Source organism: Populibacterium corticicola (assembly GCF_042683685.1).
Classification (GTDB): Bacteria; Actinomycetota; Actinomycetes; order Actinomycetales; family Cellulomonadaceae; genus Timonella; species Timonella corticicola.
Genome location: NZ_JBHUOP010000008.1, coordinates 1 through 56,600, shown reverse-complemented (window position 1 = coordinate 56,600; position 56,600 = coordinate 1). Strand labels below are relative to the sequence as shown.

Here is a 56,600-nt window from a genome sequence, read left to right as displayed (position 1 = left end):
TTGCGGAAGGTATTCTCAACGCCTGCCGTGACCTTCAAGGGTTCTGGTTTCTACCGGACAGATTCGAAGTCCTCGTCTTCGAACAAGTCCTGATCTGTGACTTCGGGCCGGTCTCTCCACCATGGAGAGACCGGCCCTTTGCATTGCCACAGACTGCCTGCTACAGCAGAACTCCCCCTGTGAAGCGTTTGACCTTTTTGCTAGGGTATTTTCTCGATCGTCGATAGACCCTCTGGGTGCCCGCGCTCGACAACGATTTGGAGTTCCCATGAACCTTGCACGCCCCATTGCGGCCGTAACCACGGCCCTCATGATCACAGCCCTTGCCGCATGTGGAACGGACGAACAACCGACCGACACCGACGCGACCACGAGCACACCCATCGTCCAAGATGTCACTCCCACGGAGACTGACGAGCCGACTGAACCTGAGGACACCCCAGCCGAACGTGTCGTTCCCAGCGAATGTGCGGCATTGACGCTCGACACGGATGTCACCTACACAGGCCAAGAGCTCGGTGCCTGCGTGGCCACCGCACTCGCTTCCTTCGGATCGGGCCGCATGGACATGATCGGCACCGCCCAAGACGGAACCGCGTCCTTTACCTACGATCCCGACTACAACTTCCAGGTGGTCGGAACTTCTGATGGCGGTCCTCTCTCGATCATCTACACGGATGGAACCATGTGGGTTGACACTGGTAACGGCTGGGTAAAGGGCGACCCTGAATCCGCTGACCCAACGGAGCAGATGGCGGGCGTCATCGGCGAGCTCTATCGGGTGTTCTCCGACCCCGCGGTGACTGCGGATCTCATCGCCGCCACCGATGGGTGGACCTCGGATCCAGAGCGAGCCCTGCGCACCCTCCCCACCGGAGACGACATCAATGCAGTCCGCATCACCAACGATGAACCGTTCACCTGGCAGGGTTTCCAGGTTCAGGAACTGATCCTGTGGTACGGCGATGAGTGGGTACCTGTCGGAACTCAGGCGACCTCCTCGATCGAGGCCCTTGCACCCGAGACGGTCACTCAGGAGTTCTATGATCTTGGGGCGGACATCGAGATCGCTGCCCCAACCCAGTAGCGCTTGTTTCCACAGCCCCTCGTGCACCTGTGTTCCTGCGGATGTACGAGGGGCTGTGGATATTTCTCTGAGATATCCGTTCGTGCAAGCCACGATGTTCGTGTGCGAACCACGTCATCCTCTCGAGCACCCCTGCCCCGGGTCCGCGTACCCGTAACGCTGCGAGCGCGTTTTCTCCTGTGGCGTCTGCGTTATCTACTCGTTGCGCTGCTACTCATGGCCCTGGGCGTTCAGTCCATCGCGTCTCAGGTACCCAACACCCCACGCACGTACGCTGGGTTTCCCACGGCAACCATGGATCTACCACTCGGTTCCGTACTGAACGAAGGATCAGTGGCGTTCCCGCATACGGAGGATCGTGCCGAGTCCACCTCAGAGACCACCGCCGACCTCATCGGCCAAGTGCTCCTAGTCCCAGTGATGGAGGGAGCACCAATAACCGGGTCCATGGTGGCACCGTCGCTGTCCACCGCGTTCGCCTCAGAAGGTGAAGTTCTCACGTCAGCGAGTGTTGGCAACCCCGAGGTGCTCGCCTACGCGGCTCCGGGCAATCGTATGGATATCTATGCTCACCTCGACGGAGACGTCCAACGCATCGTGCACAACGGCTCCGTGATCGCGCTACCGGGGCGCGGTGGCGAGGAGGCCCGGTCGAACACCCCATGGGGAACAGAGCCGAGCAACACGACTTTCGCCGGTTCCTCAAGTACCGTTTTATTAGCGGTCACAGAGCGGGAAGCAGCCCTTCTCGCCACCATACCCACATGGGACAGTTCCCTGATGGCCGTGCTCGTTGACTAGCCCGCGGCCCCTTGGCCTTGAAAGAACTTAAGGAGTAATCCGTGAAGGACATCCTCAACGGTTTCAAAGAATTCGTCATGCGCGGAAGCGTCATCGACCTAGCTGTTGGTGTGGTCATTGGTGCCGCGTTTTCCAAGATCGTGGATTCCCTGGTAGCGAACTTCATCAGCCCGTTGCTTGCGCTCCTGTTTGGCGAACCGGACTTCAACCACGTCGCAGTTGTGACGATCAACGGTGCGGTATTCCGCTTCGGGGCAATCTTCACCGACCTTATCAACTTCCTGGCGATCGCTGCAGCTCTGTACTTCTGCGTTGTACTACCACTCAACAAGCTGCACGGCCTACGCAAGAAGGGCGAGGTGGAGGAACCAGAGGCACCAGCGGAGGACGTACTCGTGCTTCAGGAGATCCGCGACCTCCTCAAGGCGCAGAACACCAACAAGTAGACGCTACCGCTTGCCCCAATGGGGCGGAACGTCCTCAAGCAGCCGTGCATCGTTGCCCGTCAGGGGCGGTGCAGGGCTGCTTCGCTGTGCACTGGACACTCCATCAGTCCCGGTGTCTCGCCCGCCGTCAGGTGAGTCCTCGCTCAGGCGAAATGATGCGACGGCCTCGCTTTCAGTGACCTTCTCGCCACCGGGCCGCACCACACGCCGTCGTTTTTTACGGTGCGGCGCGCCGTCAGAAGACTCAGACACGACTGCGTCGAATCGCGTGTGAGATAGCGGTGTCCACCCGGTGACTGCGTCTACGGATCCCCAGTTCCTCGCGTACTTGCGCCGCCAACTCCTCTTCGCCACGCGCCACACCGTCCCGGCTGATCCAGGCAACGAGTTCATCGAGTTGGTTGTCACCGTATGCATTGATCGGAAGGCCAAATGGCACATCTGGGCGCGGGCCGCGTCCTTCATCGGCGCCCGCATCTGGTGCGAACAGCGATGGCTGGGGTGCTCCGCCGCCGAGTTCACCCGACCTGTCGTCGACGACAAGCAGCGAATCCATGTTCTGTCCGGCGAGCGCCGCACTCTCGTGTTCGAGTACAGCGTTCGTTGCCTCACCGTCAATCACAGGCTGGACCCGTGCGGCGGCGGCCTGCATCCGCTGCGCGTGCACGTTGAACACAGCATCACGAACAGCGTCTGCCTGCGAGACAGGATCAAGGAACAGCGGAACCGACCACAGCGTGATGACCTGCCACCCGAGCGATTCAAGGCGTTCGATCCGGTGCCGGTCACGCGTGCGTAGCGACTCCTCGGCAACGTAGCGTAGATCGTCAGTCAGAACCGCGACAAAGTATTCACCAGGGTAGTCAGGGTGTCCGGCAACGAGCGGAATGCGCTCCGAACCATCGAATCCATAGTTGGTCTCAACGGTCAGACCGTATTGCCAGAGCCGGTCTGCCAGATCCACTAGCAGGCGATCCGGCTCGCTGCCGTCATCGTTGTGGGTGATGCCCTCGCGCTCGTCGCTTATGGGTGTGGTCTGCGTTGAAGTTTCCTCGCTTGGCGACGATCCGGTCGCGTCAGCGTTCTCATCTTGCGCACCAGCGGCCTCGCCCTGCTGGTCCCCGCTGGGTGGTGCCGTCTCGCTGGTGGCCTCCGACTCGTCGGAAATCTCGGAGGTGGCCTCCGAATCCTGCACCTTGGTGCGTGCTGGAACCTTGTCGGAGACGGTTTTAGCTGGAGTCGCAGCCTGCTTTTCCTCCGGCTCGATGAGAGGTTCCCCCAAGCCACCCGCGGCAAAGTCGAGGAGCGACCCGAGCATGCGTGCACCCGGCGTACGCAGACGAGTGATGTCGAGATCGCCAAGGCCGAAGCAGGAGACGATCGTGAGCCGCCTGCGGGTCACACCCAGAGCGTTGAGCAGCAGACCATCGCCACCGTCCTGAGAGATCGCACCGAAGCGATGCAGCGTCCGGCCGTGTGGGGTGCGGCCAAAGCCGAGCGAGAGAATGACGGCATCACGGCTCAATCCGGCGACCTCGGTCAGATCGGCAACGATTGCCGGTTCGAGACGCCCGGAGTCAAAGAAGTTTGCCAGCACCACGTTGCTACGTTTCGCCTGTTCAAGTGCTTCCCGGAGACGTTCAGCATGGTACTGCGACCCTGCAACGATCGCGAGTGACTCGTGGGAACGATCCAGCACATGCTCAATCACCAGATCCACAACTTGGCTCACCTCTGCCTCAGTGGACAGCACGGCACCAGCCTTCTGGTTCGGCATGCCCGTGCCAAAGACCTGCTCAAACTGAACGAGTGAGGTTGGTTTGGGCAGTGGCAACGGCTTAAGCACATCGGCATATCCGTGCTTCATGAGGAAGCGGGTCAGACCAGTGTCACGGTGCACTGCATCGCCCGTCAGCTCAACGCGCGGCAGCAGTTCGCTCAATTGCGTCACCGCGCCTCCCGACGCACACCGAGCATCGCCGATGACAACCACCTGGCGCCCACGCGCAATGGCGGAAAGCAACTGCTCAACCGGAAGATGCTGGACGGCATCCAGAATCACTAGGTCAACGGTGCGGTGTGCAGGCAACAGGTGCGGAACCATCGTTGCAGTCGCAATCATGCACGGACGCAGACGACGCATCACATCCGTGTACTCCTCGTATGCGGCTCGCACGGAGGTCAGGCGTTCCTCCACGAGCATCGTGAACAGCCCTTCGCCCTGCGACCGATAGTTACGCAAAGTCGACTGGTTCTGTTCGATTGCCGCAGATTTGATGAGTTGTGCAAGCGACGCAACATGAGCGCGGTCAAGTTCCCGGAACCGATGGGCGTACTGCTCAAACCCACGCTCCGGGTCGTCCTGAAGAAACGGATGGGCAGCGAGCATGTCCTCGCACACCGAGGCCCACCACGCAAGATCGAGTTCAGCGTCCATCATGAGTGGATCGATCTTGCGCTTGGTGAAGTCCTTCAGCAGGTCACCAAGACCGATCTGCATAAGCGAACGCAACAGAGCGGTACGCTGCGGCAGGGTGTCAAGCGCTGCGGCATCATCGCGCAGTTGCTCAAGACGCTTGGTGACATCCCCAAACAGGGTGTTGCTCAGATCGCCGCCGAGCGGCGTAGTCCTCAAGACCGGTTCGAGAGCCGCGACATGCCTCATCACGGCTGCGTGCGTGTCCAGAATCTCGCGGAAACCTTCAGGCAATCGTGGCCAACCACCGGTTGGGCAATGCTGTGCCCACACCTCACGCTGTCCCTTGATCCGCACGAGAGCCTCATGCAGGTCCGTCACGCGCACGCCGGGGCGAACCATGTCCTTGGCGCGCTTCACCAGACGACGGCGGTGCACGCCGGACATCTCGATGCCCTGCTCCGCACGCCACTGCTTCGTGGCGATCGCGGCAACCAGATCATCCACTGAGGACTCGTACACCAGCGGCTGGAACTGATCCAGGATCTCGCGCATGCCCTCGAGCATCTGAACCTGCGCCGTCCACTGAGCCAGAGTCGTAGCGGGCGCGAGTCCCGTGAACTCTGCAACGCGTTCAATCTGCTGCAACATGGCGGCAAGTGAATCGCCCGACTCCTTATTCGGCACAAGTGCGCTCACGTGTGCCAGGGCTGTGGTCGCAGCCTGGGAGGTTTCCAGATTTGCACCGAACCACGGGGTTGAGGTCGGACGGATGGTGAATCCATCGAGTTCCGCGACCGTCCTCAGGTCCTGGCTGATCCGGTCTCGCAGGCCTGACGCGATGCGCAGAAGCGTGTCTGTGTCGAATCGAACCTTGGTGCTCGGTGCAGGACGCTGCGAGGTCAGACGCGCCAATGCTTGAAGAGCATCATAGGCGCTGATCCCCCACAGTTCGTGGACCACGTGCAGCCCATCCACCATATTGGCCAGACGCATACGGGTCTCGCCCAACTCAACGCGTGTCTGCGCGATGGCCTCCCGGTCGACGGGAACCGAGGCCAGGGTCATGGCGCTGAGTAGACGACGCGTCACGAGCGTACGCCAGTTCGGGCTTGGAACGACATCCAACAGCAGGTCGTCAAGGTCAAGGCTGCGCATGCGCGCGGTCAGATCCGTCGCCGCACGGCGGTGTCCCGGAACGTACAGCACGTTACGTCCGATGGCTGCGGCCTCCGCGATGATCGCCGCTGCAACGCCGGTTGTGTCTGAACCGACGGGAGCATCGATGAACAGGCTGTTACCGGTTGCGAGCGCCTCGAGCGCTGTCCTGCCAGAGACGTCAAGGTCTCCGACCCCACGCTCAAGGCTTGGGTCAGCATCACCGCTGCTCGGTGGCGGGAGCTCTGCCTTGAGAGCCTCCTTCGCAGGTTCAGAGCCTGCAAGCGCCGCAATGATCTCGTGGCGTTCAAGTCCCGCATGCAGGTCATCGAGGTCGTCCACGAGAACTTGGCCGGGGTGCACGAAGGTTCCCACGAGCAATGTGTCCGTGAGTTGGAAGTCAGGCAGGACCGCCTGGCCCAGGGAGTTGATTCGGTCGAGCACCGTTGACGGATCGAAACCGTTCCCGGTGAACGCTCCTCGGGCGAGTGCTGCGGGATCGAGCAGTGCTCCACGGGAGCGCAGTGCACGCGACAGGATCGGGTTGATCTCGGCGCTGTGCTCGAGGCTCAGCTCATAATCCGATTCAGCGGAACGGGAGGCAATCGATATCGGACGAAGAAGGACTGGGGCACGCACGACCACTGGCTTCGGTGCCGGTACCGGTTTCTGCTCCTCGGACTCAGGACGGCTACCCGCCACGCGTGCGAGCGCTGCCACGTCGTTTTCCGGGTCGGTTACCTCGTGTTCGGTCCAGGTCGCAACACCGATAGCGAGATAAGTCGGTGAGATGCCGTACTTTTCCGACTGCGCCTGGGCATGATTGGCGACGGAACGGGTACGACTACGCGCAAGCGGGAGTGAGGCGGCTTCACGGAAGATGTTGGCAAGCCTGGTCGGGCGGCCGGCAAATAGCTGGGCGATGCCCGAGGGGTGTGCTTGGGTCAGGTTGAGGACCGAGTCACCAAGCAGTTCGACGTTTGCGAGTGATGAGTCCCCCGCCAGTTCCACAAGAGCCTGACGCCACTGTGTGGCAGCCTCCCCCACAAGTTGCGCAGTGGTTCTTGGGCGCGCCATAGCCGGCTTCGAGCGGGTGCCGTCGGTGGAGTCGGCGCTTCGCGCACTGCTAGTCCGCGTACGATCGAGAGCCACTCCACCTTGGGTTTGGTGGGTGGGCTTGCTAGATGTGGTGTTGTGGGAGTCATTCGCCATGCCGCGAATCCCTTTCTCCAAGCTGTTCAAGTTTCGCCGCCTGTTGATCTCGAGTCACCGAGGCAACGGGGGCAGACTCTCGATTTACGTTATCCCCAGTGCTGCCCATTGACATGTTGCCCCGCCGTGGGATCCGCGATTTTATCCGGTTTTGCGTCACGCTCACCCAATGATTCGCACCTCAGCGACAGGCACCCGCCGGGTGGGGAGTTGCTTCTCTGCGCACCCAGCCTGGACTCATCCACAAGCCAAAACACTCGCGTTGGATACTCCCTACCGGGTCACGCGCGTTTATACAGATGACTCACACGGACTCCCGAGAGAGGACAGCCGGACACCCCAACGCCGATGGGTCGAGATTACGCCAACTACATGGCCTTTGTACGCGCATTCGGGCCGATGTGACCCCACTGAACGAAAACGTGCAGGACTGTGCTGACAGCATATGGGCATAAGAAAAGCGGCAGGTGAGTGCCGCTTTAGAAAAGATCAGTGCGAGCCACGCAGGGGGCAGGTGGCCCGCACCGACTATGAAAATCTTGCCCGATGCCCTAAACCTCGTCAACCACTTGAAACGGGTAGATTAAACCCTAAAAATACGCCAACACTGTGACCTGCATCAATACTTTCCAAAAGGAAAGTTTTGTAACGAAAGCCACATCACAATGGGGACTTCTACCCACCAGATCACCTCTTATAGACACCCGAACTGAAGCGCGTAACCTCAGACTCCGCCTCCTTCCTGAAAGCCTGCACCTCCAAGCCGAATGTCGGATTCAATCGATTACTACACGGGAAATATGTGTCGATCGATCAGACCCACCATGTGAGCAATCGAGTGCCCACACACGCGAGAATCGCATACCTTGAGAAAATCCGTGTCCGCTCGGATCTCATTGCCCAGGGGAATATTTGGGAATCTCGCCATTGGACAACAGTAAAGGCCACAACCCGAAATAGGTTGTGGCCTTTAATACCTGTGCGCCCGATAGGATTCGAACCTACGACACCCGCTTTAGGAGAGCGGTGCTCTATCCCCTGAGCTACGGACGCTCGGCATCGTCATTCACCATAGGCGAGCGATTGCCAACCATTAGGTTACCTGTCGCAGCCGAACTACCAAAACTGGGTGAGCAGGACACCAGCGGACAGGCAGAGAGCGCTAAGCCCTCAAGCGGTCGAGTAGTTGTTACCAGTCAAGGTAATCCGCGTTGCGGAACTTGACGATCTCTCCGCTGTCCTTGTCGACAACAGCGGTCACACACGTCGAAAGCCACTGCTCGCTGTCCGTGTAGTACTGAGCGTCCGCAGGCACTTCCTGGTTCGCCGGGAAGGTGAGGGTCGCAATGACTTCAACGCAACTGCCCACCTCCACATTGCCTTGGGCATCGAAAGTGGGAACTGGTATCCCCATCGAACCGTAGGCGTCGTTGCGCCGATAGCGTTCGGTGAACTGTAGTTCGGGGTACTCCTCACGCCAGTACCGTGAGTTCTTGAGTTTGGTGGAAGCCTGGTCGACAACCAGTGGCCAGCTTTCCCGTGCAGCCTCGGTCAGTGTGGTGTCAGCAAACTTGTCCGGTAGATCCTGCGCTGACGCTCCACCGTTCAATGCGTTGAGGGTGTCCTCGCGGAAATAAGCGTCGAGTTCCTGGGCCACCTTTGACGCCTGGCTGCTCGAAATGACCGCGTTGAGTTTGCGTTCTGGGTTTTGTGACCAGAAGTAACCAAACCCAAGGGCACCGATGACAAGCCACACAATGAGTACCGTGAGGAGTTGACGCTTTTCTTTCGCAGACATGTTCACTCTCCTAAGTTCGCAGATGCCACCGTGGAAATCATCATCCTGCAGGTGGAACTTGACAGTACAGAGGTCCACTTGCGGGATGGTGCTGTGTCATTGACGACGAGCACTCACCTTCCAGCCTGCAGTTCAGTTCGTTGCATGGTTGGCTCGCGTGTGGCGGCTTCCGCCCGCCACATTGGTTCACGTTTACTCGCATAACGAACATGGGCTGGCGGGGTGTGAGAACGGTGGAAGAATAAGGCTATGAGCAATGAATTTCTAACCCCTAAGACTGTCACCACCGATCAGCTCTGGGTTGAGCGCGTTGGCGCTCGTGAATACGTCGGAAACAATGATCGCGGCGCTACCGTCCGGTTTGCCGGTGCTGGCGTTCCGGACTCGTTTACTCCAGGCGAGATCCTCAAGTTGGCTGCCGCCGCATGCACCGCTCTGGTGACGGATCGTGCGATTGCACGACGGGTTGGCGATGACTATCGTGGCCAGGTCCACGTCTCGAGCGTGAAGAACGAGGAGGAGAACCGGTACGAGTCCATTGAGGAGAAACTGGTTGTCGATCTATCGGGCCTTGACGCAGAGGCTCGTGAACGCCTTGTCGGGCTGATCGAGCGCACCGTGGAAAGTCAGTGCACCGTGGGCCGCACAATCGAGGCGGGTGCTCGCGTCACTCTGATTGCAGACGGCGAGTGAACTCGACTCAATGAGGTCTACACATGTGAGAAGCGCCCCGATGGTTTCATCGGGGCGCTTCCTTGTTTAACGTGTTGGTGAGTCTCCTTGGGACTCACTGCCTGGTCAGTGCTTCGTGACGATCCGGGTTGCACCGCAGTCGGCACAACGACGAATCATGAAGCCCTGCGACATCCCGAACTCAAGCTTTGAGTCGGACATCGAGCAGCCGTAGCGGTGTTCCACACCGAAGGCGTCTACCAGGGTCGGACGCTGTAGTAGTACAGTCATCTGATTCTCCTTTCCTGTGGGGAACTCACCCGTGATACCGCAAGGTATCGGGCAGATTCCCAAGTATTCATGTGGTGATCGCGAGCTGCGTACGTGAGGTGCGCTCATGCGATCATGGCGAAGGTGGTGCTTCGCCTGTAGTACCGGTTACGTGTCCGTCAGCTTTTCAAGAGTGTGGCGATCCATCGTGGATCGGCTTGGTCCTGATAGCACAGTACGGTCTTCACGTAATCGATACGTGAATTGCTGGTGACGGGCCGGCGACATCTTGTCGTGAACACCTGTGCGGTGGGTGCTGGCCGTCAGGGCATCTTTGCCAGTCTCTGGCTTTCCTACCAGTTGCTCCAACAACTTAGAGATACAGGTTATTCCAAAGTTACGCGTTTGACTAGTCTTTTATCATCGTATGCGTCACAGTACGCCTCGACCTGAAATAACTTGCCACCCGACGTACGCTAGATTCGTGTCATCACAGAACCGCATTTCCCGCACTAAAGGTAAAGAGCTTGCCGCAAGCCCTGAACTTCAGGAGTTGTCCGCGCTTGCGCTGAAACACCCGCGCAGCGGTAGTTACGGTGCCGGGTTGCTTGACCGCATGTTTGCAGGTGCAACAACCATGCCCGCGTCGAGCATCCGAAAGTACGTGGACTCAGTCCGCGCACGTAATCCTGAAGCCTCTCCCGAACGTGTTGTCGAGATTCTGTCCTCACAGTTCAGAACTCTCCTGCAGGCAACGGGCGGTGCGGTGGGAGCCACCGCTGCGGTTCCAACGATCGGCACCGCTACAGCATTGGTACTCACCGGAGCGGATCTGGCAGCGTTCTTCACTGCGTCCGCACTGTATTCCCTGGCCGTGGCTGAGGTTCATGGTATCTCCACGGATGACCCTGAACGCCGTAAGGCTCTGGTGCTCGCATCGGTACTCGGAGACCGTGGCGCTCAGACAGTTGCGGGCCTTGGAAATGTGCCGGTCTCCCGTTGGGGCACAGCTCTCATGACTTCGATGCCCAAGTCCACGATCAGCCAGGTCAATGGGGTCCTCACCTCGCGTTTCCTCAAACGGAAACTCGCTGCCCATTCGAGCGTCGCCCTCGGAAGATTCGCGCCGTTCGGGATCGGTGCCGTCATCGGAATCATGGGTGGCCGGGCTCTCGCCTACACGGTCATCCTGCAGACCAACAAGGCTTTCGGTCAGCCACCCAAGGCCTTCCCGGAACCAATCATCGAGGCGCACCCCGATAGGGAAGGCTAACCCGTTCGTCGCCAGTCAGTCAGCTTCAACCGGGCTGGCTATCACGTAGTCCTCGCATTTCTTGTTCACGACCAAGACCGGGCACTTCGAGTGGTGCAAAACCGCTTGCGATGTGGAACCCAACAGTAGTCCCGCAAAGCCACCCCGCCCGCGTGAGCCAACCACCAGCAAGTCTGCGGCCTCAGAAAACTCGGTCAGCAACTCTGCGCCAGTTCCGTCAAGCACGATGCGTCGGATCCGCAGATCCTCGTGTTCTGCCTCAACCTCGTCCACGATTGCGTCGAGTTTCTCCGCGTAGCCACGCAGTACCTCCTCGTGGTCCACGGAGGCAGGCCCCACCCAGGCCAGGATCCCCGCTCCCTTGGACAGCGGAACAGCCCCAACGGCTACCAGTTCGGCATTCCAGATCTTTGCATGATGAACGGCTTTCTTGAGCGCACCCAACGAGATGGCTGAACCGTCGACGCCGACAACCACACGCTTGATCTCCTCGATGGGAGGCAACTGATCCGAGTCACGTAACCCGTGACCGGGAACCACGACAACCGGACATTTTGCGTGTGCGGGAAGCGCGGAGGAAACGGTCCCGAGAAGGCGCTCTGTGAATCCTGAACGCCCACGCGTGCCGACCACCACGAGATTGTGGTCAGCAGATAGTTCCACCAACGCACCGGCCGGGTCCCCGGAAGCGATCTGGGCAATCACAGGGATGCCCGCATCCTTGACCCGCTTTGCCGCACCCTCGAGAACAACGCGGGCTCCCTCTTGGATTGAGGAATCGTCGAGTGCAGCGAAACCGCCGTCGATGGAGGCTGCCGCGAAGGTTGGCAATGAGTAGGAACAGGCAATCGTAATCTTGGATCCGTTCTTGGATGCCAGTGCAATCGCCCAGTCCAGCGCGTGCAGCGACGCAAGTGAGCCATCTACCCCAACAAGGATCGAGTGCTGTCCGGTCATGACGGTTACCTCCAACCTGACGAGTACGCTTTGCAATTCATTAGCATCGCGCTTACCTAAACCTTACCGCTTCCGCGTCCATAATGTGACAGCCGCCACCGTATTGAGGAACTTGGTAACACGGATTTCACTCGCCTTCACGCCAGTCGGACACACTCACCTGACTCATGCGCAGAGAGGATCGTTCCCCACTTGCCAGGATGTCCGGGGCGGAAGCTCGTCCCCACACTGACGTGAAGGGATAGACAAAAGCGGCTACCCTCGAATGTTCGAGGGTAGCCGCTTTCTAAACTTTAAGTGGTTCAGCCGATGCGGATGAACGTTGGGTTAGACTGCCAGATCTTACGGAACTGAACGGTCTTACCTGGACGTGGGGCGTCAATCTGAGTGTTACCGCCCGCGTAGATCGCAATGTGGCCTGGAGTCCAGATGAGGTCACCTGGCTGAGCCTCGGAGCGAGAAATGATGGTTCCTGCGTTCTTCTGCGCACCGGAGGTGCGTGGAAGCGAGATGCCAACCTGGGCGAAAACGTAGGAGGTGAATCCAGAGCAGTCAAAGCCCTTTGGCGTGGAACCACCGGAAACATAGGGAACGCCCACGTACCGTGATGCGATCTCAATGACTGCGCTTCCCGCTGCCGACTTTGGCGCCGTGGTCTTGGTTTCAGACTGCGTTGCCTCAGTGGATGACGTGGTGGTCGAGGTGAGAGCGGTGCGCTCGTTGGTACGTGATGCTGCGCGCTCTACCTGACGGATCACAACTGGCTCTGGAGCCGGGGTGACCTTGATCTTGCCCTTTTCTTCGCTCCACTTGGCGTCTTCAGCGGCGACAACGGTTGGAGCTGCCGCGACGGACTCGTTGAGTGCGTCGACGAAGTGTGCTGCATCGATGGTGAGCGGCTTGCGACCCTCATCGGCGGATGCAGGCGCAGCACCGATTCCGGCAACAATACCGGTGGTCAGTACGACGGCGGCGGATCGGCGGCTTACCTGGGCAACGTTGGAGGTTGCCTGTGCAGCAAACGCTGCGATGGGAGCAAGTGCGCCGCGTTGGTCGCGGTGACGAGCTCGGTAAACGGTGTTCGACACGTGTTTCTCCCAAACGCCGGCGAAGTAAGCTGTCGGGTTCGAGTGGAGATGATACTCGGCCCTACAACATGCGAGTCTCGCGTGCTGGAGGGCTTCACCCCTAGGTTGGTCTTACAACCGAAGGTGGGTCCCCCGCCCCTGTCGTACGTTAGTCCAGGCTCCACACAGCGACAGGGTTTGGCGTTCTGTGTGAACACTTCACTAAAGGAAAAATTTAGTGAAGCAATGCAACTTTACAACTTCGTTATCTAGGTTGTCACCCCCTTGTCCACGGAAATCATGATCTGGGGAGTTCTATCGGGGGTGACTTTACGGAAAACGCGTAACGGGTAGGTCTTTAGGCCTTCACGAAAACGTGGCGTGCCACTTCTTCTGGCAGGTCAAGCACGATGTCCGCACCTGCGCGGGCAACCGACGAGATACCCGCCTCAGGCGAAGTGAGGATTAATTCACTTTCTGGGCGCACTCCTCCCTCAGAGAGACGGGCGAGAAGTTCGATGTCCGTCTGTAACGGTTCTCCCAGGCGCGCGATGACAACCGTACGCGACTCCTCTGGCTTCAGCTCTCCCGCAACGGTGGTCAGTGACACGACGCCATCCAGGAACTGCTCACCCCTTGCCTGTCCGCCGATCTCCTCGAGGCCAGGGATCGGGGTTCCGTAGGGTGACTCGGTGGGGTGGTTCAGCAGCGAGAGGAGGCGACGCTCGACGCGGTCGCTCATCACGTGTTCCCAGCGGCAGGCCTCATCGTGCACGAACTCCCAATCGAGGCCGATCACGTCGGTCAGCAGGCGCTCAGCGAGGCGGTGCTTGCGCATGACGCTTACGGCTTTGGCGTAGCCCTCCTCGGTCAGTTCGAGGTGGCGATCGCCGGAAACGATGAGCAGTCCATCGCGCTCCATGCGCGCAACCGTCTGGGATACGGTTGGCCCCGAATGGCCGAGACGCTCAGCGATGCGAGCACGCAGCGGCACGATCCCCTCTTCGGCCAATTCGTAGACGGTCCTCAGATACATCTCTGTAGTGTCGATTAGGTCGCTCACGCTAAGCCTCCGGTACAGGGTTTTGGGTTTTGCTCGTGCACGTCAGGTACTGAACTCCACTATATTCTGAGCAACTGACACAATGCATATAAGGGCGCGGTAAAGTTTGCTTCGTGATTGACGAGACTCTCATCCTGCCCCAAGATCTCCTTCCTGCCAACGGCTGCTTCGGTTCCGGCCCGGCCAAGGTCCGTGAAGCCCAGATTGATGCGCTTGGCACCTCGTATCGCTCGTTGTTCGGCACGTCGCACCGCCAGGCCCCGGTGAAGAATCTGGTGCGTAGCGTGCGCGATGGCCTCGCGCAGTTCTTCACCCTTCCGCAGGGCTACGAGATCGTGCTCGGCAACGGTGGCGCGACTGCGTTTTGGGATGCTGCCGCCTTCTGTCTTGTCCGCGAACAGGCAGCGCACACGCAGTTCGGTGAGTTTGGCTCGAAGTTCGCCAAGGCCACGAACAACGCTCCGTTCTTGAAGGAGTCGATCATTACGAGGCTTGAGCCGGGCACCGCGGGCATCCCCGAGTGCGCTCCGGGGGCGGATGTATACGCCTGGCCGCACAACGAGACCTCAACCGGAGCGATCGCTCCGGTCACCCGCATCGCAGGTACCGAGGATGACGATGCGCTCATCCTGATCGACGCCACCTCGGGGGCAGGCGGGTTGCCCGTGGACCTGACGCACACGGACGTCTACTATTTCTCCCCTCAAAAGGGATTCTCCTCAGACGGCGGCCTGTGGATCGCCATCATGTCGCCTGCAGCAATCGCCCGTGTCGAGGAGATCGTGGCATCGGGCCGCTGGATTCCCGATTTCCTGAACCTCAAGACGGCGATCGACAACTCCCGCAAGAACCAGACCTACAACACCCCGGCTCTTGCAACGCTCATGCTGCTCGACAGCCAGATCCACTGGCTCAACGAGAACGGCGGGCTTGACTGGGCCACCGCACGTACCGCGCAGTCCGCCGCCCACCTGTACGAGTGGGCCGAGTCCCGGGAGTTCACGACCCCTTTCATCGCGGACCCCGCAAGCCGTTCCACTGTCGTGGGCACGATCGACTTCGATGACTCGGTTGACGCTGCCGCGATCTCCAAGGTTCTGCGTGCCAACGGCATCGTGGACGTTGACCCCTACCGGTCCCTCGGCCGCAACCAGTTGCGCATCGCGATGTTCCCGTCCATCGATCCCGAGGACGTACGCACGCTGACGGCGGCAATCGACCATATCGTCGCCAATCAGATCTGACCCACGGCGCCAAACGCCCAAAGGGCGGACACTGCATATGCAGTGTCCGCCCTTTTCCATCGACGACGAGCCGGACAGTCAGCCCTTTTGCTTCTCGTTCTGCAGCTCCTGGATCTTGAGGGAGTCGGAGACCTCCCGACGCTGGACCCGCGCCAACTCGACGCCGTGTTCAACCTTGGCCCGCTCGGTGAGCGTGCCATCCCCGTCGGGCTCGTAGGAGATCGTGATGCGCGGGCTGTGCCACAGATCGTAGGTGACCGAATAGTGCCAGCGGCGACGAGTCCAGGCCGCAGCCCAGATCGCGACCGCAAGCGCCGTGATCGAACCGATGCCAACCGCCCAACGCGCACCGAACTGCTCACCTACCCACCCAACGAATGGCGAACCGATCGGTGTCGCACCGAGGAACACGATCATGTACAGCGCCATGACACGACCACGCATCTGCGGTTCAACCGACATCTGGATCGCCGCGTTTGCAGCGGTCATCATCGTCAGGGAGCAGAAACCGACCGGGATGGAGAGCAGCGCGTAGGCCTCATAGGTGGGAGCCATCGCGAGCAGACCTGTTGCGATGCCGAAACCGAACGCCGCCATGACCACCAGGCGAACGCGCGGGCGCTGGCGACGCGCAGCCATGAGAGCACCGGCGAGCGAACCGATAGCCAAGATCGAGCCAAGGATCCCATACTCCCCCGCTCCCTTGCCAAACTCATTGGTGGCCATGAGCGCCGAGGTGAGTTGGAAGTTCAGGCCGAAGGTGGACACAACCGAGACAACCACCATGATGATGACTATGTCGGTGCGATTGCGAACATAGCGGATGCCCTCGCGGATCTGCCCCTTTTCGCGGGAGCTCTTCGGGGTGGCACGCAGTTCACTCTTTCGCATGAGGGCCATCGCGGCGATCGTGGCTGCGAAGCTCACGCCATTGACGATAAACGCCCAGCCGGTCCCCATAACCTCGATCATCAGACCCGCTACACCTGGGCCAATCAGACGGGCGGCGTTGAAGGAGGCGGAGTTCAGTCCCACCGCATTGGGGAGCTTATCCGCCGGAACCATCTCGGACACGAACACCTGGCGGGCGGGGTTGTCGAATGCCGACACACATCCCAACAGGAAGGCGAACACGTAGACATGCCACAGCTCAACCACTCCTGTGAGCGTCATGACACCGAGCGCAAGCGCGAGAACACCGAGTAGCCCCTGCGTGCACATCAGGAGTTTGCGCCTGTCCACGCGGTCCGCGATCAGCCCGGCATAGGTGGAGAGGAACAGCACCGGAACGAACTGAAGTCCCGTCACAACGCCCACTGCGGTACCGGAACCCTCCGTCAGTTCCCGAAGCACCAGCCAGTCTTGGGCGACTCGCTGGATCCAGGTACCGACGTTTGCCACAAGAGCTGCGGCGAACCAGATCCGATAGTTGAAATATTTCAGTGATGCGAAGGTGGGACTCATTGCTTACTGACCGGCTATCCTTTTCAGCAGTTCGCTCGCCTGCGCGAGGATCTGCCTCTCGTCTGGGCTCAATGTGCCCAGTTGCTTGGTGAGCCAGGCGTCGCGTCGGCGTCTGGTCTCCTTGATCTCGTTGTGCCCTTCGGGGGTCAACCGAACCGTCACCTGGCGCTTGTCCTGTTCCCCTGCCTCCTTGGTGACGAAGCCGAGTTCCGCGAGCGCGTTGACCGTCCGGGTCATCGACGGTGGGCGCACACCTTCCAGTTCCGCGAGGGCTCCGGGGGTCATCGGACCGAACTTGTTCAGGGCAGTCAGCACGATGAACAGATGTTCTGGCAGGTCAGCCTCACCACGCTGAGAACGCAGGCGGCGCACAACGCGGTTTGCGGCGATGCGGACCTCTCCTGCGAGAGTGCCCGGGCGGCACTGGCTCGGGCTGGGTTGATCTGGTTGACTCACTTAATTACTTTAACTCATTACCTTAAGTAATTACATAGGGTAATCAATCACAGGACTGTTGGGGTCGTTTCCCTCATAGGATTTTCACCCAACTGCTCAGGCTCCAGCCCGCGAGCCTGCCAGAGGCATGACCGCAATCCGGGCACAGTGCACTCGCTACGCACAGCCTCGTGTGAGAGTTACCAAAAGCGCACTCTCAAACAGTGCGGGTGCGCTTTTGGTAACTCTCAGCGAGTGAGAACTTGTGCGAGTGCGCATGACTGCGCCACTCGTCGGCGCTCTGAATCTTCCTGCTTGACGACGAGTCGGCACGTCCCAGCACCTGGAACCGGGGCTGCGGCTATGGCACGTAGGCGATGGCGACGCTACCGTCGCCGCGCAGGCCCAGATTTCCCACACCATGCGGGACAAACGCCGACTGGCCTGCAGCAAGCGTGCCCAATGGGCCGAGCACACCAGAGACTTCCAGCTCCCCCGACAGGCACAGCACGATGCGTGGCCCGTTGTGCGGAACGATGGCGCTGCCCTCAACGCCGCCATATATCAGCGCGAACTCGGGAACACCGGGACGATATTCAGTCAATTGGCTGGTGCCGGCACGGAGCCGTGGCCGCCCGGCCGGGGTGGGAGCGAAATCCGTGCACTGCAGAAGCTCCGGGACATCCACCTTCTTGTGGGTAAGACCGGCACGCAAAACGTTGTCGGAGCTTGCCATGATCTCCACCCCCAACCCGCTGAGATAGGCATGAACCTGCCCCGCCCCGAGGTACACCGCCTCACCGGGCTGAAGGGAGAAACGGTTCAGCATGAGCGACACTAGGGCACCTGGATCACCTGGATACCGCTCGAACAGTTCCAAAGCCGTACGGTGCCCTCTCGACACCGTCTCTCCGGCCTGCTCCTGGAGCCCCACGAGTTCAGCGATAGAATCCATCGACTCATCGAGTTCCACCGAACAGTTGGTTCCCCGCAACTCAAGGGCAAGCGTGAACGCCTGCTCGATCCCTGCCGCGCTAGGGCGATATTGAAGCATCTCACGCATTTTCGATGCGGTGTCACCCTTCACGTGTTCAAGGAGTTGAATGATCCGCTGCGGGCGACGGAATCCGCTGAGCCCTTCAAACGGGGTCATTGCCACCAGCATCTCCGGCTTATGCGACTCATCCTTGTAGTTCCGCTCAGGATCGTTCAGGGCAACCCCAGCAGCATTTTCACGCATGAAACCACGACGGGCGATGTGTGGCTTTGGATGCACCTGAAGGGACAGGGGTTGGTCCGCTGCCAAGATCTTCATCAGATATGGGAGTCGTGGACCGAACTCCTCCTCGACGGCCTCACCGAGCATGAAGTGCGGGTCGGATTTGATCAGATCAATGAGCGACACGCCATCGGCCACCGTGTGTTCCACAGCGACATGGCGATAGTCCTGCCAGTGCGCGGGAAGTACGTCAGCGGTCCGGGCAACGCTCACCGCCAGCGGGTGCGCCCCCAGCCACAACTCTGCTCCCGGCAGTCCGGTGGTCTCCCAGCCGAACGCCTCAAAGATGGCCTCCTTCGAACCCCATTCGTACGACTGAAGGGGGTTTGAGAGACGGTACATCATCTGCCTGACCACACATGCGATCTTACGCCACCGGTCTTAATCAGCGGTGAACGGCTTTCAACGGCGTAAGAACTACGCATGAATAACGGGCCATGAGAAAGGACCCGCCGTCAATCACTGTTCACCTTGTGACAGCGGAGACGGCGGGTCCTGCTCAGTTCAACTTGGCTCGGCGTGCCTGCACTCGGGTCAGGAACCGACCACGGCGTTCTGGATCGGTGCGAGCAGGAAGTAAACCACGAACATCGCGGAGACAATCCACATGAGCGGGTGGATTTCGCGGAACTTGCCCTTCGCCAACTTGATGGCCACCCAGAACAGGAATCCGGCACCAATACCATCGGTGATGGAGTAGGTGAATGGCATCAGGATGATCGTCAGGAACGCTGGCAGAGCAATCTCGAAGTCGTTCCACTTGATTCCGGTCACCTGGGTCATCATGAGGAAACCAACGAACACGAGCGCAGGGGTTGCGGCCTCGTACGGAACCAGCGCGACAACGGGGGCGAGGAACGTCGAGAGTGCGAAGGCGAGACCAGTCACGATCGGCGCAAGACCGGTGCGCGCACCTTCGCCGACGCCGGACGCGGATTCGATAAACGCCGTGTTCGAGGAGACCGAACCAACACCACCTGCTGCCGCAGCGATAGAGTCAACAACCAGGATGGTCTTCGTGTTTGGCGGGTTGCCCTCCTCGTCCAGCAGGTCCGCCTCAGCACCAACGGCGACCATGGTTCCCATGGTGTCGAAGAAGTCCGCAAGCAGGAGCGCGAAGACAGTCAACACGACTGCGGCGATGGTGATCTTCGAGAAGGCGCCGAACGGGCTGACCTGGCCGATCAGGGAGAAGTTGGGCAGCGTCACCCATTCATCTGGAATGGTAGGTGCGTTGAGGGACCAGCCCTTCGGGTTCTCGTGCGCCCCGGTACCCATGTTTTTAGGGCCGATCTTTACTACCTGCTCGAGGATGACTGCGAAGACCGTCGCTCCGAGGATTGAATAGAGCATCGCGCCCTTGACCTTGCGGGCCGTCAGAATGACGATTGCGAGCAGGCCCAGAACGAACACGAGCATCGGCAACGAGTCGATCGAACCTTCAGTTCCGAGCTTAACGGGCGTGCCCGGTTGGTTCCCCGGTACATAGTCGTACATCGCCGGAGTGGTCACAATGCCCGCATTGACCAAACCGATGAAGGCAATGAACAGACCGATACCAACCGAAATTGCGGTTTTCAGACCAGCAGGCACTGCCCGGAACACAGCGGTACGGAATCCAGTCAGCACCAGGATAAGGATGACGACACCCTCGAGGAGTACGAGACCCATACCGTCTGCCCAGGTCATACCAGGCATCTTGACGATCGTGTAGGCCATCAGCGCATTCAGGCCAAGACCTGCCGCGATCGCGATTGGGAAGTTTGCGAAGGCACCCATTGCGATCGACATGACTGCCGCGATAAGGGAGGTGGCAGCGGCGATGAGCGGGATACCTGCTCCGGCCGCCGTTGGGTCGCCCGTTGCAAGGGCTGCGCCGAGGAAGTGACCTTGGCTGTCCGGGGTGAACCCGAGGATGAGAGGGTTGAGCACGATGATGTAGGACATCGCGAAGAAGGTGACCAAACCACCGCGGATTTCGCGGCCGACGGTTGAGCCTCGTTGTGAGATCTTGAAGTATGAGTCCAGGAAGCCTGAACCGGCTGCCTTGGTGTCAGTGTTCGCCATGAGCAATATTGTGCACGAAATCTTCGCATATTCTTAACCCCTGTTCACTAGTTACACAGTGTTAAATGCCAACAATTCCGACAAATCGCGCACGACAAGCGTTTAACTATGAGGCGCACCACACACAAGTTCTTCACCACACTTTGGTGTGGATGCGATAGTCGACAGTTCTCGCCAAGCCAATGGGTAGAAAAAAGTCCGGGTGAGTGAACTAAAGTACAGACGCCGGAACGAAGACAGCCCATCGGACTCACTCCCACGGAACCAAGGCCAGCCGTGCAGGGAGGTGACGGCACAACCTGATGGACCAGATCGTCGCCAATCTGCCACCACCTACTCACCGCTATCAGTACCTGCCGGACACCACTCGCCGAACCGATGGGGCCAAAAGCGTCCGGGTGCGCATACAAAGTATGCGCACCCGGACCAAAAACAGCCCATCGGCAGATGGGATAGAGGAGGATGCTGTGGGTAAGGGAGGGCGGGAACCAGCACTACTGGAGGTTAAAAAGGTGCAGTGGGAAAGCAAAAGCAGACCGGAATCCAGTTGGAGTCCGAAAACCGGCATGCACGGGTAAAGAAAAGCGCCACCCGTGACCCGAGTCAAGGAGGAACCAAGACCCGAGCCGCGAACGGCGCAACCACGCACAAAGGTGCGCGGGGTAAAACTACATCACGAGAACCGACAACTGGCCTGGACCGTAACCCGGCACGTCGATCGCAAGGTCAACACGTGCAACATAGGCCATGACCCATGGGGCCACGTCCTTGGGCAGAGCGGTCTGCGGCGGGTGAACGGTGCCTAGACGAAGGTGTGGGGCACCTTCCTTGTTGAACAGAGCGGCCATAACGTTCAAGACCTCGCCTGCGGTCTCCAACAGGTCTGTCGACAGTTCCCCCGCAACCACGTCCTCCTTCGAGACGGCAGCGGGAATCAACGCAAGGGCTGCCCCAAGGTGCGCAGCGGCACCCAGGTCCATGACCACCATCGCGTTGAGGCTCAACCGGTCAGAAATGTATTCAGCAACAAGTGCTCCACCGGGACCGGCCGGATCAATCATCGGAGCGCCAGTCTTCATACCCAGTTCACGCCCGATCAAACCGCTGATCAGTTCGCGGATCTCCTGTGCGGTGGGCAATGGCGACTTCTGTGCTGGGATCATGCGAGCACCGGATCCAGAGCTTCTCGGAACGAGTCAGCGGTGAACGGCTTCGCAATGAGGAACAGCGCACCAGCGGCCTCGGCCTGCTCCCGCATCTCTGGCGAACCCTCCGAGGTGACAAACCCGAATGGGATGTCGCAGCCTGCCTGGCGTAGGGCTTGAAGGGCCTCGATACCCGTGGCACGGGGCATGTTCCAGTCGGAAAGGATCAGATCCGGCTGCTGGTCGAGTGCCATCTCGTAGGCCTCTTGACCGTCAGTGGCCTCAATGATCTCCCAGTCGTCATAGCCTGCCTGACGAAGAGTGCGGATAACAATCTGGCGCATGACGCGCGAATCGTCGGCTACAAGTACAAACATTGTGCTCTCCTACAAAAGACTTAAGCGAACTAGTTACAGCAAGACCCACAGTGAGACAACAAGGACACGTCCACGCCAGTCAATGGCCAGGTCCTGCAGAAACATTGCGTTGTCTTCAGCCGGTGGTGTGGCACCAACCTGTGGCAAGGTCAAACGTGCGACGGCGTCAATCAATGCTTTCACATTTCCGCCGACAACGTTTGCGATTTCCCCGAACGCGTCCGTGAGGTCCGCCTCGGTGACCTCTTCGTCAGGAGCCAGCATGAGCAGGCTACGAGTGATCTCGTGTGCGGTCTCGGTCTCGGTCTTGACAACGGCGCGTCCAGTGAAAGCCCCGAACTCGCTGTCGGCGTGCATCTCAACCCATGCGAACAGGGGGTCAGCGAAATCTGGAACAGGTTCGAACCGCTCAAAGGTCAGGGTCTCGCCCTGGTCGAGCATGGCGGTGAACACCTCTTGGGTGATCTCCAGAACCTGTTCCCTACTCACTTGGAATGCGACTTGGCTCATATCATTTCCTCTGCTGGCAGGAGCCCAAGAAGCTCCATTTTCTGGTAGATGGCTTCCGGGGTAAACGGCTTGATAACGTACTCGTGCGCACCCGCCGCAAGCGCGCGTACGATCTGTGAATGCTCTGACTCGGTGGTGACCATCATCAGCGTGATCTCACGCCAGGCACCGACTTCACGGACCTTCTTCACGAATGTCAGGCCATCCATGACGGGCATGTTCCAGTCGATGCAGCACAGGTTGATGCCACCCTCGTTCTCGAGGACTCCGAGTGCTTCTTGGCCGTCGCCAGCCTCGAACACCTCGTAGCCGACATTCATCAAGATGTTCTTCACGATCCGGCGCATCGTGCGCGAGTCGTCAATAACCAGTGCCTTCATTGGTTAACTCCCAGCATTCTGATAGACGGAACTGCGCCCGACCTGGACTCGGCGCCACGTGTCATCAATGCCAACGGTGGTTTCCGCGGCACCCAAAATCAAGAATCCCCCTGGACGCAGTACGCTGCGGATGCGCGACAGCACTGCGCGTTTCGTGGGGACATCAAAGTAGATCAAGACATTACGTATGAAAACGATGTCGAACGGTCCACCAATAGGTGGCATGTCCAGCAGGTTGTGCTTGCTGAACCGGACCATACGGCGGATGGACTGATCGAGCTCCCACTCGGTTCCGGCCCGCACGAAGTGCCGCACGAGGTGACTCGCAGGCAGACCACGGTTGACCTCAAGTTGCGAGTATCGTCCGGTCTGTGCCCGTTGTAGAACCTCGTTGGACAGGTCGGTCGCGAGGATCTCGATGATCGGCTTGCTCGTTGAACCTGGATCCTCGAACAGGTCTTTCAGCGTCATCGCGATCGAGTAGGGTTCCTGGCCTGTCGAGCAGGCAGCCGACCAGATCTTGAGGTTGCTGAATACCGGTTTTTGGGCCTTCAGTTCCGGAATGATGTGTTCGGTGAGCGCCATGAATGGCTGTGCGTCACGGAACCATGACGTCTCATTCGTGGTCAGCGCCTCTACGATGACCTCGGCATCCAGTGGGGACAGTGACGTGCGTTTCTCGGAAACGTAGGCGTCCACCGTTTTGCCCTGGGCGCGAGCGATCGGTGCGAGCCGAGACTCAACCAGGTATTCCTTCCCCGGAGCCAGCAGGATCGCGCTCTTGGTTCTCACCAAGTCAGCCACGAACGCAAAGTTCTCCTGTGCGATCGTCATCGTAGCCCCCTTATCTTTGTTGTTTTGTCCCCAGCGGTGCCAATGCCGGTTCGAGTCGTGCCGCTCAGAGGGCCACTGGAACCTGCACCGCCGGTGCCTCCGACGCCTGCAGCGCCGGGAACCGCGCGCGAGGCCGACAGAATCGTCCAGATGGACGGACCGATCTCGTCGAGAGGCAAAATACGGTGCGCGAAACCTGCGGTGGCGGTCGCGCCGGGCATTCCCCACACGACTGAGGTTTCCTCGTCTTGAACGATGGCGGTTCCGCCGGCTTCCACGATTGCACCGGTCCCCGCCTTGCCGTCGGAGCCCATTCCGGTGAGCACCACGGTGAGTAGTTCTGAGCCGAATGACTCGAGAGCGGAACGGAACATGACGTCAACGGACGGGCGGCAGAAGTTCACTGGTGGCCCCTGCGTCAGGATGATGGTGTGCGAGACGCCAACACGCTTGAACTCCATGTGGTAATCGCCCGGTGCGATGTAGATGTGGCCAGGGCGCATGGTCATACGGTCGGTTGCCTCGACAACGGTGTTGGGGCTCAGTCGATCGAGGCGTGCTGCAAGCTGCTTGGTAAAGACCGGCGGCATGTGTTGGGTAACCAGCACTGGCACCGGCAAAAGATCTTGGAGGGAGCTGATCACGCGGGAGAGCGCTTCCGGACCTCCGGTCGATGAACCGACAACAATCGCCCGGATGGGGTGCTTACGCATGTCATCGCGTGTTTTCGCAGACCCTTGGCGGGGTACGGCGGTCGCGTTGGCCGGAGTGACGGCGAGGCGGCTACCGCTGGCACCAGCGCTTGAGAGGGCCGAGCCAGTGGCGGGGTTGCGGCGCGAGAGGTTGGGCAGCAGTGCGCGGATCTTGGGGATGAGTTGGTCGGCAACAATCGCGAGCGACTCGGACAGCGATCCCACGTTGGATGGCTTTGCCACGTAGTCTGATGCACCAGCGGACAGCGCGTCCAGGGTGGCGGTCGCACCGCGTTCGGTCAGGGTTGAGAACATGATGATGGGCATTTTCTGGCCCATCTTGCGGAGTTCGCGCACGGTGTCGACACCGTTGAGCTCGGGCATTTCAACGTCCATCGTGACCGCGTCGGGTGCGAGTTGCGCGATCTTCGTCAGCGCAATCTTGCCGTTGGCCGCAGTGCCGACGACCTCGATGCCAGGATCGGATTCCAGCGCCTGCATGACGAGTCGACGAATCACCACAGAGTCATCAACCACGACTACTCGTATAGTCACTACGCCGTCCTTAGAACGTTCAGGGGAAACATATATGCGGGTGCGGGGCTTTGGACCCAGCACTGCACCTTGCCTATCGGAAAGTATTCGCCGGGTATGACGGATTGGCGACGATCCGGTGAAGTTTTTCTGCCCGTGCAAGTTCCAGCGCGCTCAGCCCAGCCGAGCCCAGACACGACGAACCGGTGACGTCGCCACCCGACGTCACCGGTTCGTCGCCAATCAGATATCTCAGTTAACGGCCACCGCAGCATCGACGTCCAAGGTCAACAACAGACCCGAATCAAGCTTGTACGCACCCGTGACAAGCTCACGCACGAGCGGGTCGAGCGTGCCTGGAGGGGTCTCGAAGTCGGCGTCATCGAGGGTCAGAACCTCGCCAACCTCATCAACAAGGAGTGCCACCGACTCGCCATCGATGTCCACAACCACCATCATCGACTCGGTCTCGAGCGACAGCGGCTCCAGGCCAAGGCGGGGGCGCAGATCGAGCGACAGCACAACCTGACCACGCAGGTTCACCAGCCCGGCGATCCCCTTCGGGGACAGTGGAACGGGCGTACGCGGGTGGTGCCCAAGGGTCTCCTCGATGCGAAGAACCTCGATGCCATACACGGCATCGGCGATTGTGAAGGTCACATACTGTGTGGACATCAGGCACCAACCAGGCTTTCTTGTACGGACTCATTGATTGCCCAGTCTTCATCGAAGAAGTTCGGGTCAGCGCTGAGCAGGATGCTGCGAACGTCGAGGAGTTCGGTGACTTGACCGGACAGGACAACCGATCCAAGCAGACCGGAGTCCTGGACTGGCGAGCGCACCGCACCGGAGTCGTTGATGATCTCAAGGATCTCATCGACGACCACAGCGATGGTCTTGCTGCCCCGAGTGAAGATGACAACAGGCAGTTCCTCGCCCGTGTTGGACTCGTACACGCCGAGCATCTGCGGCAGACGCAGTACCGGAACGATCGCGTCACGGTACTGGACCACAGTCCGACCGCCAACGCTCTCCATCCGGTCAACGGCCACCTGTTCGAGACGGGTGACGTCCGCGAGCGGGATCGCCACGCGGCGGTTCGCGCCGACCCGGACCACGAGGTGTTCGATCGATTCGTCGGAACCGGACTCGAGTTGGTCAGCAAGCTGCTGGGCGAGCATCTCCGTGGTCTCCGCCTTGAGTTCACGGCGGGCAATCGCCTGCACGTCAAGGATCAACGCCACCTGGCCATCGCCCATCAGTGTTGCACCGGCGTAGATGCCGATATTGCGCAGCGCCGTTGCGATTGGCTTGACCACGATCTCCTCGTTGTTCAGCACACGATCGATGACCAGACCGAAGCGCTGGTTCTCGGCGGACAAAACCGCGATGACGGAGGTCGTCTGTTCGTCGGTCTCGCCACCGAGCACGCTCGAGAGCCGCACGAGCGGCAGCAGCGAACCGCGTAGACGATAGACCTCGGAGTTACCGATGTGCTCGATCGAGTCCTGGGTCTTCTGCGGATCGAGCGCAACGAGTTCGAGCAGGTTGAGTTGCGGAATAGCGTAGATCTCGTCGCCGCTCTGCACAGTGAGCGCAGGCATGATCGCGAGGGTCAACGGAATGTAGAGGCGCCAGGTTGTTCCCTTGCCCACTTCCGACTCGACCTCGACGGAGCCGCCGATCTCCTCGATGTTGGAGCGAACCACGTCCATGCCGACACCGCGGCCAGACACGTTCGTGACCTTTGCCGCCGTGGAGAATCCCGGCATGAACACGAGGTTCTGGATCTCGTTGGCCGACATGAGTGCGAGTTGCTCTTTGGTCTTGAGTCCTCGCTCGAGCGCCTTGGCCCCGACCTTACTCGGGTCGATGCCAGCGCCATCGTCAGTGACTTCCACGACCACTTGACCGCCCGCGTGATACGCACGCAGAACCAGTGTTCCAACTCGGGTCTTGCCCGTCTGTTGGCGCAGGTCTGGGTCTTCGATGCCGTGGTCGACGGCGTTTCGAACCAGGTGGGTCAGTGGGTCCTTGACGGACTCGAGGAGAGAACGGTCAAGTTCGGTGTCTCCACCGATCATCTCGAGGCGCACCTCGCGGCCACACGATGCCGCAAGGTCGCGGACGACTCGTGGCATCTTGGACCAGATGTGCTCGATTGGCTGCATGCGGGTCTTCATGACGCCGTCCTGCAGTTCGGAGGCGATGAGACTCAGCCGCTGCGATGAGCGTAGGAGGTCACCGGAGTCGAATCCTGCAAGCTGCGCGATCTGGTTACGCACCAGCACCAACTCGCCGACCTGACGCATGAGTTCGTCAAGCAGGTCAACGTCCACACGGATCGAGGAGTCCGCGGTCGAACGCGAGGGTGCTCCTGGAGCTTGGTTGTTGGTGTTGGCCTGAGGCGCGATGCTTGGGGATGAGGCGGCTGGGGCCGGCTGCTCCGCTTCCGACACCACTGGTGCTGGCGCCGCAGGAGCAGTCTGTGCTGGTTTCTCTACCTGGCCCGCTGGTGCAGCCGCCGGTGCCCCACTCCCAATACTTGGGCGTGGCACGATTCCGGTCGCTGAATCTTCATTGATCTCATCGCCCATTGTTCCGGTCTCCTTCGAGTCATCAGACTGCGGAGTCTCAGCGGGGGCCACCGTGGGGGTGGGTGCTGGAGTTGAGGGAGCCTGCGCCTGCGGTTCAACCGCTTTGGCTGCTGCACGTGGCGAAGGCTTGTTGTCGAGTGCTGCCTGGATCTCCGCGATGGCAGGGGCAATATCGACGCCGTCTTCCGTTCCGGACGCGTCAAGGCGCGTCAAAAGGGAGCGGATGGTGTCCACCATGAGTAGGAGCACGTCTGTGGTGCGCTGGTCCATGTTGCGCTTGCCGTCACGCAGTTCCACGAGCAGGTTTTCACCAACGTGAGCAACCGACTCAAGGTTGGACAGTGCGAGGAAGCCGCTGGTGCCCTTGATGGTGTGAATAGTGCGGAACACGCTGCCAAGCAGTTCGCGTGATCCAGGGTCACTCTCTAGCGCAACGAGGTCCTGGTCCAGTTGGTCCAGGTTTTCGTTGCTCTCAATTAAGAATTCCCGAACGATCTCATCGATGCCGTCCAATGGCTTTCCTCCTCGTGTACTAACAGGTATCGACCTGCTATAGAAGGAATCGGCCGCGATGGGCATCTCATGAGAAATATGGGCGGCGAACTTGAACTATCGCGCTCAAGTGCTCGTTTAGTTACGAACTTTCGTGCGTTTCGCTCCGGCAGGTGTTTGCTCCGCGAAACCCCTGCACTACTTTGTCCGTAACTAGTGTTCGGCTACTCGACGGCGGTGGGGTTGTTTGCCGCTTCCGGCTGTTCCGCGTGGAGTTTGCCAACGAGCGATTTCAGTGCGTTGCCTGCGGCCTCCGCGCTGTCCCCAGAGACGTTCGCTCCCGTGTTGGATTCCTTGACGGCCTCAACAACCTCAGCGCGGTGAATCTTCATGCTGCGCGGTGCATCGATACCAATGCGCACACCATCTCCACGGGAATCGATAATCGTAATCTCAATGTCATCCCCGATGAGAAGTTTCTCTCCAACACGCCGACTCAGAACTAGCATGCGTACTAGGTTACCGGTGCTTGTGGGGTTTCGTCGCTGTTTTGCCGGTTTTCTCAGGGCAGTTTTTTCGTGACGCTTGGTCAATGGGTGGTTTTTGATCCGAGTGCACCGGAAAAAGAATAGACACCGGGACGCTCTCAGCCCATCGAGTGAGGAGAGAAGTGCCAAGAGCCTAGTCCCAGGCGACATGCGGCAGCACCATTGAGTTGACGGGATTTGGTCACGGCTGGTGGAGCCGCAGACAAGGCAGGATGATGCGCTCAGTCCCAGGAGATGTTGGGCAGCGCCTGCGAGATCGCGGCCGCCCACACAACGGGATTGGCCTCGAGCGTGTCGATGTACGCAACGGGTACCGACAGGGACAGCACGCGCGCAGGGGCAATCGATCCGATAACTCCCTCCGCGGCAAGCGAGTGCAATGGCCTGCCCTGCGTCACCTCGGACAGGGTCCGGGCAGTGTGCGCGATGTCGTGGTCGGCGCGGATGGCCACGACGATGTGGTCGGGATCGAGGGCATCCAACAACCGTCCGGCGAGGTAGGCATCCGTCTGCGCCGGACCGATATCGAGGAACACGACCACCGATTCGAGGTCTTCTCGCGCGCCGCGCCGCAACGCACGTGCAGCCTGGGCGGTCAGGATGCCGCGTTCTTCAACGCGCTGCGCGCTGAGTGGTCCGGCACCGATGATCTCTCGTTCCAGTACACCCATTTTGTTGGCGACGATCCGGGCGGTTGGCAGCGCAGAGGTGCCGGTTCCGAGCACCACGACTATTGACCCTGCGTCGGGCCACAGTTCTGGTGGTTTCGGCACGTGGTTCAGCACGGTGGACAGCGTGTGTTGGCCTCGGCTCAGCGGCAGATGCCCCAACAGGTCGCTGGGTATGCCGACATCCAGGAGTTCCGCAAGGGTGGCGCCGCCGGTGCGGATGTCGAAGGTTCCCGGGGCTGCGGGTGGCGTCAGTTCTGGCGCGTCGCTGGTTGGGGATCCCTGCACGAGGGCTTTGGCGCTGCGCAGAATCTCGTCGAAATCCTGTTCCCTGTGTGAGGTCTCCACCCGCGCGGCGGTGGGCCACACGACGGGGGTTACGTTGCGGTCCACATGTGGCGCCTCGTGCGGCATGAGGATCTCAAAGTCGCGCTGGGCGTTCGCGCTCTCTGCATTCAAGGTGTCAGCGAATCGGCTGTCGCCCCCGTGGTGGTGTGCCTGCCATTGACTGGGGCGCGGCTCTGGGGTGCCTGCTCGGGTATCCGCACCGATACTGTGCGGATCTGGAGCGGTGAATCTAGCGTCCAGGGTCACGTGGCGTGAGTCTGATGCTTCGTGGCGAGGTGCCGCCTCGTTGACCTCCGAGATGAACCCATCGGAGGCATCGGCCGCCGCGAGCATTGCCTCAAGTCCCTGAGCCCCAGTGGTTGTGGCCCCGGCGCGCACCTCACTCGTGGACATCCCCTGGGCGGGCGTACTCGCACCTCCGCCCACCGATGCAGCGCGGGGGGTCAAAGAACGTTGCGGCTCGCTGTCGAGCACAGCGAGCTCTTCTGGAACGTCAACCGTGACCGCCACGTATTCGCGCGCGAAGAATCCGCCGATACCGCCCGAACGGACCTTCTCCGCCTCGACCACATGCGCAGCCGAACCGAACCGTGCCTGCACCCTGGCGAGGATCTCCTCTACAGAGTTACCCTCAAGCCGCAATCGTTTCCGACTCACGGACCACTCCCACGGTCTCGATCCGAATTCCCGCTCCCGTCACCTCAGGGTATGACATGACCACGGCATGCGGCACCTGCAGGGAAACCGTACGGTAGAGGGCTGGTCGTAACGCCGGGGCACAGACCAGGACAACCGTCTGTCCGGTTTCCTCCGCCTTGCTCCGCAACGCTGCGTAGGACCGCAGAAACATCTCGAGACGGCTCGGGTCGAGCAGAATCTGCGACCCCTCCTCGCCCTGACGCAGGCCTTCAAGGAGTTGCTGTTCGAACACCGGATCAATGGTGAGCACCCGGATGATGCCATCACGGGCATGACGTGCGGTGATTGCGGGGGCAATCGCCATACGAGCGGCCTCGATGAGCTGTTCTGGGTTCGTGGTCTGCTTTGCCTTGAGCGACAACGACTCGTAGATGCGTGCAATGTCGCGGATGGGAACCTGTTCTTGGAGCAGACCGCACAGAACGCGCTGCACCTCGCCGAGCGTCAGAACGCTCGGAATCAACTCATCGACAACCGAGGGGTTGACCGCCTTGAGGCCCTCGGTGAGCAGGCGGACATCCTCGCGGCTCAACAGACGTGAGGCGTTCTGGCTGATGAGCGAGGACAGGTGGGTGATGAGAACGGACACCCGGTCCACCACGGTGGCTCCGGTCATCTCCGCGGCAAACCGCATCTCGGCGGGAACCCACTTCCCCTGCAACCCGAACACCGGTTCACTCGTCGCGGTGCCTGGCAACGTATCGAGGTCGTCGCCAAGAGCCAAGACGCGGCCACGCGGTAGCTCGCCTCGGGCCACTTCAACGCCGGAGATCTTCAGAACGTAGGTCGATTGCGGCAGTTCCACCGAGTCACGGGTACGTACCGGCGGAACCACGATTCCGATGTCGAAGGCGATCTTTCGACGCAGCCCGCGAATGCGGGCGAGCAGGTCGTCGTCACTTGAGGTGTTAACCAGGTCCACAAGGTCTGTCGAGAGCATGATCTCCAGTGCGGACATGCGCATGTCCTCGATCAGTTTCTCAGGGGTGTCCGTGGACGTGGGGTTCGCGGTGGCGACGGCAGCCTCGAGGACCTTGGCTTCCTCCTCACGCCGCTCACGGGCCTTGATCTGCTGCGCGGCAAGGATCAGGAGGGCACCAACCAGAACGAACGGGATCTTTGGCATGTTCGGGAACAGTGCAAGGGTGATGGCCGCCGCACCGGCAATGCTCAGGGCGTTGCGGGACTGGCCGAGTTGCTTGGACGCCGCGGTTCCCAGGTCCTCATCCGTGGACCCGCGAGTCACGATGATACCGGTAGCGACCGACATCAACAGGGCTGGAATCTGCGAGGTCAGACCGTCACCGATCGACAGCAGGGAATAGGTCTCCATCGCAGCGCCGAAGTCCATGCCGCGCGCGGTCATACCCATCGCGATACCACCGACTAGGTTGATGATCGTGATGACGATACCTGCGATCGCGTCACCCTTCACGAACTTCGAGGCACCATCCATCGCACCGTAGAAGTCCGCTTCCTGGGCAACCTCGGCGCGGCGCCTCTTCGCCTCAACATCGCTGATCAGGCCAGCGTTCAGGTCGGCGTCAATCGCCATCTGCTTACCCGGCATCGCATCCAGCGTGAAGCGGGCACCGACCTCTGCCACACGGCCTGCACCGTTCGTGATCACGATAAACTGGACCACGACCAGGATGAAGAAGATGACCAGACCGATGATGAGTGATCCACCGACCACGAAGTGGCCGAACGCGTCAATAACTTCACCTGCGTAGCCGTCACGCAGTACGAGACGGGTCGACGCGACGCTGAGTCCCAGTCGGAACAGGGTAAGGACCAGCAGGATTGAGGGGAATACCGAGAAGTCGAGGGGCTTTTGCACGTACATGGCGGTCAGCAGCGTGACCAGGCCCAGTGCGATGTTGATGACGATCAGAAGGTCGATCACAGCCGCTGGCATTGGAACGACCAGCAGCACTATGATTCCGACTACGCCCAATGGGACACCAAGTTTCATGATGTTTCCCATTTTCATAGGTCGTCCTCCTCATCAAGCGTGTACATGTCAGTCGGTACCTCGGTTGGCTTCGGCATCGTATGCACGCCAATCGATTGCGAGCCGCGTTGCTTTAGCAACATGACGAAGGCGAGAACCTGCGCCACGGCCGTAAATAGGGCTTCGGGGACTTCCTGTCCAACTTCACACGCTCCATGCAGTGCGCGCGCCAACGGTACGTCATGGACCATCGGCACGTTCGACTCATCGGCTTTGTCGCGGATCTTTTGAGCAATTAGGCCGCGTCCTTTTGCGATGAGTTTTGGGGCACCCTCGCCAGCGGTGTATTTCAGGGCGACTGCCACGTGGGTTGGGTTGACCACAACGACGTCGGCCTCCGAAACTGCCGTGATCATTCGGTTGCGGCTCATGGCCAGTTGGCGGGAGCGCCGTTGGCCCTTGATATGCGGGTCGCCCTCAGCGTTCTTGTTCTCGTCCTGCACCTCCTTCTTGGACATGCGGGTCTTCTTGCGGTTTGCTCGTGCGACCACCACGATGTCGATCACGGACAGGGCGATGCCTGCGGCGACTGCGGTCCACAGCATCCGATTCACGGACGAGCTGGCTGCATTCAGGACCGAGCTCAAGGGAAGTCCACCCGCGCTCATGAGGATCGGCATCATCTGTTGGATCACCGAATACAGCACCAGCCCGATAACCGCGGTCTTCAGCACCGCCTTGATGCCCTGCCACAGCGCCTGGAAACTGAACTTCTGCTTTACGCCCTTGAGCAGATTGAACTGTTTGAAGTTCGGCTTCAACTTCTTGATGTTGACACCGCCCATGACCGTAGAGGCAACGATCGCCGCGATGACGGAGGCCGCAAGCATGGGAGCGATGGCGGGCAGGATCGACCACAGGGAGGTGCGCAGCAGTTCCTCGAGCACGGACACGTCCGGGTTCGAGATTGTAATGCGGATCTGCGCCATCGCGTCCTGCAGCAGTGCAGACACATTCGAAAAGACGGTCGGCATCATCGCAACGCCCGCACCGATCCCAGCCCATGCCGAGAGGTCCTGAGATTTTTGGAGTCCACCTTCCTTGCGCACCTCCTTCATGCGTTTGGGGGTGGCTTTCTCGGTTTTCTCGCCGCTTGTGTCCTGGCTCATCGAATCACCTCCCACATGTAGCTGAGGGAACGATTCGACAGCGCCTCGACGACGCGCGGCAGGGTCAGGTAGACAATCGATACCAGGGACAGCGTCAGGTAGATCTTGAGCGGGAATCCGAGCACGAACACGTTCAGTGCAGGCGCCACGCGTGTCAGCAGACCAAGCCCGATGTCAGCAAGGATCACGATGATCAGGAGCGGTCCAGCGATCTGGACTGCGGACATGAACATCGTGGAGAATCCAGACACCAGCGTCTCACTCAATTGGGCAAGGGATATCCCCTGCCCCGGAGGGACAAACTCAAACGACCTGAACAGCCCGCCGAGCATGATCTGGTGTGCGTTGGACGCAAAGATCAGCGCGAGCGCCGTCATGTTGAACATGCGGTTGAACTGGGCGCCGTTTGAGTTGTTGAGGGGGTCGAAGCTCGATGCCATGGCGAAGCCACCCATGAGGTCGATCAGACCACCGGCACTCTGCACTGCGGTGAACACGAGCAGCACACAGAAGCCGAGCGCCACCCCGATGAACGCCTGAATCACGAGCGCGCCGATATAGCCGCCGGTCGTGTAGTTCACGGTCGACGGCTCCATGCTCGGCAGAACAGCGATGGCAAGCCCGATACCGAGCATCACCTTGACGGTGCCCGGGAACGACCGCTGCGCGAAGGGAGGGGCGATGACCAGGAAGGCGATGATGCGCACGGACACGAGCATCAGCACCTGCAGGCTTGCCAGATCCATGGACAAGGACATGGCTTATCCCGAAAGCAGGCTTGGGATGCGCTCGAACAGCATGTTCGTGAACGCGATCGACTCGCTGATCATCCAGTGGCCTGCCACAAACAGCACGAATGCGACCGCGATGGCCTTGGGCACGAAGCTCAGGGTCACTTCCTGGATCTGAGTGATGGACTGGAAGAACGCGATCACGAAACCGACGGTCAGGGCGGTCAGGAGAATGGGTCCGGCCAGCTTTGCGGCCAGGAGCAGTGCTTGAAGTCCCAGTTCGAGGACGGCTGAGGTATCCATGGCGTGCTACCTGTACGTTCCCACGAGGGACGTCAATATCAGCGCCCAGCCGTCCACGAGGACAAAGAGCAGGATCTTGAACGGCAGCGAGATCATGATCGGTGGGAGCATCATCATACCCATCGACATCAGCGCCGCGGAGATCACGATGTCGATGATGAGGAACGGTAGGAAGATGACGAACCCGATGATGAACGCCGCACGCAACTCCGACAGCAGGAATGCCGGGATCAGGGTCAGCATCGGCACATCCGCCGGAGAGGCCGGGTTGTCCAAACCGCCGGCACGGGTCATGAGCGCGATATCGGATTCGCGGGTCTGCCCGAGCATGAATTCTCGCAACGGCGCCGTGCCCGCCTCAAGTGCGCCGCTGAAGTCCATGTCCCCGCCAAGATACGGCTGGACCGCCGCATCGTTGATCGCGGACAGCACCGGCCCCATGATGAAGATGGACAGGAACATGGCCAGACCTGCAAGAACCTGATTGGGTGGCACGCCCTGCAGGCCAAGGGCGTTGCGGGTGATCGACAACACCACGAGGATCTTGGTGAAACTCGTCATCATCAACAGCAGTGACGGCGCAACCGAGAGCAGCGTGATCGCAAGCAGCACCACGATCGAGCTCGATGGGGTCGTTGCCGCACCATCGATGTCAATCGTGACGACGCCCGGTACGGGCTCCACCGGATCGATCTCCGGGGCAGCCGATGCGTGCGGGGCGAACATGGCCGCCAGCGCGATGATGGCGAGGCTGGCGAGCACGATCAGGCCCACCATGCGCGCAAAACGGTACGCACGATCCCCACCAGTGCGCGGCATCAGCGCCCGCTGGCACGAACTAGTCATGAAAAATTACCGCCAGGTTTGTGTGTCTCTTGTGGTCTTGTTGCCACCAACACGAGCTACCTTCATGGCAGCTTTGGCTTGACGCCAGGTATTGGGAGAAAGGATGGATCCATCCAACCTTGAGGAAAAGGAAGAGTGCGTTGGCTGCGCTGCAGCCTTCACCGTGCGCGCGGTGTCCAGGTCTACGATTGAGTCGCCATTGTCGACGAGCCCTTCAGCGAGAGTTGGCGCTCCGGCTTCTGGCGTGCTCGCTTCTGCGGAGGCCACGGCATCCGTCAGCGCGGCGGCGAAACCAGCATCAGCCGGCGTGCTGGTGGAAGCCGCCTGCTCGTCGCCAAGCAGGACCGCAGCCGCATCGGTGGCCGACTCCCCCGCCCGCAACTCGCGCGAGTGCAGAACCGACACATTCGTGTCGGTCACGCCCAACACCAACCGCTGACCATCCACGTCAACGACCGTGACCGCGGTACGCCCCACCAGAGCCTGACGACCAACAACCTGAATCAGTTGCTGATCACCACGCGAACGCGATGCGAACGCGAAGGAGAACACGCCACCCGTCCGCTTCCGCCGAGGCTTCGCACCAGAAGGACCGGTCAGATTCGCGACAGCAGAACCCGAACCATCCGCGTTGATCTTCTTGCCAAGCCACACAATCAGGCCGACAACCACGATCAACGAGGCGATAGCGCGCAGCACTATCTCCAGTGTGGGAGGCATTATGCAAACGCCTCTGACGCGTCCAGAATCTCGGTGATCCGCAGACCGTAGTCCTCGTCAATCACAACGACCTCGCCGCGCGCCACCAGGTGACCGTTCACCATCAGGTCCGCAGGGGAACCAGCAACCCGGTCAAGCTCGACAATCGCGCCTGGAGTCAGATCGAGGATCTGGCGGACGGGAAGCTTTGCGCGACCGATCTCGGCGGTCAACGTCATCTCCACGTCATACAGCAGACGCATGTTTCCCACATTCGCAACCGACTCGCGTACCGGAGTCGCGGCTTCCGTGAACTGGCTGATCGACGCTGGCTTGGCCTGCGCCGCACCATCATTCAGCGAATCGAAATCGTTGCCCACGGAACCACCCTCACGGATCTGAATACCAAACCAGCCACGAACATGTGGGCCAGCGCGAAGAACAAAGAACGAGGTCTCCCCCTCGCGGAACTGTTCAAGCTCCGGAGTGAAATCAACCGTGACGGCCTCACCAAGAGCACCGGAGACCTGCTCGAGGGCAGTGCGCAACGCAACCTCGGGCTCAAAGCCAAGGCCGGCTTTCGCGAGTGGTGCAACCACCACGTCGTCGACGATCAGCATCAGGTTGATCTCGTTCGCTCCAACACGACGCATCGTCGAGTGGTATTCAACGTCGAAGTTGAACTCAGCAGGCGGGTTCGGAACAAAGTTCACCTCAAGTGGAACGTCGCTCGGAAGCAACTTCGCCAGTTCCGTTGCGACCGCCTGAAAATCTGCCAGTGTGCTCGCGTTCACGAGGCCACCTCTCCCTCTGTATCTACTACCTTGCATGCGAGCTGACGGCCCGAGTTACCTGGAACGCCGTGGCCGACAATCAGATTGTCAACCTTCAAATCAAGCGGACGAGAAACCGCGTGGTTCAGGCGAATGACCTGACCGATCTCAAGCGTTGTGATGTCCATGGGAGACACGGTCAATGGCTTGAACTGCACCGACATCTCGACTGGAACCGAACTCATCGAACGCTTCAGCCGCTCGTGCGCGATCCGCTCCTCCTGCAACTCCGCCGCGGACTTGGCATCATCGCCTTCCCGCTTGTTCAGCGGGCTCACCAGGATCTCCGCAGGAATCATGATCGAGGCACGGTTCTTGTGCCCACGAATCGTCACATCAAACTGCGCGACGATCACGGCTTCCTTGGCTGGGGCAAGTTGGATGAACTGCGGGCTGTACTCGATCGAACGCACCGCCGGGCTCATGTCCAATACGGATGTAAAGGCATAGCCCAAGTCCTGCATCGAGGCCTGCAGCAGGTTCGTCACCAGTGCATACTCGATCTCAGTCAGTTCGCGAGGGTTCTCACTGCGCTCCAGCCCCGGGCCACCAAGCAGGTAGTCAATCCACAAAAGGGTGGTATCCGATGGCATCTGCAAAACCGACTGGGCGCGGCCCTCGTTCAACGACAACAAGGCCATCGTCGTGTGCTGCGGTAGCGGGTTGATGTAGTCGTCGTACGACATCATCTCGAGCTTGTCCAGCACAATCGTCGAGACCACGCGCAGCCGCGAGGTCAACTGCATGGACCATTGCCGGGCAAAGGTCTCAAATGCCATCTCAAACATTCGCGCGTGTTCACGCGCAAGCGTCATAGGACGCCGAAAATCGTATGTCTCGAACTCTGGTGGATCGCTGTCGCGCCCTTTCGAGTTACGAGTCCTCTGTAATGTGCTCACGTTCATCTGTTCGGCCACGGGGCCGCGAGCATGAGAATTTGCGGTGAGGGTTATTTGGTTGCGGCGGCGACCCTACTCCGGCCGCCCACCTACGTGACGGGCCGTGGGGACACAGCCGGTTCGTCGTCACGCCAACATCACGGGGCTACTGCGCCACGTAATCCGTCAACCACACGTCGAGGACCTCGCCCCCATATAGTTCGTTGAGTTTATCCTTCAACTGGTTCTTCAGTTCCTCACGAGCCGCTGGGTCAAGCACCTCGGACATCTTCCGACCGGAGTACTGCGCAATCGTGCGGTCCAGAATCATCGCCGGTTCAACCTCTTCAGCCTCAGTGGTGAGTTGAACCGCGAACCCAAGGCGCAGGTAATGACCGTCCGCAAGGTTAATGTTCATCGACTCCACGGTCTGCACTGCACCGGCGACAGGCTCAGGTTCAACTTGTTCGCCCGCCTCGGCATTCAGCCCGGGTCGGATGAAGAACCAGAAGACGACCGCTCCGGCAACGACGATGGTCGCCACGACGATTAGTGCGATCACCAGCCCCTTGCCCTTCTTCTTTTCTGGCTCTGGTGGAGGCTCCGGTGCCTTGCTGCGGTCACGGGGAGTAATCTTCGACGGCTGCGGGACAGTTGGCCGCGGCGTCGATACTACGCGTTGTTCGATTGGCATCTGCTTGGTCCTTATCAGTTTCCTTGGCTACGGTCAGCTCGTGTGTGGTTCGGCTTTCCGCGCTAATCCTTGGTGCCAGACGCTGGAGCATCCGAGTTGTCGCCCACAGAGTCATTGGCGAGCGAGGCCATGTGTTCTTCGATAATGCGTGGGATCAACTCGCGGACCCGCTCCGGTTCGCTGGACATCACAACGATGTCAACTCGTCTGTTGGCGCGTAGCCCTTCCGCTGTGTCATTTGGCAAGAGCGGGCGGGCGTCGCCGTAGCCGACTGCCTTGATCCTGACGGGATCAAGCTTCCCCCGCTCCACAAAACGGCGCAGCACCTGGGTCGCACGATCCGAAGACAACTCCCAGTTCGATCGATATTGGGTCGAGGGCAGCGAGTTGGCGTGCCCATCAATCGACAGTTCGTTGTCGATCTTCTTGAGCGTGGGGGTCAACGCGTCGATCACTGCGCGGGAATCCGAGGTGAGTTCCGCGGTGTCCGCCACGAAGAACAGTTCATTCGAGATGAGACCAACGACAAGTCCACGTTCATCGATCTTGTAGGAGACCAAACCGTCGAGGCCTTTTTTCGCCAAGCTATCATCCAGTTTCTGGGCCAGGCCGCTCAGAGAACGGTATTCGCGGCGAGCCGCCTCAAGGTCCTTGGGCTCGATCGAGTCATCGGCCTGGACATCCGAGGTTCCATCATGCAGTTTGTCAGAGTCGTCGCGCAGAACCTGAGCGATCTCCGTCGCGTCCGTGGGACCGATGAGCGGTACCACGGCACCGTTCTCTACCAAGATGGTCGAACCACTATCCAAGACAGACGTGTGCGAGCCACCGAAACCGACGCTCAAAGACTGTGCAAGAGCATCAAACTTGGCCTGGTCCACCTGCGACATCGCATAGAGAACGATAAACAGGCCAACCAGAACGGTCAACATGTCCGCGTAAGAAACCAGCCAGCGCTCATGATTGGCGTGGCCTTCAGACTCACCGCCCTTTTTCTTCTTACGTTTACTCATGTCTGGTCCGCCTTCGCACCAACGTCCTTACCCGGAATTGAGGTCACCGGAATAAGGGAACGCAGTCGTTCAGAAACTGCACGCGGATTGGCCCCCGACTGCACGGCAAGTAGACCCTCCGTGATGATCTCCATCTGTTCACACTCAAGTACCGACAGACGCTTCAACCGGTTACCAATAGGCAACCAGAACACATTCGCAGAGGCGATACCCCAGAATGTTGCCAAGAACGCGGCCGCGATCATGTGCCCCAGTTCGGAAGGCTCAGCAAGGTTCTCAAGCACGTGCACGAGCGAGACGACTGTTCCGACGATGCCGATGGTTGGCGCATAGCCACCCATGTCCTCATAGAATTTGTACCCCACATGGTCTGCGGTGCGCTTTGCGGCAATCTGATCTTCAAGTAGTTCGCGCAGGTCATCGGGGTCAGTACCGTCAATCGCGGCCCTTAGGCCACCTCGTAGGAACTCGTTATCGATATCCTTGGCAGCGTCTTCTAGCGCCAATAGCCCCTCACGGCGGGCTTGCTCCGCCAGACTTACAATCGTGTCCACAGATGCCGCAGGGTTGCTCGGTTTTCCGGTAAACACCTTCGGAAGCGCTTTCAACGCAGTAATACAGTCCTTGAGCGTGCCACCAATAAGGGTTACGCCGAAGGTACCAACGAAGACCAAAATGATAGGGGAAGGCAACAAAACTGATGCTGGAGATGCGCCTTCAAGGAAGATAGCGAGGAGGATAGCACCAATACCAATAGCAAACCCTAGAATTGCGGCGGGATCCATTAGTTATTCTCCTCTGTTTCCTTAGTTACCAAGGACAGCGTGCCGTGAGCTGATGCCTGCTCCGCCTCAGTCTCGAGTTGAACTGAGTGGGCGCGCGCAATGACCTCCGCACGCTGCTGGGCAATGAGTTCGATGACTTCGACCATGGACTCGCGCACGATGTATTTCGTGCCGTCCACCAGAGTCAGGATGGTGTCGGGAGCGCTATCAATGCGCTGGATAAGGTCCGGGTTTACGGCGAACCTCTCCTTGTTCAGCTTGCTAACGACAATCATGTTTCTCCATCCTTGGCCTAACTACGCGGCTCATCCGTGAGCCTTGCGTACTACTCATCGGCATGGGGTGCGCACACGTGAGGGGATTTTTTGTGTTCCGGATAGCATTCCGTGCCTTCTGTTCGCCCATTGCGGATCACTTTCGTGCCGTCTTGGCTCTGCCCTCTGTCTGCTGTTCTCCCGTCTCCCCCAGCTAGCCGATGGGCTGTTTTCGTTCCGTGGGCCTGTACTTTGTGCACCCACCCGGACCCTTTTGTACCCTTCGAGTCCTGCGTGAGGCTTGAGTGTGGCAGGTTTAGGCCGCAGACACCTTCTCAAACTGGTAGCCAAACTGATGTAGCAGCCTGCGGATTTTCGACGAGTCGGAAACTCCGCTTTTTAGTTCAGTGTGCCTGTGGCTGGTTTGGCTGATGTCTGGGGATTTGTTGTTTTCACAGCCACCACTGCATCTGTTTTCCCCAGATTCTGGACACCTCCCTGTAGATAGAGAACCATCAGTCGGGTTGCTCCGCTGCACAGTGGGCATATGACACAGACACGAAACGAAGAGACTGTTCAGAAAAACCTTGCAGCGCTACCGCGTACCTACACCACGACAACTGTGTCAGCTAGGAAACGCAAGCGCGCGGTCAAAGAAGGACACTTGAAAATTCTGCTGCCCGGGCGTTACGTCATGACAAGTGCCCTTCCATCCGAGAAAGATGATTTTCACGTCAGGGTAGCGGCATTTCGCGCTCTCAAGCTCTCCGCAGGTCTGTCAAAGATCCAGCCTGAAGAGGTGGTGAGCCACCATAGTGCAGGCATACTCTGGGACCTCCCTGCAATGGGTGCGGATATACGGGTACATGTCATCCGACCACTCCTTGGCAGAGCACGACGCAGCTCATTTGCTCTGCATCGGCAACACATTGACCCTAACCAAATCCTGGAGGTAGATGGACTACTTGTCACGAGCCTCGAACAAACTGCACTTGACCTTGCGGTTTGCCTCCCAAAACATCAGGGGCTGGCAATCATAGATAGTGCTCGCCGGAAGGGTGCTAGTAAACAGGATCTCCTGGACTTGGCTCGGAAACGAGTGGGTAATGGACGTGTCAAGGTTCAGCAGCTCATCGAACTGAGCGTCGATAATGCTGAGTCACCGTACGAAAGCGTTATCCGGTATTGGCTACATCAAGCCGGAGTGTCCAAAGTGGTCACGCAGTTGCGGATTATGACTGATCTTGGGGAGTTCCGCGTCGATAACGCTATCCCTGAGATTAGGCTGATCATCGAATTTGATGGCAAAGAAAAGTACCGGGAACAACATGACGTCAAGAGGGAAAAGCGTCGCCAAGACGCTCTTCGTGCGGTTGGTTGGGAAGTCAGACACTACATGTATGAGGAGTTGTCCAACCCAGAACGGCTCATCGCTCACTTCCGCAGGCTGCTACATCAGCTTGGCTACCAGTTTGAGAAGGTGTCTGCGGCCTAAACCTGCCACACTCAAGCCTCACGCAGGACTCGAAGGGTGCAAAAGGGTCCGGGTGGGTGCGTAAAGTACAGGCCTTCGGAACCGAAACAGCCCATCGGCCCAAAGGGGTGTAGAAGAGTGAAGGGGCTAGAACTTGGTGGGGGGGGGAACTCGGTGGGTACAAAAGGGTCCAGGTGGGTGCACAAAATACAGGCCTCCGGAACGAAAACAGCCCATCGGCCCAAAGGGGTGTAGAAGAGTGAAGGGGCTAGAACTTGGTGGGGGGGAACTCGGTGGGTACAAAAGGGTCCGGGTGGGTGCACAAAGTACAGGCCCCCGGAACGAAAACAGCCCATCGGTGCAGGAGAATACAGCTAACCCACCGAGCAGGAACACAGGTTCACCGGTGAGAGAAACGCTCAGGCGGGTTGCCTCCCAAAGTTTGGGAGGCAACCCGCCTGAGCGTCGAGGAAGACCTAGGGGTCAGCGCTTCAAGTTCACGAGTTCCTGGAGCAGTTCGTCCGAGGTGGTGATGACGCGGGAGTTCGCCTGGAAACCACGCTGGGCGATGATCAGGTTGGTGAACTCTGCGGACAGGTCAACGTTCGACATTTCGAGCGCGCCACCGACGAGCGATCCACGGCCACCATCTGCGGCGACACCGATCTCCGGGTCACCGGAGTTCACGGACACGCCGTACAGGTTTCCACCCTGCTTCTCCAGACCATTCGGGTTGGCGAAGGTGGCAAGGGAGATACGTCCGATTGCCTCCTTCATGCCATTGGAGAAGGATCCGATGATGGTTCCATCTGCACCTATCTGGAAGGACTGGAGGGCACCAGCCTGCTGGCCGTCACGAGACGCAACCTGGAGAGTGGTGAGGTTCGCGTATCCGGTGGTCGTGCCAAGGTCGATCGCAATGCCGCCAAGGGTGTGCGTGGTTCCGCCGGTTGGCTGTCCGTTGGCGTCAAAGCTCATAGCGGTTGGCCCGAAGGAGTTACCGTTGGGGTCGCTTCCCGATACGTTCCAGGTCATTGCTCCGGCCCCCGGAGCGGTGACCTTCTCGAAGGTCAGGGTGACGATACGGGAGTTTCCGAGCGTGTCGTAGACCTCGATGTCGCGGTTGAGGGTGGTGCCCGCCGCGGCGTCGGATGGCAGGTTTCCGTCAAAGGTGACGCTGGTGGTCTGCGCAGAGCCGTTCAGGGTGGACATGGGCAGTTGCAGCGGGGAGAGGATACCGTTCGGGTCGACCACACCGTTCTGTGCGGCCCAGCCCATCACGAATGCACCTTCCGGGGTAACCAGGTTTCCGTTGGCGTCGAAGTCGAATGCACCGGCGCGGGTGTAGAACTGCTGGTTTCCCTTCTGCACGACGAAGAATCCGTCGCCGGAGATCATGACGTCGGTGGAACGGTTGGTGACCTGTGCTGCACCCTGGGAGAAGTTGGTGGTGATACCTGCGACCTGCACACCGAGACCGACCTGGGCTGGGTTGGTTCCACCGACGTTGCCCTGTGGCGCACCGGAGTTCTGCAGAATCTGGGACAGGGTGTCCTTGAACTGCGTCTGGGAGGACTTGAATCCCGTGGTATTGACGTTTGCGATGTTGTTACCGGTGACGTCAAGCATGGTCTGGTGGGAGCGGAGACCGGAGATACCCGTGAATAGTGAACGTAGCATGTCAGTTTTCCCTTATTGTTCGGGGCCGGCTGGCGGCCAAAGTGATGGTGATGTGCGGGGCGGCGCTGTTAGGCACCGATCCCTGCCTCGGTTGTGGGCGTCGCATCGGTTTCCTCGGACGCGGCTGCGCCTGATCCACTGTCTGCATCACCACTGTCTGGCGTTGTCTCGTCGGTGTCAGTTCCATCGTTGTCTACCGGTGGGACGTAGCCTTCCGTGGCTACGTGCGCAACTGCATCGAGCGGGATTTCCTTATCCCCGATGATGACTGTCGGTACTTCGCCAGCGTAGGCTACCGCGTCAACAATTCCTGTCACTATCGTGTTGTCCTCACCCAGGTAGCTGACCTGCTTTCCGATGAGGTCAGCCGCCGCACTGCGCATTTGGAGCGCAAAGCTCTCGGTCTGGGTGGTGGTCAGTCTGGTGAGCTGTTCCATGGAGGCCAACTGGGCGGTCTGCGCCATCATCTCGTTGGTGTTCATGGGGTTGCTTGGGTCTTGGTACTTGAGTTGCGCCACCAGCAGGGTCATGAAGGTTTCAGAGTCCAGATCCTGTTTGGGGTTGCGAACGCCTGCCGAGCCCGTGTACATGCTGGGTTGGCTTTGCTGTGCGGCATTTACTGCGCCGACGTCAACGCTCATGTGTGTCTCCTTGTATTACGGGCGGGTCAGGCCATGATGTCGACGCCGTGGGCATCTGGGTGGCGGGTGTCTTGGGATGGTGTGGCATCGTTTTCGACGAACTGGGCATTTCCAGCGCCGGCCTGCGCCGCGCTGGGGCTGGCGGTTCCGCGTCCGAATCCGCCTGGACCGAACTGGTCGCGGGCGTCGGATCGTTCGGAGCCGACATCGAGTTGTGCGTTCATTCCGGTGGATTGGAGGTCACGCTTGAGGTCGTTCAGGATGGCTCGCAGCGACTCGCGGGCTCCGTCGGTTGCTCCGATGAGTTCTACCCGGATGCCTTCATGTCCGATGTGCGCACGTACGGTGACGGGCCCGAGGTTCTCGGGGGTCACGTTGACGGTGAACGTGTGCTCTCCTGCGCCAGCCTGGGTAAGGCGTCCGATGGGGCCACGTACCTGTTCGAGCATTCCAGCCGGGGTGTTGGCCGGCGGTGCCGAGGCAACAGAGGCGGGCTCGCTCACCGGTGCGCTCTGGGCTATGACCGGAGCCGTTGCGACGACCGGAGTGGTTGGCACTGGCTGCGGGGTGCTTTGGGCTGCTGCTGGCTGGGATGGAGTGGATTCGCCACCCGGAGCGCTCATTGTGACAACTGGTGTGGTCGGCTCAGCTGCTGCCTGCTGTGTGACGGTGATGCGTGGTCCAGCGTTCTCCTGCACAGGTTGTGGGGCCGCTGGTGGTGTTCCCGGCTGCGGGTTCGCTGGTTGCTGCCGGGTTGGAGCGCCCTCACGCGCTGTGTTGTCTTGCGCGCGGGGTGTTGGAGCGACGGTCTCCGATCCGTCTTCCGTTGGTTCAACGGGAACACCCTGTGGGACGACCTGCGGCGTGGCAGCGTCCTCGCCGAGCTCGGCGGGAACGTTGTCCTGAGCCGGATTGTCCTGCGGTGCGGCCTCTTCAACGACGGGTGCCTGGTCGTTGAGATTTTCTGTCGCCTCCTGCGAGATGATCAGTTCGAAGGCGATCTGCGACTGGTCCACTGGCACCTGTGGTTCCGTTGGAACCACAGTGTCAGTGCTGCTTGCCGACGAGTCTCCAGCTTCCGTGGAGCCTTCATGGGAGGTCTGCTGTTGGGTTTGTTCACCGATTTCCTGGGCGACTTTGGCGTCGAAGTCTGCCGCACGTTCGGATGATCCTGCCGTGCGGCTGTTCGACGGCGTTGCTGGCCCGGAAGCCGTTTGCGCTGGCGCGCCCAGTGTCATCGTTGGCAGGCTCATGCTCCCACTCCCGTCTGTGTGAGTAGGTTCGCGAGGTCAAATGATGTGCGCGATGACACGTTCATGCCCAACAGATCGGCCACTGAGGTCTGTCCTTGAGCCAAGTGGGCGGAAGAAGTTTGCGAGACTGCCGGCGCGTTGTTGGAGTCCAGTACGCGACGGATGGAGGTCGGTGTCTCGTAGACGTCGCGGATGCGGACGTGGTCGCCGGGCTTGGGGGCGTCAATCATCTTGTTGTCGCCGAGGTAGAACCCGATGTGCTTTCCATTCTTGAACACCACGAGGTCACCTGGCTTGGCTTCAGCGAGGGAGTTCACCTTGGTGCCCTCGAGCATCTGTTGGCGCGCGACGCGGGGCATCTCGATACCGAACTGGCCAAGCACGTTCTTGACGAATCCTGAGCAGTCCACGCCGTTCTTGGTGTTTCCGCCCCACTTGTATGGCACGCCGATCCATTCCTTGGCCTTGGCGATCACCTGCGCAGCGGTTGGGCCGTTCGCACTGCTCGTATCACCGACTGCGGTGGTCGTCTGGCTTGGGGTGACGCCAAGGTTTTCGGCGATGGCCTGGTTGAGTGTGCTCGTGTCGATTCCGGCTGAGGCGAGGGACTGGCTGAGAGCGGAGGTGAAGGTTGATGCGCTGGTCGAACCGGTCGAGGTGGCTGAGGTCGTTCCGCCTTGGCTTTGGTAGTCCGTGCTTCCGGGCACGGCAACGATTCCCTGCCCCATTATTCCGCCGCTTGTCGTGAAGGCGGCGTTGTTGAGCGCCGCCATGCGGCTTTCGATGTCCCCAATGCGGGCAACGACTGCGTCAATCGACATCTGAGTCTCCCATGTCCTGGCGCTTGATGTTCTGTGCGATCTCGTCAAGAACGATTGCTTCAGCCCGCAGTTCCTCTGCGTTGACTGCTTCCTTGAACTTCTCCTCGAGTTTTTCCAGTGGCCGTGACTCCTTGCGAGCTGCGGTCCACTGTGAATGTGCTTCGGTGGTCTCGCGGGCGGCAACCTCTGCGAGGGTCATCGCTTCGAGCATCATCGAGCGGCGGGCTGCCTGAGCAGCGATTGACGAGCGCCATAGGCTTTCGTCGTAGTCCCCGCCCAGAGAAGAGCCCATGAGTTCTTCTTGGGCACGCTGTGCTTTCTGATGTGCCCGCAGTTCACGGCGCTGCGCCAGGGCGAGTTCGTTGGCGGCCTCGTCTTCGCGCATTTTGCGAAGGCGTAGGAGGCGGGCCAATGGGTATTGTCTGCTCATGTGTCGTTCCCATCGGCCTGCGCTTCAAGTTGTTGAACCAATTGACGAAGTTTCGCCCACGATTGTTCAGCGGTGGATTCTTCGTCGACAGATTGCGTGAGGAACGCTTTGATCTCGTCTTCGCAGGCCACAGCAGCGTCGACGAGTTTGTTGGTGCCAGGGACATAGGCGCCGACGTCGATGAGGTCTTGCACCGCAGCGCGTGCGGCCATGTGAGTGCGTAGCACCGCGGCATCGCTCTTCTGTTGCGGCGTGGTGACCTTGGTTGCGACGCGGGAGATCGATCCAAGGGCATCGATAGACGGATAGTGGTTGGCGACCGCGAGTTTGCGGTCAAGGACCACGTGTCCATCGAGAATCGATCGTGCGGAGTCGGCGATGGGTTCGTTGTGGTCGTCTCCGTCGACCAGAACCGTGTAGATACCGGTGACGGAGCCGTGCGAGCCTGCTCCGGCTCGTTCAAGCAGATCAGCGAGAACGGAGAAGGTTGATGGTGGATATCCACGGGTCGCCGGCGGTTCGCCAACGGACAGGCCGATCTCACGCTGGGCCATCGCGACACGAGTCAGCGAGTCCATCATGAGCACCACGTCTTGGCCTTGATCACGGAACTGCTGGGCAATCGCGGTTGCAAGGAACGCGGCACGCAGGCGCGCGAGTGCGGGCTGATCGGAGGTCGCAATCACCACGACTGAGCGAGCGAGGCCTTCCGGCCCGAGGTCGTCCTCAAGGAACTCTCTCACTTCACGGCCACGCTCACCGACAAGGGCAATCACGGAGACGGTGGCTTCCGTTCCACGCGCGATCATGGACAACAGGGTCGACTTGCCAACACCGGACCCCGCGAACAGACCGATACGTTGGCCACGCCCAATCGAGGTGAGGGTGTCGAGCGTACGGACACCGACCGACAGCGGGGTGTCGACACGCTGGCGGTTCAGGGGGTGCGGCACGCCCTGTTCCAGGGGACCCATTCTCACATTCGTAAGCGGCCCCTTGCCGTCGAGTGGCCTGCCCGTGCCGTCGAGTACCCGCCCCAAGAGACCAGGACCTGACGGAACCTGCTGGGGTCCCCCCGTTGACACGACTTCTGCCCCAGGGCTCACGCTCGTGAGTGGGCTGAGCGGCATGCAACGCGAGACTGAGCCGTCCACCGCCACAACCTCGACGAGCCCACCGTGGTCGTTCCCACGCGGGTCTTTGATCTCCAGCACGTCGCCGACGGCGCTACCCAAGCCGGCGACGTCTATGGACAGGCCAACTGCACGGCGTACCCGTCCGGTGCGTTGCGGTGCCATCGCCTTTTTGACGCTGCCCCACATCTGACCAGTTGCTACGCCGTGGGATCGGATCAGGGTGTCTGCGGATGTCATGGCGCACCCACGTCCGAACGGCGCTGGCTCACCGGAGTGGCCTCACGTTCCAACTCCATCGCGTGTAGTTCCTCAGAGAGCGCCTCCCGCGCACGATCGAATGCGGTACGCAGCCGAGCGTCGAGGAAACCGTCCTCAAACTCAGAGATCGCATCGCCCCGAGCGAGAGACGCATCCGAGATGATCTCCACGCAGTCGCACCGTCCGCCGAACGCATTCACCACGGCGTCCCAGTGGGCACGTACGAGTTCCGAGTCTTCTGGGGACATGCGGATAGCGGTAATCACCACGTCGTTCGGCACGTTCATGGCGCGCACCAGCGCGGCATGAGCGCCCACGGATAGACCGGACACCTCAGCCGACGGCAATCCAAGGTCAACCCCAACCACACTGGAGGCGAGGTCCAACGCAAGGGAGTAGAGCAATCCGCGGGAATCGTCGAGAAGCGGAAGAACACGCTCGTCAGCAGCGACAACCGCAGCGGCAAGAGCTTGGCTGTGCCGGTTGATCGCCTGAGCGTTCCGGTGCGCCTGATCCTGTGATTCCTGCTGCAAGCGGGCCTTGAGTTCCTCAACCTCGGCAGCCGCGGCACGAGCACCCGCCGCATAGCCAGCCGAGTACCCCAGAGCGCGCGCCTCTTGACGTGCGGACTCAACCCGTTCGTCGGAGATGACTTTCAAAGGTGCGGCTGCAAAGCCGCCCGGGATCTCCCGGTAGCCGGGGTCAGGAGACGTACTCATCTTCCGCATCCCTACGGATTGTGATCTGGCCTGATTCCTCAAGGCGGCGGATGACCTGAACGATGCCTGCGCGGGCCTCTTCCACCTGCGACATACGAACCGCACCGAGGAGGTTGATCTCCTCGAGCAGGTTCTCGCGAGCACGTTCGGACATGTTGCGCAGCACGGCGCTACGCTCGGCCTCGCCTGCACCCTTGAGCGCAAGAGACAGCGTTGCCGTTTCCACGCCACGCAGCACGAGTTGCAGTGCGCGGTCCTCGAGCAGGGTGATGTCCGCGAACACGAACATGCGGGAACGAACCTCGTCTGCCAGGTCCTCGTCGCGCGTGGTCAGACCCTCGAGAATCATCTTCTCCAGGCCTGGGTCCGCGCGGTTGATGATCTCGACCAGCGGGTCCACACCACCAATAGCCGAGGTCTCACGTGGGGTGAGGACCGTGGTGGCCTTGCGGTTCAGCGAGTCGGCGACGATCGAGACGACATCCGGTGCGGCGCGTTCCATCAGGGCAATGCGGTGTGCCACCTCCCCCTGCATGTCAGGGTCGAGGCCGCCCATGATCGCTGATGCGTGTTCAGGGCGAAGGTACACGAGCACAAGAGCCATGGTCTGTGGGTGTTCGCCGCTCAGCAGCGCGAGCACCTGGCGGGCGTCTGCCTGCTGCAGGAACTCAAACGGCTGGCCTGCCATCGAGGACTGCAGCCGATCGAGCATCTCCTCTGCGCGGTCGCCGCCAACGGACGCCTCGAGCAGTTGCTGGGCGAAACCAACGCCGCCGTTTGGCACGTGGCTGACTCCACCAAGCGTGAGCTGGTGAAATTCCTGGATCACCTGGTCCGCAGTGTCCCGGTCCACGCGCTCCATGCGAATGATCTCGGCGGTCAGTTCCTCAATCTCGTTCTCTTCAAAACGAGACAGGATGTTCGCGGCGCGTTCCCGGCCGAGCTGCATCAATACGAGCGCGGCCTTCTGAGTCCCATTGAGGGTGATTGCCGTGGCCATTACCTACCCCCTACGTCCATGAGTTCGCGCAAGTAGTCCGCGACCTGCTCTGGATCCTCATCCGCGAGAGAGACGACGTCCTGACGCTTCTTCTCCGCGGCGACAGCACCAGGGTCTGGAGCCGTTGGCAGTTCTGGGATCGCGGGGAAGTCGATTTGAGCGAGTGCCTCTGCTGCTGCAAGTTCGTTGTCCTGCTGCGACATGAGGCTGAGTTCGCCGAGGTCGAGTGGGGTGACCTCGTCTGCTGCCGGTTCCTCGACACGACGGCGACGTCCAGCGATAATTGCCAGAACGATAACCGCGAGAAGTGCGGCACCCGCGATGATCGCGTTGCGAATCAGTTCGCGCTGCGCGGCGGCGGCCTCGAGTTCCTGAGCCTGCGCCAGCGCCACCTGGGCTGCTTCTGCGGAGGATTTGTCAAACATGATGCGGCTGACATTGACCGTGTCGCCACGTTCCTCGTCGATACCTGCGGCAGTCGCGATTGCAGCCTGTAGGTCCGCCATGTTCATGGCTCCTGCTGCCTGCTGGTCGACCGCGACGGAGATGGACTGACGGCGCAGCGTGCCTGGACCGGTCTGTACGTGCTCGGTCACCTTATCCACAGCGTTTGCACGCTCTTCGGTGGTGTTGGTGTAGTTCCCGGTTCCGCTTTCTTCCCCTTCGGGAACGGCAATGTTGTCGGGGCCAAGCACACCGGTTGCGTTGTTGCCAGTACCTTCGTATTCTTCGTTGGTGGTCCGCTCAGTCAGCGGTTTGGCGTTCTCGTTGGAGTTGAACGTCTCCGATGTGCGTTCGGTGCTTGAGTAGTCGAGTTGCGCTGTCACGGAGACAACCGAGTTTCCGACGCCCACGATGCGGTCAAGCATTGCTTGTACGTTCTGCTGAATTCTGGATTCATACAGGACCGTCTGCTTGTTTCCTGCCGCGACGGAGCCCGCACCGTCAACGTTGGACAGTACGTTTCCTGCGGCGTCGATCACTGCGACGTTGTTCAGTGGCATGCTTTCGATGGAGGCGGACACAAGGTGGGTGATCGCCTGAACCTGGTCATCGCTCAGGGTGGTGCCTGTGCGGGTCTTCACGAAAACGGAGGCCGAGGCATCGGCACGCTCGGACACGAACACCGTGTCAGCAGGCAGGGCAAGTTGAACCGAGGCGGTTTCCACGCCATCCATCGCGTTGATGGTCTTGGCGAGTTCGCCCTCGAGCGCACGCTTGTACGTGACGTCCTGCTGGAACTCCGAGGTGCTCATACCCATGTTGTCAAAGAGTTGGTAACCGCCCTCAGACGATGGCGAGATACCCGAGGAAGCCACGTTCAAACGCAGTTTGTATACCTGGTCAGCCGGAACCATGATGGTGCCGCCACCGTTGGCCAGGTCGTACTTGACGCCCTGGGAGTCGAGTTGCTCCGTGATCGCTGCCGCGTCTGAGGGAGCGAGGTCGGTGTAGAGCGGACGCATCTGAGGCTGGGAGATCCAACTCACGAGTGCAATGATCGCCACTGCGATGATGCCCAGACCGATCAGCGCGAGGGTGCGCTGAGCAACCGTGAACTCTCGGATTGCCGCGATCAGTTTGCTGAACGCGGTGGTGATTTGCTGTGGCATCAGACCTGCATCCTCATGATCTCGTTGAACGCGTCAACTGCCTTGTTCCGGATCGCTGTGGTGAGTTCAAGGGTCACCGCGGATTCAGTCGCCGCAATCGTGTAGTCGTGAATGTCATCGAGGTCGCCGGTCACAGCCTTGATCGCGAGATCAGCGGATACTTCCTGCTTCTGCTGGATGTTGTTCACTGCGCCGGTGAGGGTCGCCGCGAACGTGCTCTCCGTTGCTGCCGCGGCTGCGGTTGCCTGGACCGGCAGGTAGCCCGTCGCGTTTGCCTGGCTGGCCAGAGTCGGGTTGATGCCGCCGAGCAGGTCAGTCATGGACGAACCAATTGCTTCGATACCTGAGATGCTCATCAGCTGCGTCCAATCGTTAGTGCCTGCTCGTAGGTGGAGCGGGCACGCTCCACCACTGCGGCGTTTGCCTGATAGGCACGCTGCGCCATGATGAGTTGCGTCATCTGCGAAGACATGTCAATTTCGGGGTAGCGGACGTAGCCGTCCTCGTTGGCCATGGGGTGGTCTGGTTCGTAGACAACGCGGCCTTCAGCCGTTCCGAGTTCGACGCCGGCAACGCGGGTCCCCTCGGTCTGGGTGGGGTATCCCGCGGCGGTTGCGATGATGTACTTGGCGCGGAAGGCTTCCTCATCCATCGGGCGGACAGTGTTCAGGTTCGACAGGTTGTCAGAGACTGCATCAATCCATTTGCGGTTGACGGTCATTCCGGTCGAGGCGATTCCTAGGGCGTCGAAAGTCATCAGCTAGTCCTCATCGCGGTGCGCAGGTTGGAGAACGTGCCATCGATCGCACGGGTGGCCACCTGGTAGCGCAGCACGGTGTCGATGTTCAACAGGGTTTCAGTGTCGAGGTTGACGTTGTTTCCGTCGAGCCGGGTCGGTTCGAGTGACAACTTCTGGGTAGCCTGTACGGCTCCGTTGCCTCGAGCGACCTGCCGAGCAAGTTCGTCCTCAAATTGGACACGCGTTGCCTGGAAGTTCGGCGTGTTGATGTTCGCTATGTTGTTCGCGATGACGCGCTGGCGTAACGCAAGGCTGTCTGCGGCGCTATTGAGCGCAACGTAGGTCACTGAATCGAACACTGGTGCCCCTGAGTGGTTCGGTGGAGGCGGCCGATCCTTGGCCTACATTGTGTGAGCATTCCTTTGCTGCATCATGCCCATCGGTGCTGTTCACGACCTTATGAGGCTTTTTAGGGGACCACTCCCCATTATTATTTTTGCGGCTAAACAAAGGCGCTGATCAAGACGGCTATTTCACCCGAAAAACATGTATATCAACCGCGTTCAGATTGGCGACGATTCGGTCATTTTTCGGCGCAGGGGCGTTCCAGCCCACTCGCATACCGCCCGATGGGCCAAAAATGTTCCGAGTACCCACACTTTCTTTACCCACCCGGACCCTTTTATGCCCTCCGAGTCAATGGGGCAAAAATGTTCCGGGTATGCATTCAGCCACCCGGAATGTTTTCAGCCCATCAAGTTTCAGGGGCGCGGTGGCGGGGATACCTCCCCGGGTGTTTGGGCACGCCGCCCGATGGACCGACACAGCATCATCCACGGTGACGGCAGACACGTCCCGCTTCACTCCCACCAATCCGGAGGGGCGAAATACATCCGAGTGCGCACACTTTATTCAGCCAACCGGACGATTTTGACCCCAACGAGTTTTGAGATGCGGTACGAGAGGTGGCGCTTAGTCTCCGTTAGCCGCTGGCGTCAAGGTAGACAGGAGCGTCTGCCATACGAGTACTTGAGGCAGAGACCACTCCCAGGTGAATACGGATCTCCACTTGAACCTCACGGACACGAGCAACGAGGGAGTTCTGACGGTCAAGAAGCGCACTGGTACGTTCCGCGTACTCCTGCGGAAGCTGTCCCAGTCTCGCAATATCCGCGGAGGCAAATGCGTCCTCAGCGGTTAACTGCTCAATGCTTGAGGGCACATCAGTGCCATCCTCGTCCTGCTCTGCAGACGTGAACATGTCATCAAGGGCACGTTCCACGAGATCCAGTGAGTTCTCAAGTTCGTCGAGGTATTCGCTCCACGTGCGAGCCGAGGAAATGGCCACTATGCCACACCTAGATCGCCAAGGCCGCCGCTGGAACTACCTACTGGTTTAGGAGCAGATTCCTGGGCAAGCGAGGCCGCAGCCTCGTGCCAGGCCATACGCAGCGGATCGATGATCTCGCGGCACTCCTTGATGTCGTCAATGTCCTTTGAGGCATTGGCCGCCATGAGCGCTGAGAACAAGTGGAGATAGAGCGCCTGCAAACTCTTGGCTCCTTCCCACGCATTGACGTCGAGCGTACCCATGAGTTCTTGGACGATATCCTGAGCATGTGTCAGGTGGGTGCTTGCACCACCGAGCTCGCCAGTCTCGATGGACTTGGTCGCACGGTCGAGGTCGAGCACCATGCGGTCGTAAAGCATAGTCACGAGCCGCGCTGGGCTCGCGCTCATCACCGCGTCATGCAGAAACTGCTCACGCTGCTCTGAGGAAATGGACATGTGTGATCCTTACAGGGGTGCCAAAGCTTCTTAACTGCTGTGTTGGGAGACGTCAGCTGCTGCTGTTGAGGTTGGCCAACTGGCTCAGTTGGCCGGACAGTTGCGACATTGTGCCCTGCATCTTTGACAGGGCAACTTCCATGGCCGTGTAGGTGGCTTTCAATGACTCTTCACGCAGTTTGAGGCGGCGATCCCAGTCCTCAATCTGCTTACTGTATTCGGACGAGAGCGTCTGCTGACTTTCGATCCGTTTGGTGATTGAACCCTCGTACTTGTCCGAAGCGGCGCTGGCTACGGCCTCGACTCGTGAACCGAGTTCAGTAAGAAACGCTTGCGTGCCTTCAGGATCAGCTGTGAGCGCTTCGGTGAACTTGGCCTCATCGAATACAAAGGTTCCATCTTTTTGGATGTCGATTCCGATTACAGATGGCGATTTGCCATCTACCGGATAGGACAGTGCGTTAGAAATCTGGGAGGTTAGCAGCCGGGCTTGCGCGTCACCGGTAAAAAGGCCACCGGTAGTTTTTGTGTTGCTACCAGTACCCGTGGTGGTGATGGAGGACCGTGAGGAGATCTCACTCAGTACTTGGCCAACCTGACTCACCAGGTTCGAGGCAAGCTTAGTGATTGCGGCAGTGTCTTGATTGACCGTCAGTGAAGTGGGTTCATCATCGGCTGCGTGGACCTTGGCTACGGTAAGCGATACGCCACCGGCGAGGTCTGTGAAGGTGTTCGAGGAACTTGTGACTATGGAATCAGCCAACCCCATTCCTGGCCACAGCTCGATTTCAGCGTCTTGGGCGTCTTTGAGATTTTGCAGGGTCACAGAGCCGTCACCCGAGGTAATCTCAAATTGTCCTGCCGCAACACCGGTTTTGGTGTTGGTGAGTTGCAAGCGTGAACCGTCGCCAGTTGTGATGACCGAAGCTCGAAGTCCTGAGTTACCCTTTGTGATGGCATCCGCAATATCCGAGAGCGTAGCGTCCTCAGCAACGTCGATGGACCATTCTTTGAAAGAATCCGTGTCCTGCGTACCCGTTGTGAACGTAAACTTGCCGTCGGTGACGAGGGTTTGAGCGTCTGCAACTTTGCTAGTCAGAGCGGAACGTCCTTGGGCCAGATGGTTCACTTTGAAGGTGAGGTCTGTTGTGCTCGCCGATGTGGAAGCAGTAGCGCTCGCGTGATTCGAGGAAACGGTAGTAGTCCATTTGGAGAAGGCGTCTGCTGTGGTGAGGTTCTTCGCGTTGTCTGCAAGCGAAGAGACTTTGGCGTTAAGTGCTTGCAGGGCGGTAACAAAGTTGTTGGTGGAACTCTGCTTTTGTTTGAGGTAGGTCTGCGGAACTGCCTCTAGTTGCATGAGTCCTTCAATAATCTCTGCGGTTTTGAGACCCGATGCAATTCCACCGATGGACATTCCCATGTCTAACTCCAAAGCGTCTAGGAGAACGTGTGACTATACACCTCATCGGTGTTGTCTTCCGTTTTATTAGGAGGAAACACCGCACCCAATGTCATGTCTGGCACCACACACCCAACGTGTAGTCAGGTGCGGGAAAACGTAGGGAGGGTGTTCCGTCTGAACGGAACACCCTCCCTATAAGGCTTTGACCAAATGCCAGCCCAGATCAGCGTAGGAGTGAAAGAACACCCTGAGGAATCTGGTTAGCCTGAGCCAACATCGCCGTACCAGCCTGAGACAGAATCTGGTTCTTGGTGAAGTTCATCATCTCCTGCGCCATGTCCGTGTCACGGATACGGCTCTCAGAAGCAGACAGGTTCTCCACTGCAACGTTGATGTTCTTGATCGTGTGCTCAAACCGGTTCTGGTAAGCACCAAGCTCAGCACGAGCAGTCGACACGTCGGCGATCAATGCATCAATCGTGTTGACAGATGCCTGAGCGTTCACGTGATTGCTCACATCAAATGCATCGATGGTGTCATTCGCGCCAGGTGTGCCAGGCACAGCGTTCAGTGTGACGACGAAGTCGGAGCCGTCCATTGCAATCGAGTGAGTCGAAGGCAGTGCAGCAGCGAGTGAACTCAAAGTCTCTGAGCCATCTGTGGCAAGATCCGTATTGCCGTTCAGCGTGTTAATCCACCCTGCGATTACATCAACGTCAGCGTCCCTGGTGGCTTCCGAAGCTGGGGTACCAGGAGTTCCGCCTGCACCAGGAACAATCGTTCCGGTTGCAGCAACGTTACCGGTCACCGAGTCGAATCCAAGTGAAGCAGCGATGCTCGAAACGTTTGCCTTAGCGAGGTCAACGGTGATTGCCGAGGCAGTGTCACCATCAGCACCAACCTGGAAGGTCAGCGTGGTGCCACCAGCACCATTGACGTCACCATTCAGAAGCT

57 protein-coding genes, 1 tRNA gene and 1 riboswitch (1 of these 59 running past the window's edge) are annotated in these 56,600 nt (G+C 59.7%); of the genes, 8 read left to right on the top strand and 50 right to left on the bottom strand.

Annotated elements, in window-relative coordinates:
* The 4 genes from ACFSYH_RS14235 to mscL all read left to right on the top strand — a co-directional run.
* Positions 1-93: the 3' portion of an FmdB family zinc ribbon protein gene (locus ACFSYH_RS14235; protein ID WP_377468003.1), read on the top strand. 105 nt of this gene lie to the left of the window's left edge; 93 of the gene's 198 nt are visible here — the last part of the coding sequence; the start codon falls outside the window, past its left edge; it ends in the stop codon at positions 91-93.
* 175 nt (positions 94-268) lie between these two features.
* Entirely contained in the window at positions 269-1,087 is an 819-nt protein-coding gene (locus ACFSYH_RS14230) for a hypothetical protein (protein WP_377468001.1), read from the top strand.
* A gap of 102 nt (positions 1,088-1,189) precedes the next feature.
* Positions 1,190-1,888 (top strand): hypothetical protein, encoded by a 699-nt coding sequence (locus ACFSYH_RS14225; RefSeq protein WP_377467999.1) that lies wholly within the window; start codon positions 1,190-1,192, stop codon positions 1,886-1,888.
* A gap of 41 nt (positions 1,889-1,929) precedes the next feature.
* Complete coding sequence (gene mscL / locus ACFSYH_RS14220; protein WP_377467997.1) at positions 1,930-2,334, top strand: large conductance mechanosensitive channel protein MscL; 405 nt, start codon at positions 1,930-1,932, stop codon at positions 2,332-2,334.
* A gap of 3 nt (positions 2,335-2,337) precedes the next feature.
* On the opposite strand, the gene ACFSYH_RS14215 is transcribed toward mscL, so the two are convergent.
* From ACFSYH_RS14215 to ACFSYH_RS14200, 4 genes are all read right to left on the bottom strand, one after another.
* Entirely contained in the window at positions 2,338-2,586 is a 249-nt protein-coding gene (locus ACFSYH_RS14215) for a hypothetical protein (RefSeq protein WP_377467995.1), read from the bottom strand.
* Positions 2,579-6,985: a hypothetical protein gene (locus ACFSYH_RS14210; protein ID WP_377467993.1), complete on the bottom strand. Its 4,407-nt coding sequence runs from the start codon at positions 6,983-6,985 to the stop codon at positions 2,579-2,581. Before ACFSYH_RS14210 ends, ACFSYH_RS14215 begins: the two co-directional genes overlap by 8 nt.
* Before the next feature lie 1,115 nt (positions 6,986-8,100).
* Positions 8,101-8,173, bottom strand: a tRNA-Arg gene (locus ACFSYH_RS14205).
* A gap of 136 nt (positions 8,174-8,309) precedes the next feature.
* The gene (locus ACFSYH_RS14200) at positions 8,310-8,918 is read right to left on the bottom strand and encodes a hypothetical protein (RefSeq protein ID WP_377467991.1); all 609 of its coding nucleotides are present in this window, start codon (positions 8,916-8,918) and stop codon (positions 8,310-8,312) included.
* A 249-nt stretch (positions 8,919-9,167) separates the two neighbouring features.
* Between ACFSYH_RS14200 and ACFSYH_RS14195 the strand changes: the two genes are divergently transcribed.
* On the top strand, positions 9,168-9,611 hold the full coding sequence (locus tag ACFSYH_RS14195; RefSeq protein WP_377467989.1) for an OsmC family protein: 444 nt from the start codon (positions 9,168-9,170) through the stop codon (positions 9,609-9,611).
* Positions 9,612-9,716: 105 nt separating this feature from the next.
* Here the strand turns inward: ACFSYH_RS14195 and ACFSYH_RS14190 are convergent, their stop codons facing one another.
* Positions 9,717-9,881 (bottom strand): hypothetical protein, encoded by a 165-nt coding sequence (locus ACFSYH_RS14190; protein ID WP_377467987.1) that lies wholly within the window; start codon positions 9,879-9,881, stop codon positions 9,717-9,719.
* Positions 9,882-10,344: 463 nt separating this feature from the next.
* Here ACFSYH_RS14190 and ACFSYH_RS14185 point away from each other — a divergent pair, with 463 nt between their 5' ends.
* Positions 10,345-11,133, top strand: a complete 789-nt coding sequence (locus ACFSYH_RS14185; protein WP_377467985.1) for a hypothetical protein — start codon at positions 10,345-10,347, stop codon at positions 11,131-11,133.
* Between the two features lie 15 nt (positions 11,134-11,148).
* Here the strand turns inward: ACFSYH_RS14185 and ACFSYH_RS14180 are convergent, their stop codons facing one another.
* From ACFSYH_RS14180 to ACFSYH_RS14170, 3 genes are all read right to left on the bottom strand, one after another.
* Positions 11,149-12,090: a universal stress protein gene (locus ACFSYH_RS14180; RefSeq protein WP_377467983.1), complete on the bottom strand. Its 942-nt coding sequence runs from the start codon at positions 12,088-12,090 to the stop codon at positions 11,149-11,151.
* Positions 12,091-12,392: 302 nt separating this feature from the next.
* Positions 12,393-13,178 carry a C40 family peptidase gene (locus tag ACFSYH_RS14175; protein WP_377467981.1) on the bottom strand — a complete coding sequence of 262 codons (786 nt, stop codon included), beginning with the start codon at positions 13,176-13,178 and terminating at the stop codon, positions 12,393-12,395.
* A riboswitch (cyclic di-AMP (ydaO/yuaA leader) is annotated at positions 13,178-13,371 on the bottom strand. It overlaps the preceding gene by 1 nt.
* 144 nt (positions 13,372-13,515) lie before the next feature.
* Positions 13,516-14,220: a metal-dependent transcriptional regulator gene (locus ACFSYH_RS14170; protein WP_377467979.1), complete on the bottom strand. Its 705-nt coding sequence runs from the start codon at positions 14,218-14,220 to the stop codon at positions 13,516-13,518.
* A gap of 113 nt (positions 14,221-14,333) precedes the next feature.
* Here ACFSYH_RS14170 and serC point away from each other — a divergent pair, with 113 nt between their 5' ends.
* Positions 14,334-15,464, top strand: coding sequence for a phosphoserine transaminase (gene serC, locus ACFSYH_RS14165; RefSeq protein ID WP_377467977.1), 1,131 nt, complete (start codon positions 14,334-14,336; stop codon positions 15,462-15,464).
* A gap of 78 nt (positions 15,465-15,542) precedes the next feature.
* Here serC and ACFSYH_RS14160 read toward each other — a convergent pair whose 3' ends face one another.
* The 26 genes from ACFSYH_RS14160 to ACFSYH_RS14035 all read right to left on the bottom strand — a co-directional run bounded on the left by ACFSYH_RS14160 (position 15,543) and on the right by ACFSYH_RS14035 (position 40,713).
* Positions 15,543-16,928, bottom strand: coding sequence for an MFS transporter (locus ACFSYH_RS14160; RefSeq protein WP_377467975.1), 1,386 nt, complete (start codon positions 16,926-16,928; stop codon positions 15,543-15,545).
* A 3-nt stretch (positions 16,929-16,931) separates the two neighbouring features.
* Positions 16,932-17,384 carry a MarR family winged helix-turn-helix transcriptional regulator gene (locus tag ACFSYH_RS14155; RefSeq protein ID WP_377467973.1) on the bottom strand — a complete coding sequence of 151 codons (453 nt, stop codon included), beginning with the start codon at positions 17,382-17,384 and terminating at the stop codon, positions 16,932-16,934.
* A gap of 340 nt (positions 17,385-17,724) precedes the next feature.
* On the bottom strand, positions 17,725-18,999 hold the full coding sequence (gene manA, locus ACFSYH_RS14150; protein ID WP_377467971.1) for a mannose-6-phosphate isomerase, class I: 1,275 nt from the start codon (positions 18,997-18,999) through the stop codon (positions 17,725-17,727).
* A 177-nt stretch (positions 19,000-19,176) separates the two neighbouring features.
* A complete protein-coding gene (locus ACFSYH_RS14145) occupies positions 19,177-20,709 on the bottom strand; it encodes an NCS2 family permease (RefSeq protein WP_377467969.1) in 1,533 nt (510 codons plus the stop codon).
* Between the two features lie 668 nt (positions 20,710-21,377).
* Positions 21,378-21,872: a hypothetical protein gene (locus tag ACFSYH_RS14140; RefSeq protein ID WP_377467967.1), complete on the bottom strand. Its 495-nt coding sequence runs from the start codon at positions 21,870-21,872 to the stop codon at positions 21,378-21,380.
* Positions 21,869-22,231 carry a response regulator gene (locus tag ACFSYH_RS14135; RefSeq protein WP_377467965.1) on the bottom strand — a complete coding sequence of 121 codons (363 nt, stop codon included), beginning with the start codon at positions 22,229-22,231 and terminating at the stop codon, positions 21,869-21,871. The genes ACFSYH_RS14140 and ACFSYH_RS14135 overlap by 4 nt, the downstream gene beginning before the upstream one ends.
* Before the next feature lie 33 nt (positions 22,232-22,264).
* Positions 22,265-22,741 (bottom strand): chemotaxis protein CheX, encoded by a 477-nt coding sequence (locus ACFSYH_RS14130; protein ID WP_377467963.1) that lies wholly within the window; start codon positions 22,739-22,741, stop codon positions 22,265-22,267.
* Positions 22,738-23,121: a response regulator gene (locus ACFSYH_RS14125; RefSeq protein ID WP_377467961.1), complete on the bottom strand. Its 384-nt coding sequence runs from the start codon at positions 23,119-23,121 to the stop codon at positions 22,738-22,740. Before ACFSYH_RS14125 ends, ACFSYH_RS14130 begins: the two co-directional genes overlap by 4 nt.
* 3 nt (positions 23,122-23,124) lie before the next feature.
* The gene (locus tag ACFSYH_RS14120) at positions 23,125-23,955 is read right to left on the bottom strand and encodes a CheR family methyltransferase (protein ID WP_377467959.1); all 831 of its coding nucleotides are present in this window, start codon (positions 23,953-23,955) and stop codon (positions 23,125-23,127) included.
* Positions 23,952-25,202, bottom strand: a complete 1,251-nt coding sequence (locus tag ACFSYH_RS14115; protein WP_377467957.1) for a protein-glutamate methylesterase/protein-glutamine glutaminase — start codon at positions 25,200-25,202, stop codon at positions 23,952-23,954. Before ACFSYH_RS14115 ends, ACFSYH_RS14120 begins: the two co-directional genes overlap by 4 nt.
* A gap of 231 nt (positions 25,203-25,433) precedes the next feature.
* Entirely contained in the window at positions 25,434-25,856 is a 423-nt protein-coding gene (locus ACFSYH_RS14110) for a chemotaxis protein CheW (RefSeq protein ID WP_377467955.1), read from the bottom strand.
* Positions 25,856-28,291, bottom strand: a complete 2,436-nt coding sequence (locus ACFSYH_RS14105; protein ID WP_377467953.1) for a chemotaxis protein CheA — start codon at positions 28,289-28,291, stop codon at positions 25,856-25,858. Before ACFSYH_RS14105 ends, ACFSYH_RS14110 begins: the two co-directional genes overlap by 1 nt.
* Before the next feature lie 203 nt (positions 28,292-28,494).
* A complete protein-coding gene (gene csrA, locus ACFSYH_RS14100; protein ID WP_377467951.1) occupies positions 28,495-28,779 on the bottom strand; it encodes a carbon storage regulator CsrA in 285 nt (94 codons plus the stop codon).
* Positions 28,780-29,039: 260 nt separating this feature from the next.
* Positions 29,040-30,491: a hypothetical protein gene (locus ACFSYH_RS14095; RefSeq protein WP_377467949.1), complete on the bottom strand. Its 1,452-nt coding sequence runs from the start codon at positions 30,489-30,491 to the stop codon at positions 29,040-29,042.
* A complete protein-coding gene (locus tag ACFSYH_RS14090; protein ID WP_377467947.1) occupies positions 30,466-32,526 on the bottom strand; it encodes a flagellar biosynthesis protein FlhA in 2,061 nt (686 codons plus the stop codon). Before ACFSYH_RS14090 ends, ACFSYH_RS14095 begins: the two co-directional genes overlap by 26 nt.
* Complete coding sequence (locus ACFSYH_RS14085; RefSeq protein ID WP_377467945.1) at positions 32,523-33,656, bottom strand: EscU/YscU/HrcU family type III secretion system export apparatus switch protein; 1,134 nt, start codon at positions 33,654-33,656, stop codon at positions 32,523-32,525. Before ACFSYH_RS14085 ends, ACFSYH_RS14090 begins: the two co-directional genes overlap by 4 nt.
* The gene (gene fliR, locus ACFSYH_RS14080; protein WP_377467943.1) at positions 33,653-34,414 is read right to left on the bottom strand and encodes a flagellar biosynthetic protein FliR; all 762 of its coding nucleotides are present in this window, start codon (positions 34,412-34,414) and stop codon (positions 33,653-33,655) included. The genes ACFSYH_RS14085 and fliR overlap by 4 nt, the downstream gene beginning before the upstream one ends.
* Positions 34,415-34,417: 3 nt before the next feature.
* Positions 34,418-34,690 (bottom strand): flagellar biosynthetic protein FliQ, encoded by a 273-nt coding sequence (locus tag ACFSYH_RS14075; protein ID WP_377467941.1) that lies wholly within the window; start codon positions 34,688-34,690, stop codon positions 34,418-34,420.
* A gap of 6 nt (positions 34,691-34,696) precedes the next feature.
* Positions 34,697-35,536 carry a flagellar type III secretion system pore protein FliP gene (gene fliP, locus ACFSYH_RS14070; RefSeq protein WP_377467939.1) on the bottom strand — a complete coding sequence of 280 codons (840 nt, stop codon included), beginning with the start codon at positions 35,534-35,536 and terminating at the stop codon, positions 34,697-34,699.
* Positions 35,537-35,542: 6 nt separating this feature from the next.
* A complete protein-coding gene (locus ACFSYH_RS14065; RefSeq protein ID WP_377467937.1) occupies positions 35,543-36,256 on the bottom strand; it encodes a FliO/MopB family protein in 714 nt (237 codons plus the stop codon).
* The gene (fliN, locus tag ACFSYH_RS14060) at positions 36,256-37,029 is read right to left on the bottom strand and encodes a flagellar motor switch protein FliN (RefSeq protein WP_377467935.1); all 774 of its coding nucleotides are present in this window, start codon (positions 37,027-37,029) and stop codon (positions 36,256-36,258) included. The genes ACFSYH_RS14065 and fliN overlap by 1 nt, the downstream gene beginning before the upstream one ends.
* A complete protein-coding gene (locus ACFSYH_RS14055; protein WP_377467933.1) occupies positions 37,026-37,973 on the bottom strand; it encodes a flagellar motor switch protein FliM in 948 nt (315 codons plus the stop codon). The genes fliN and ACFSYH_RS14055 overlap by 4 nt, the downstream gene beginning before the upstream one ends.
* A 139-nt stretch (positions 37,974-38,112) precedes the next feature.
* A complete protein-coding gene (locus ACFSYH_RS14050) occupies positions 38,113-38,640 on the bottom strand; it encodes a flagellar basal body-associated FliL family protein (protein ID WP_377467931.1) in 528 nt (175 codons plus the stop codon).
* Positions 38,641-38,702: 62 nt separating this feature from the next.
* On the bottom strand, positions 38,703-39,653 hold the full coding sequence (locus tag ACFSYH_RS14045; protein WP_377467929.1) for a flagellar motor protein MotB: 951 nt from the start codon (positions 39,651-39,653) through the stop codon (positions 38,703-38,705).
* Complete coding sequence (locus ACFSYH_RS14040) at positions 39,650-40,438, bottom strand: motility protein A (protein WP_377467927.1); 789 nt, start codon at positions 40,436-40,438, stop codon at positions 39,650-39,652. The genes ACFSYH_RS14045 and ACFSYH_RS14040 overlap by 4 nt, the downstream gene beginning before the upstream one ends.
* Complete coding sequence (locus ACFSYH_RS14035; protein WP_377467925.1) at positions 40,438-40,713, bottom strand: flagellar FlbD family protein; 276 nt, start codon at positions 40,711-40,713, stop codon at positions 40,438-40,440. Before ACFSYH_RS14035 ends, ACFSYH_RS14040 begins: the two co-directional genes overlap by 1 nt.
* Positions 40,714-41,239: 526 nt before the next feature.
* Here ACFSYH_RS14035 and ACFSYH_RS14030 point away from each other — a divergent pair.
* Positions 41,240-42,187 (top strand): DUF559 domain-containing protein, encoded by a 948-nt coding sequence (locus ACFSYH_RS14030; protein WP_377467923.1) that lies wholly within the window; start codon positions 41,240-41,242, stop codon positions 42,185-42,187.
* Between the two features lie 462 nt (positions 42,188-42,649).
* On the opposite strand, the gene ACFSYH_RS14025 is transcribed toward ACFSYH_RS14030, so the two are convergent.
* From ACFSYH_RS14025 to ACFSYH_RS13950, 16 genes are all read right to left on the bottom strand, one after another.
* Positions 42,650-43,846 (bottom strand): flagellar hook protein FlgE, encoded by a 1,197-nt coding sequence (locus tag ACFSYH_RS14025; RefSeq protein ID WP_377467921.1) that lies wholly within the window; start codon positions 43,844-43,846, stop codon positions 42,650-42,652.
* A 68-nt stretch (positions 43,847-43,914) separates the two neighbouring features.
* The gene (locus ACFSYH_RS14020) at positions 43,915-44,487 is read right to left on the bottom strand and encodes a flagellar hook capping FlgD N-terminal domain-containing protein (RefSeq protein WP_377467919.1); all 573 of its coding nucleotides are present in this window, start codon (positions 44,485-44,487) and stop codon (positions 43,915-43,917) included.
* Between the two features lie 26 nt (positions 44,488-44,513).
* Positions 44,514-45,740 (bottom strand): flagellar hook-length control protein FliK, encoded by a 1,227-nt coding sequence (locus ACFSYH_RS14015; RefSeq protein ID WP_377467916.1) that lies wholly within the window; start codon positions 45,738-45,740, stop codon positions 44,514-44,516.
* Positions 45,737-46,561: a C40 family peptidase gene (locus tag ACFSYH_RS14010; protein WP_377467914.1), complete on the bottom strand. Its 825-nt coding sequence runs from the start codon at positions 46,559-46,561 to the stop codon at positions 45,737-45,739. The genes ACFSYH_RS14015 and ACFSYH_RS14010 overlap by 4 nt, the downstream gene beginning before the upstream one ends.
* Positions 46,551-46,991, bottom strand: coding sequence for a flagellar export protein FliJ (locus ACFSYH_RS14005; protein WP_377467911.1), 441 nt, complete (start codon positions 46,989-46,991; stop codon positions 46,551-46,553). Before ACFSYH_RS14005 ends, ACFSYH_RS14010 begins: the two co-directional genes overlap by 11 nt.
* The gene (locus tag ACFSYH_RS14000) at positions 46,988-48,364 is read right to left on the bottom strand and encodes a FliI/YscN family ATPase (RefSeq protein WP_377467909.1); all 1,377 of its coding nucleotides are present in this window, start codon (positions 48,362-48,364) and stop codon (positions 46,988-46,990) included. The genes ACFSYH_RS14005 and ACFSYH_RS14000 overlap by 4 nt, the downstream gene beginning before the upstream one ends.
* A complete protein-coding gene (locus tag ACFSYH_RS13995) occupies positions 48,361-49,104 on the bottom strand; it encodes a FliH/SctL family protein (RefSeq protein WP_377467907.1) in 744 nt (247 codons plus the stop codon). Before ACFSYH_RS13995 ends, ACFSYH_RS14000 begins: the two co-directional genes overlap by 4 nt.
* Complete coding sequence (gene fliG / locus ACFSYH_RS13990; RefSeq protein ID WP_377467905.1) at positions 49,088-50,104, bottom strand: flagellar motor switch protein FliG; 1,017 nt, start codon at positions 50,102-50,104, stop codon at positions 49,088-49,090. Before fliG ends, ACFSYH_RS13995 begins: the two co-directional genes overlap by 17 nt.
* On the bottom strand, positions 50,104-51,717 hold the full coding sequence (fliF, locus tag ACFSYH_RS13985; protein ID WP_377467903.1) for a flagellar basal-body MS-ring/collar protein FliF: 1,614 nt from the start codon (positions 51,715-51,717) through the stop codon (positions 50,104-50,106). Before fliF ends, fliG begins: the two co-directional genes overlap by 1 nt.
* On the bottom strand, positions 51,717-52,073 hold the full coding sequence (gene fliE, locus ACFSYH_RS13980; protein WP_377467901.1) for a flagellar hook-basal body complex protein FliE: 357 nt from the start codon (positions 52,071-52,073) through the stop codon (positions 51,717-51,719). The genes fliF and fliE overlap by 1 nt, the downstream gene beginning before the upstream one ends.
* Complete coding sequence (gene flgC, locus ACFSYH_RS13975) at positions 52,073-52,474, bottom strand: flagellar basal body rod protein FlgC (protein ID WP_377467899.1); 402 nt, start codon at positions 52,472-52,474, stop codon at positions 52,073-52,075. The genes fliE and flgC overlap by 1 nt, the downstream gene beginning before the upstream one ends.
* Entirely contained in the window at positions 52,474-52,815 is a 342-nt protein-coding gene (locus ACFSYH_RS13970) for a flagellar basal body rod protein FlgB (protein WP_377467897.1), read from the bottom strand. The genes flgC and ACFSYH_RS13970 overlap by 1 nt, the downstream gene beginning before the upstream one ends.
* Positions 52,816-53,438: 623 nt before the next feature.
* Positions 53,439-53,804, bottom strand: coding sequence for a hypothetical protein (locus tag ACFSYH_RS13965; protein WP_377467895.1), 366 nt, complete (start codon positions 53,802-53,804; stop codon positions 53,439-53,441).
* Positions 53,804-54,244: a flagellar export chaperone FliS gene (gene fliS, locus ACFSYH_RS13960; protein ID WP_377467893.1), complete on the bottom strand. Its 441-nt coding sequence runs from the start codon at positions 54,242-54,244 to the stop codon at positions 53,804-53,806. Before fliS ends, ACFSYH_RS13965 begins: the two co-directional genes overlap by 1 nt.
* A gap of 52 nt (positions 54,245-54,296) precedes the next feature.
* Positions 54,297-55,664, bottom strand: a complete 1,368-nt coding sequence (fliD, locus tag ACFSYH_RS13955; protein ID WP_377467891.1) for a flagellar filament capping protein FliD — start codon at positions 55,662-55,664, stop codon at positions 54,297-54,299.
* Positions 55,665-55,869: 205 nt separating this feature from the next.
* On the bottom strand, positions 55,870-56,600 hold a 731-nt coding region (locus ACFSYH_RS13950; protein WP_377467889.1), incomplete at its 5' end, for a flagellin.

Bases quoted from the DNA above. Each gene is read 5' to 3' on its own strand.
- ACFSYH_RS14230 (WP_377468001.1), top strand. From the start codon at position 269: ATGAACCTTGCACGCCCCATTGCGGCCGTAACCACGGCCCTCATGATC.
- ACFSYH_RS14210 (WP_377467993.1), bottom strand. From the start codon at position 6,985: ATGGCGCGCCCAAGAACCACTGCGCAACTTGTGGGGGAGGCTGCCACA.
- ACFSYH_RS14200 (WP_377467991.1), bottom strand. From the start codon at position 8,918: ATGTCTGCGAAAGAAAAGCGTCAACTCCTCACGGTACTCATTGTGTGG.
- ACFSYH_RS14195 (WP_377467989.1), top strand. From the start codon at position 9,168: ATGAGCAATGAATTTCTAACCCCTAAGACTGTCACCACCGATCAGCTC.
- ACFSYH_RS14190 (WP_377467987.1), bottom strand. From the start codon at position 9,881: ATGACTGTACTACTACAGCGTCCGACCCTGGTAGACGCCTTCGGTGTG.
- ACFSYH_RS14180 (WP_377467983.1), bottom strand. From the start codon at position 12,090: ATGACCGGACAGCACTCGATCCTTGTTGGGGTAGATGGCTCACTTGCG.
- ACFSYH_RS14160 (WP_377467975.1), bottom strand. From the start codon at position 16,928: ATGAGTCCCACCTTCGCATCACTGAAATATTTCAACTATCGGATCTGG.
- ACFSYH_RS14145 (WP_377467969.1), bottom strand. From the start codon at position 20,709: ATGGCGAACACTGACACCAAGGCAGCCGGTTCAGGCTTCCTGGACTCA.
- ACFSYH_RS14140 (WP_377467967.1), bottom strand. From the start codon at position 21,872: ATGATCCCAGCACAGAAGTCGCCATTGCCCACCGCACAGGAGATCCGC.
- ACFSYH_RS14135 (WP_377467965.1), bottom strand. From the start codon at position 22,231: ATGTTTGTACTTGTAGCCGACGATTCGCGCGTCATGCGCCAGATTGTT.
- ACFSYH_RS14130 (WP_377467963.1), bottom strand. From the start codon at position 22,741: ATGAGCCAAGTCGCATTCCAAGTGAGTAGGGAACAGGTTCTGGAGATC.
- ACFSYH_RS14125 (WP_377467961.1), bottom strand. From the start codon at position 23,121: ATGAAGGCACTGGTTATTGACGACTCGCGCACGATGCGCCGGATCGTG.
- ACFSYH_RS14120 (WP_377467959.1), bottom strand. From the start codon at position 23,955: ATGACGATCGCACAGGAGAACTTTGCGTTCGTGGCTGACTTGGTGAGA.
- ACFSYH_RS14110 (WP_377467955.1), bottom strand. From the start codon at position 25,856: ATGTCCACACAGTATGTGACCTTCACAATCGCCGATGCCGTGTATGGC.
- csrA (WP_377467951.1), bottom strand. From the start codon at position 28,779: ATGCTAGTTCTGAGTCGGCGTGTTGGAGAGAAACTTCTCATCGGGGAT.
- ACFSYH_RS14090 (WP_377467947.1), bottom strand. From the start codon at position 32,526: ATGAAAATGGGAAACATCATGAAACTTGGTGTCCCATTGGGCGTAGTC.
- ACFSYH_RS14085 (WP_377467945.1), bottom strand. From the start codon at position 33,656: ATGAGCCAGGACACAAGCGGCGAGAAAACCGAGAAAGCCACCCCCAAA.
- fliR (WP_377467943.1), bottom strand. From the start codon at position 34,414: ATGTCCTTGTCCATGGATCTGGCAAGCCTGCAGGTGCTGATGCTCGTG.
- ACFSYH_RS14075 (WP_377467941.1), bottom strand. From the start codon at position 34,690: ATGGATACCTCAGCCGTCCTCGAACTGGGACTTCAAGCACTGCTCCTG.
- fliP (WP_377467939.1), bottom strand. From the start codon at position 35,536: ATGACTAGTTCGTGCCAGCGGGCGCTGATGCCGCGCACTGGTGGGGAT.
- ACFSYH_RS14065 (WP_377467937.1), bottom strand. From the start codon at position 36,256: ATGCCTCCCACACTGGAGATAGTGCTGCGCGCTATCGCCTCGTTGATC.
- ACFSYH_RS14055 (WP_377467933.1), bottom strand. From the start codon at position 37,973: ATGAACGTGAGCACATTACAGAGGACTCGTAACTCGAAAGGGCGCGAC.
- ACFSYH_RS14050 (WP_377467931.1), bottom strand. From the start codon at position 38,640: ATGCCAATCGAACAACGCGTAGTATCGACGCCGCGGCCAACTGTCCCG.
- ACFSYH_RS14045 (WP_377467929.1), bottom strand. From the start codon at position 39,653: ATGAGTAAACGTAAGAAGAAAAAGGGCGGTGAGTCTGAAGGCCACGCC.
- ACFSYH_RS14040 (WP_377467927.1), bottom strand. From the start codon at position 40,438: ATGGATCCCGCCGCAATTCTAGGGTTTGCTATTGGTATTGGTGCTATC.
- ACFSYH_RS14035 (WP_377467925.1), bottom strand. From the start codon at position 40,713: ATGATTGTCGTTAGCAAGCTGAACAAGGAGAGGTTCGCCGTAAACCCG.
- ACFSYH_RS14030 (WP_377467923.1), top strand. From the start codon at position 41,240: ATGACACAGACACGAAACGAAGAGACTGTTCAGAAAAACCTTGCAGCG.
- ACFSYH_RS14025 (WP_377467921.1), bottom strand. From the start codon at position 43,846: ATGCTACGTTCACTATTCACGGGTATCTCCGGTCTCCGCTCCCACCAG.
- ACFSYH_RS14020 (WP_377467919.1), bottom strand. From the start codon at position 44,487: ATGAGCGTTGACGTCGGCGCAGTAAATGCCGCACAGCAAAGCCAACCC.
- ACFSYH_RS14015 (WP_377467916.1), bottom strand. From the start codon at position 45,740: ATGAGCCTGCCAACGATGACACTGGGCGCGCCAGCGCAAACGGCTTCC.
- ACFSYH_RS14010 (WP_377467914.1), bottom strand. From the start codon at position 46,561: ATGTCGATTGACGCAGTCGTTGCCCGCATTGGGGACATCGAAAGCCGC.
- ACFSYH_RS14005 (WP_377467911.1), bottom strand. From the start codon at position 46,991: ATGAGCAGACAATACCCATTGGCCCGCCTCCTACGCCTTCGCAAAATG.
- ACFSYH_RS14000 (WP_377467909.1), bottom strand. From the start codon at position 48,364: ATGACATCCGCAGACACCCTGATCCGATCCCACGGCGTAGCAACTGGT.
- ACFSYH_RS13995 (WP_377467907.1), bottom strand. From the start codon at position 49,104: ATGAGTACGTCTCCTGACCCCGGCTACCGGGAGATCCCGGGCGGCTTT.
- fliG (WP_377467905.1), bottom strand. From the start codon at position 50,104: ATGGCCACGGCAATCACCCTCAATGGGACTCAGAAGGCCGCGCTCGTA.
- fliF (WP_377467903.1), bottom strand. From the start codon at position 51,717: ATGCCACAGCAAATCACCACCGCGTTCAGCAAACTGATCGCGGCAATC.
- fliE (WP_377467901.1), bottom strand. From the start codon at position 52,073: ATGAGCATCTCAGGTATCGAAGCAATTGGTTCGTCCATGACTGACCTG.
- flgC (WP_377467899.1), bottom strand. From the start codon at position 52,474: ATGACTTTCGACGCCCTAGGAATCGCCTCGACCGGAATGACCGTCAAC.
- fliS (WP_377467893.1), bottom strand. From the start codon at position 54,244: ATGTCCATTTCCTCAGAGCAGCGTGAGCAGTTTCTGCATGACGCGGTG.
- fliD (WP_377467891.1), bottom strand. From the start codon at position 55,664: ATGGGAATGTCCATCGGTGGAATTGCATCGGGTCTCAAAACCGCAGAG.